General features: G+C 70.9%; 47 protein-coding genes and 3 pseudogenes (2 of these 50 cut by a window edge). 25 read left to right on the top strand and 25 right to left on the bottom strand.

From position 1 onward, the window contains the following. The 4 genes from OHU34_RS02535 to OHU34_RS02520 form a co-directional block, all read right to left on the bottom strand. Positions 1 to 747 carry the 5' portion of a chlorophyllase/cutinase-like alpha/beta fold protein gene (locus OHU34_RS02535; RefSeq protein ID WP_230195065.1) on the bottom strand. It extends 189 nt beyond the left edge of the window, so 747 of the gene's 936 nt are visible here — the first part of the coding sequence; it begins with the start codon at positions 745 to 747; the stop codon falls past the left edge of the window. Positions 748 to 966: 219 nt separating this feature from the next. Beyond that, positions 967 to 1,578 (bottom strand): acetoacetate decarboxylase family protein, encoded by a 612-nt coding sequence (locus tag OHU34_RS02530; protein WP_142270398.1) that lies wholly within the window; start codon positions 1,576 to 1,578, stop codon positions 967 to 969. Next, entirely contained in the window at positions 1,575 to 3,287 is a 1,713-nt protein-coding gene (locus tag OHU34_RS02525; protein ID WP_405764368.1) for an FAD-dependent oxidoreductase, read from the bottom strand. Before OHU34_RS02525 ends, OHU34_RS02530 begins: the two co-directional genes overlap by 4 nt. Then, entirely contained in the window at positions 3,284 to 3,937 is a 654-nt protein-coding gene (locus OHU34_RS02520) for a TetR/AcrR family transcriptional regulator (RefSeq protein ID WP_020126485.1), read from the bottom strand. Before OHU34_RS02520 ends, OHU34_RS02525 begins: the two co-directional genes overlap by 4 nt. 188 nt (positions 3,938 to 4,125) lie before the next feature. Between OHU34_RS02520 and OHU34_RS02515 the strand changes: the two genes are divergently transcribed. After that, entirely contained in the window at positions 4,126 to 5,439 is a 1,314-nt protein-coding gene (locus OHU34_RS02515) for an NAD(P)-binding domain-containing protein (protein WP_405764365.1), read from the top strand. 241 nt (positions 5,440 to 5,680) lie between these two features. Here OHU34_RS02515 and OHU34_RS02510 read toward each other — a convergent pair whose 3' ends face one another. Then, positions 5,681 to 5,857 (bottom strand): hypothetical protein, encoded by a 177-nt coding sequence (locus OHU34_RS02510; RefSeq protein WP_405764363.1) that lies wholly within the window; start codon positions 5,855 to 5,857, stop codon positions 5,681 to 5,683. Positions 5,858 to 6,158: 301 nt separating this feature from the next. Further along, positions 6,159 to 8,210 carry a fibronectin type III domain-containing protein gene (locus OHU34_RS02505; RefSeq protein WP_142270401.1) on the bottom strand — a complete coding sequence of 684 codons (2,052 nt, stop codon included), beginning with the start codon at positions 8,208 to 8,210 and terminating at the stop codon, positions 6,159 to 6,161. A gap of 134 nt (positions 8,211 to 8,344) precedes the next feature. On the opposite strand from OHU34_RS02505, the pseudogene OHU34_RS02500 reads away from it, so the two are divergent. Further along, positions 8,345 to 8,833, top strand: a pseudogene (locus OHU34_RS02500) (inositol monophosphatase family protein); the annotation flags it as partial. Positions 8,834 to 8,889: 56 nt separating this feature from the next. Then, on the top strand, positions 8,890 to 9,534 hold the full coding sequence (locus OHU34_RS02495) for an NADPH-dependent F420 reductase (protein ID WP_405764360.1): 645 nt from the start codon (positions 8,890 to 8,892) through the stop codon (positions 9,532 to 9,534). A 203-nt stretch (positions 9,535 to 9,737) separates the two neighbouring features. Here the strand turns inward: OHU34_RS02495 and OHU34_RS02490 are convergent, their stop codons facing one another. Next, positions 9,738 to 12,071, bottom strand: coding sequence for a M4 family metallopeptidase (locus OHU34_RS02490; protein ID WP_405764358.1), 2,334 nt, complete (start codon positions 12,069 to 12,071; stop codon positions 9,738 to 9,740). Between the two features lie 804 nt (positions 12,072 to 12,875). Here OHU34_RS02490 and OHU34_RS02485 point away from each other — a divergent pair. Next, positions 12,876 to 13,175 (top strand): hypothetical protein, encoded by a 300-nt coding sequence (locus OHU34_RS02485; RefSeq protein WP_405764355.1) that lies wholly within the window; start codon positions 12,876 to 12,878, stop codon positions 13,173 to 13,175. Positions 13,176 to 13,432: 257 nt separating this feature from the next. Beyond that, positions 13,433 to 14,980, top strand: coding sequence for a rifampin monooxygenase (rox, locus tag OHU34_RS02480; RefSeq protein WP_230195072.1), 1,548 nt, complete (start codon positions 13,433 to 13,435; stop codon positions 14,978 to 14,980). Positions 14,981 to 15,271: 291 nt separating this feature from the next. Here rox and OHU34_RS02475 read toward each other — a convergent pair whose 3' ends face one another. Together OHU34_RS02475 and OHU34_RS02470 are read right to left on the bottom strand one after the other, a co-directional pair. After that, a complete protein-coding gene (locus OHU34_RS02475) occupies positions 15,272 to 15,439 on the bottom strand; it encodes a hypothetical protein (protein ID WP_230195073.1) in 168 nt (55 codons plus the stop codon). A gap of 179 nt (positions 15,440 to 15,618) precedes the next feature. After that, a complete protein-coding gene (locus OHU34_RS02470) occupies positions 15,619 to 15,759 on the bottom strand; it encodes a hypothetical protein (RefSeq protein WP_160160076.1) in 141 nt (46 codons plus the stop codon). 39 nt (positions 15,760 to 15,798) lie between these two features. On the opposite strand from OHU34_RS02470, the gene leuE reads away from it, so the two are divergent. Next, positions 15,799 to 16,449: a leucine efflux protein LeuE gene (leuE, locus tag OHU34_RS02465; protein WP_230195074.1), complete on the top strand. Its 651-nt coding sequence runs from the start codon at positions 15,799 to 15,801 to the stop codon at positions 16,447 to 16,449. On the opposite strand, the gene OHU34_RS02460 is transcribed toward leuE, so the two are convergent. Then, positions 16,436 to 17,911, bottom strand: a complete 1,476-nt coding sequence (locus OHU34_RS02460; RefSeq protein WP_405764351.1) for an MFS transporter — start codon at positions 17,909 to 17,911, stop codon at positions 16,436 to 16,438. The genes leuE and OHU34_RS02460 overlap by 14 nt on opposite strands. A gap of 94 nt (positions 17,912 to 18,005) precedes the next feature. Here OHU34_RS02460 and OHU34_RS02455 point away from each other — a divergent pair, with 94 nt between their 5' ends. The 3 genes from OHU34_RS02455 (at position 18,006) to OHU34_RS02445 (ending at position 19,678) form a co-directional block, all read left to right on the top strand. After that, the gene (locus OHU34_RS02455; RefSeq protein ID WP_142270406.1) at positions 18,006 to 18,584 is read left to right on the top strand and encodes a helix-turn-helix domain-containing protein; all 579 of its coding nucleotides are present in this window, start codon (positions 18,006 to 18,008) and stop codon (positions 18,582 to 18,584) included. Positions 18,585 to 18,620: 36 nt separating this feature from the next. Further along, a complete protein-coding gene (locus OHU34_RS02450; protein WP_405764348.1) occupies positions 18,621 to 18,992 on the top strand; it encodes an iron chaperone in 372 nt (123 codons plus the stop codon). 107 nt (positions 18,993 to 19,099) lie between these two features. After that, positions 19,100 to 19,678, top strand: coding sequence for a dihydrofolate reductase family protein (locus OHU34_RS02445; protein WP_405764345.1), 579 nt, complete (start codon positions 19,100 to 19,102; stop codon positions 19,676 to 19,678). An 83-nt stretch (positions 19,679 to 19,761) separates the two neighbouring features. Here the strand turns inward: OHU34_RS02445 and OHU34_RS02440 are convergent, their stop codons facing one another. Then, positions 19,762 to 20,556 carry an SDR family NAD(P)-dependent oxidoreductase gene (locus OHU34_RS02440; protein WP_142270409.1) on the bottom strand — a complete coding sequence of 265 codons (795 nt, stop codon included), beginning with the start codon at positions 20,554 to 20,556 and terminating at the stop codon, positions 19,762 to 19,764. A gap of 709 nt (positions 20,557 to 21,265) precedes the next feature. Between OHU34_RS02440 and OHU34_RS02435 the strand changes: the two genes are divergently transcribed. The 6 genes from OHU34_RS02435 to OHU34_RS02410 are packed head-to-tail and all read left to right on the top strand — an operon-like array spanning position 21,266 to position 26,653. Continuing rightward, complete coding sequence (locus tag OHU34_RS02435; RefSeq protein WP_405764342.1) at positions 21,266 to 22,846, top strand: ATP-binding protein; 1,581 nt, start codon at positions 21,266 to 21,268, stop codon at positions 22,844 to 22,846. After that, on the top strand, positions 22,843 to 23,250 hold the full coding sequence (locus OHU34_RS02430) for a roadblock/LC7 domain-containing protein (RefSeq protein ID WP_020126464.1): 408 nt from the start codon (positions 22,843 to 22,845) through the stop codon (positions 23,248 to 23,250). Before OHU34_RS02435 ends, OHU34_RS02430 begins: the two co-directional genes overlap by 4 nt. Continuing rightward, on the top strand, positions 23,247 to 23,594 hold the full coding sequence (locus OHU34_RS02425; RefSeq protein WP_142270411.1) for a DUF742 domain-containing protein: 348 nt from the start codon (positions 23,247 to 23,249) through the stop codon (positions 23,592 to 23,594). Before OHU34_RS02430 ends, OHU34_RS02425 begins: the two co-directional genes overlap by 4 nt. Continuing rightward, the gene (locus tag OHU34_RS02420) at positions 23,575 to 24,201 is read left to right on the top strand and encodes an ATP/GTP-binding protein (protein WP_372481667.1); all 627 of its coding nucleotides are present in this window, start codon (positions 23,575 to 23,577) and stop codon (positions 24,199 to 24,201) included. The genes OHU34_RS02425 and OHU34_RS02420 overlap by 20 nt, the downstream gene beginning before the upstream one ends. Continuing rightward, complete coding sequence (locus OHU34_RS02415; RefSeq protein WP_142270412.1) at positions 24,198 to 25,415, top strand: cytochrome P450; 1,218 nt, start codon at positions 24,198 to 24,200, stop codon at positions 25,413 to 25,415. The genes OHU34_RS02420 and OHU34_RS02415 overlap by 4 nt, the downstream gene beginning before the upstream one ends. A 2-nt stretch (positions 25,416 to 25,417) precedes the next feature. Next, positions 25,418 to 26,653: a cytochrome P450 gene (locus OHU34_RS02410; RefSeq protein ID WP_142270413.1), complete on the top strand. Its 1,236-nt coding sequence runs from the start codon at positions 25,418 to 25,420 to the stop codon at positions 26,651 to 26,653. Between the two features lie 135 nt (positions 26,654 to 26,788). Here the strand turns inward: OHU34_RS02410 and OHU34_RS02405 are convergent, their stop codons facing one another. Together OHU34_RS02405 and OHU34_RS02400 are read right to left on the bottom strand one after the other, a co-directional pair. Then, positions 26,789 to 27,238 (bottom strand): nuclear transport factor 2 family protein, encoded by a 450-nt coding sequence (locus OHU34_RS02405; RefSeq protein ID WP_230193791.1) that lies wholly within the window; start codon positions 27,236 to 27,238, stop codon positions 26,789 to 26,791. Positions 27,239 to 27,330: 92 nt separating this feature from the next. After that, a complete protein-coding gene (locus OHU34_RS02400; RefSeq protein WP_142270415.1) occupies positions 27,331 to 27,873 on the bottom strand; it encodes a GNAT family N-acetyltransferase in 543 nt (180 codons plus the stop codon). 441 nt (positions 27,874 to 28,314) lie between these two features. Between OHU34_RS02400 and OHU34_RS02395 the strand changes: the two genes are divergently transcribed. Then, positions 28,315 to 29,268 carry a Ppx/GppA phosphatase family protein gene (locus tag OHU34_RS02395; protein ID WP_142270416.1) on the top strand — a complete coding sequence of 318 codons (954 nt, stop codon included), beginning with the start codon at positions 28,315 to 28,317 and terminating at the stop codon, positions 29,266 to 29,268. A 152-nt stretch (positions 29,269 to 29,420) separates the two neighbouring features. Here OHU34_RS02395 and OHU34_RS02390 read toward each other — a convergent pair. Both OHU34_RS02390 and OHU34_RS02385 read right to left on the bottom strand, forming a co-directional pair. Then, positions 29,421 to 29,600, bottom strand: a pseudogene (locus OHU34_RS02390) (GNAT family N-acetyltransferase); the annotation flags it as partial. A 131-nt stretch (positions 29,601 to 29,731) separates the two neighbouring features. Next, positions 29,732 to 30,295 (bottom strand): hypothetical protein, encoded by a 564-nt coding sequence (locus OHU34_RS02385; protein WP_142270418.1) that lies wholly within the window; start codon positions 30,293 to 30,295, stop codon positions 29,732 to 29,734. Positions 30,296 to 30,926: 631 nt separating this feature from the next. Here OHU34_RS02385 and OHU34_RS02380 point away from each other — a divergent pair. Continuing rightward, positions 30,927 to 32,111, top strand: coding sequence for a type III polyketide synthase (locus OHU34_RS02380; RefSeq protein ID WP_142270419.1), 1,185 nt, complete (start codon positions 30,927 to 30,929; stop codon positions 32,109 to 32,111). A gap of 55 nt (positions 32,112 to 32,166) precedes the next feature. Here the strand turns inward: OHU34_RS02380 and OHU34_RS02375 are convergent, their stop codons facing one another. From OHU34_RS02375 to OHU34_RS02360, 4 genes are all read right to left on the bottom strand, one after another. Further along, positions 32,167 to 34,329 (bottom strand): SpoIIE family protein phosphatase, encoded by a 2,163-nt coding sequence (locus OHU34_RS02375; protein WP_142270420.1) that lies wholly within the window; start codon positions 34,327 to 34,329, stop codon positions 32,167 to 32,169. Positions 34,330 to 34,703: 374 nt separating this feature from the next. Next, positions 34,704 to 34,934: a hypothetical protein gene (locus OHU34_RS02370; protein WP_405764333.1), complete on the bottom strand. Its 231-nt coding sequence runs from the start codon at positions 34,932 to 34,934 to the stop codon at positions 34,704 to 34,706. Positions 34,935 to 35,279: 345 nt separating this feature from the next. Then, complete coding sequence (locus tag OHU34_RS02365) at positions 35,280 to 35,888, bottom strand: hypothetical protein (RefSeq protein WP_142270421.1); 609 nt, start codon at positions 35,886 to 35,888, stop codon at positions 35,280 to 35,282. Positions 35,889 to 36,071: 183 nt separating this feature from the next. Further along, positions 36,072 to 37,514: a DUF1996 domain-containing protein gene (locus OHU34_RS02360; protein WP_405764330.1), complete on the bottom strand. Its 1,443-nt coding sequence runs from the start codon at positions 37,512 to 37,514 to the stop codon at positions 36,072 to 36,074. Positions 37,515 to 38,158: 644 nt separating this feature from the next. On the opposite strand from OHU34_RS02360, the gene OHU34_RS02355 reads away from it, so the two are divergent. The 3 genes from OHU34_RS02355 to OHU34_RS02345 all read left to right on the top strand — a co-directional run bounded on the left by OHU34_RS02355 (position 38,159) and on the right by OHU34_RS02345 (position 41,710). Then, positions 38,159 to 39,505 carry a hypothetical protein gene (locus tag OHU34_RS02355; RefSeq protein WP_405764327.1) on the top strand — a complete coding sequence of 449 codons (1,347 nt, stop codon included), beginning with the start codon at positions 38,159 to 38,161 and terminating at the stop codon, positions 39,503 to 39,505. A gap of 340 nt (positions 39,506 to 39,845) precedes the next feature. Then, on the top strand, positions 39,846 to 40,595 hold the full coding sequence (locus OHU34_RS02350; protein WP_142270424.1) for a response regulator transcription factor: 750 nt from the start codon (positions 39,846 to 39,848) through the stop codon (positions 40,593 to 40,595). Between the two features lie 2 nt (positions 40,596 to 40,597). Next, positions 40,598 to 41,710 carry a sensor histidine kinase KdpD gene (locus OHU34_RS02345; protein WP_142270425.1) on the top strand — a complete coding sequence of 371 codons (1,113 nt, stop codon included), beginning with the start codon at positions 40,598 to 40,600 and terminating at the stop codon, positions 41,708 to 41,710. Between the two features lie 191 nt (positions 41,711 to 41,901). Here the strand turns inward: OHU34_RS02345 and OHU34_RS02340 are convergent, their stop codons facing one another. Both OHU34_RS02340 and OHU34_RS02335 read right to left on the bottom strand, forming a co-directional pair. After that, positions 41,902 to 42,435, bottom strand: a complete 534-nt coding sequence (locus tag OHU34_RS02340) for a TerD family protein (protein ID WP_405764323.1) — start codon at positions 42,433 to 42,435, stop codon at positions 41,902 to 41,904. A gap of 118 nt (positions 42,436 to 42,553) precedes the next feature. Then, the gene (locus OHU34_RS02335; protein WP_142270427.1) at positions 42,554 to 43,612 is read right to left on the bottom strand and encodes a CdaR family transcriptional regulator; all 1,059 of its coding nucleotides are present in this window, start codon (positions 43,610 to 43,612) and stop codon (positions 42,554 to 42,556) included. A gap of 214 nt (positions 43,613 to 43,826) precedes the next feature. On the opposite strand from OHU34_RS02335, the gene OHU34_RS02330 reads away from it, so the two are divergent. The 3 genes from OHU34_RS02330 to OHU34_RS02320 all read left to right on the top strand — a co-directional run bounded on the left by OHU34_RS02330 (position 43,827) and on the right by OHU34_RS02320 (position 51,479). Next, entirely contained in the window at positions 43,827 to 44,348 is a 522-nt protein-coding gene (locus OHU34_RS02330) for a hypothetical protein (protein WP_200840125.1), read from the top strand. 76 nt (positions 44,349 to 44,424) lie between these two features. Beyond that, positions 44,425 to 46,458, top strand: coding sequence for a flotillin family protein (locus OHU34_RS02325; protein WP_405764319.1), 2,034 nt, complete (start codon positions 44,425 to 44,427; stop codon positions 46,456 to 46,458). A 134-nt stretch (positions 46,459 to 46,592) separates the two neighbouring features. Then, on the top strand, positions 46,593 to 51,479 hold the full coding sequence (locus OHU34_RS02320; RefSeq protein WP_405764317.1) for a DNA repair ATPase: 4,887 nt from the start codon (positions 46,593 to 46,595) through the stop codon (positions 51,477 to 51,479). Between the two features lie 91 nt (positions 51,480 to 51,570). On the opposite strand, the pseudogene OHU34_RS02315 reads toward OHU34_RS02320, so the two are convergent. Next, positions 51,571 to 52,062, bottom strand: a pseudogene (locus OHU34_RS02315) (DNA-binding protein); the annotation flags it as partial. A gap of 150 nt (positions 52,063 to 52,212) precedes the next feature. On the opposite strand from OHU34_RS02315, the gene OHU34_RS02310 reads away from it, so the two are divergent. After that, the gene (locus OHU34_RS02310; RefSeq protein WP_142270429.1) at positions 52,213 to 53,412 is read left to right on the top strand and encodes an NAD(P)/FAD-dependent oxidoreductase; all 1,200 of its coding nucleotides are present in this window, start codon (positions 52,213 to 52,215) and stop codon (positions 53,410 to 53,412) included. 22 nt (positions 53,413 to 53,434) lie between these two features. After that, positions 53,435 to 54,391 carry a sigma-70 family RNA polymerase sigma factor gene (locus tag OHU34_RS02305; RefSeq protein WP_405764314.1) on the top strand — a complete coding sequence of 319 codons (957 nt, stop codon included), beginning with the start codon at positions 53,435 to 53,437 and terminating at the stop codon, positions 54,389 to 54,391. A 186-nt stretch (positions 54,392 to 54,577) separates the two neighbouring features. Here the strand turns inward: OHU34_RS02305 and OHU34_RS02300 are convergent, their stop codons facing one another. The 3 genes from OHU34_RS02300 to OHU34_RS02290 all read right to left on the bottom strand — a co-directional run. After that, entirely contained in the window at positions 54,578 to 56,170 is a 1,593-nt protein-coding gene (locus OHU34_RS02300; RefSeq protein WP_405764312.1) for an FAD-dependent monooxygenase, read from the bottom strand. Between the two features lie 3 nt (positions 56,171 to 56,173). Beyond that, positions 56,174 to 56,620: a hypothetical protein gene (locus OHU34_RS02295; RefSeq protein WP_405764309.1), complete on the bottom strand. Its 447-nt coding sequence runs from the start codon at positions 56,618 to 56,620 to the stop codon at positions 56,174 to 56,176. A gap of 358 nt (positions 56,621 to 56,978) precedes the next feature. Further along, on the bottom strand, positions 56,979 to 57,671 hold the 3' portion of the coding sequence (locus OHU34_RS02290; protein WP_142270433.1) for an SDR family oxidoreductase. It continues 57 nt past the right edge of the window; 693 of the gene's 750 nt are visible here — the last part of the coding sequence; its start codon lies off the right edge, out of view — the gene reads right to left on this strand; its stop codon occupies positions 56,979 to 56,981.

The raw sequence follows: 57,671 nt of genomic DNA, 5'->3' as shown, positions 1-57,671 counted from the left end.
GCCGCAGTGGAACCCACCGGTGATGACGCGCAGTTGGGTGGCGGCCGGCTTGGCGTCGTACATCCTCTGCTGGTTGTCGGCGACACCGGCGATGCTGTCGGCGCTACCGCCGACGTACTGGACGGGGATGCCCAGCGCGCTGGAAGCACCGACGGCGGAGGGGTTGGTCTCCGCCGCCGCGAGAGTGGAGACCGACCTCACGGCCGGGTTCCTGCTTGCGGCGACCAGTGCCGCGCCCCCGCCCATTGAGTGCCCCGAGACGGCGAGTCGGCTGGTGCTGACCGCGCCGGCGAACCGTGAGCCGGTGGTGCTGTTCTGGGCGGTGAGCCAGGTGAGTGCCGCGTTCAGGTCGTCGGCGAACGCCGAATGGCTGGGGAACAGGCCGCCCTGGGACTTGGGTGCGACCGTGATGACTCCCCAGGAGGCGTAGTGCTTGAGCAGGCTCTCGTACTGGGTGATCGCCTGGAAGAAGCCGTGCCCGAAGGCGAGGCCGGGGTGGGCTCCGGAGGCGACCGGCGCGTTCGCCCCGGCCGTCGTGCCGGGGTACCAGACGCGTGCGCTGTACGAGCGGCCCGAGGCCGCGACCGTGAGATCGGTGTAGGCGACAGGGAACGACCCGGTGGTGGAGGGGTCCGCCGCGCGCACCGAGGCCGACGCCTGCGACGCCTGCGCGGCCGGTGCGAGGGTGAAGGCGGCTGCTGCGGTCAGCAGCAGCGCGGTCATGGACCGCAGGAGTGTACGGAACACGAGATCACCTTTTCTGAGGGAGGAAACAGTGATTTCTGGTGGTACGTCTCCGTGCTGTCCGGGCGTGCTCCGACCACGGGTCGGAGGTCCTCGCCGCCGCGGGCACGCCCGTGAGGCCCGAGCGGTGGATCGGGAGGACTTCACCTGGCTGAACGGGGCCGAGCTCTGGAGCCGGTGGCCGCGGCGGAACTCGACCGCCGCCACCGTTCGCGGGAACGCTCAGCCGCCGAAGCGCAGGGTGAAGTCGCGCAGCGTCAGGCTGACCAAGGGGGCACGGCGGCCGAGCGCGCCGAGTCGGCTGTCGGCCGGTGCCTTCCACTCGGCACGCGCCAGGCGCAGGGCGGCGCTGCCGCGGACCCGGCTGGTCTTGATCCGGCCGTCCAGTGTCTGTGCCAGCCTGAAGGCCAGCGGCCAGCGGCCGGGCAGACCTCCCCGCTCGGTGAACCGGCCGGCCGCGAGCGTGCCCCGGCCCGTCTTGGCGGCGCACGACATGCCGTCCGACCGCTGGACCTCGAAGATCGCCATCTCCTTGGGGATGCCCCACAGCGCGCGACCGCCGGCCAGGGAGGTCTCGCTGTCGACCCAGATGTCGGTGATGCACACGCGGGGCCGCGCTCCGTCGCGCACCAGGACCGCCCGCAGCAGTTCGTTGTAGTGCAGGACGCTGTCGTTCTCGTAGACGACCCAGGCCGCGCCGACCAGGCCACGGCCGCCGACGGTGAGGTGGCGGGTGCCGGGCGCGGCGGGGGGAAGTTCCGCGCGCGGCACCGGCCAGAGAGACAGGTACATCTGACCTGCCAGGTGCCAGGGCTCATCCGGGTAGTCAGTCATTCCGCGTCCGTTCCGTGGGGAGGGTGGAGGCGCCAGGCACCCGGGGCGGTGGCCGGGACGGCCGGCCGGCGCGGTGGGACGGGTGTGACCGGGCGGTACGGGAGGCCCAGGCCGGGGCGGGGGTCGGACTCTCCCTTGTTGGGCCACAGGGCGGTCGCCCGCTCGGCGAAGGCGGTGATGGTCAGCGAAGGGTTGACGCCGAGGTTGGCGGAGATCGTGGAGCCGTCGATGACATGCAGTCCTGGATAGCCGTGAAGGCGATGGTAGGGGTCGATGACGCCGGTGCCGGCGCTGTCGCCGACGGTGCACCCGCCGATCAGGTGACCGGTGGTGGGGATGTCGAAGAGGTCTGCCCAGGTGCCGCAGGCCTGACCGCCGATCCGGTCGGCGGCCGTGCGGGCGGCTCGGTGTCCCGCGGGGATCCAGGTCGGGTTGGGTGCGCCTTCGCCGGGCCGGCTGCTGAGGCGGCGCCGGCCGGTTCGGGTGCGCCGCAGACAGGTGGTCACCGAGTTGTCGACCGACTGCATGACCAGCAGAACCACGGACTGCTGCGACCAGCGGCGAGGGTTGTGGAGCGCGGGAAGACGGCGGGCGTTGCGTGCCATGACGGCGAGTCCCACGAGGAGGCGGGACCGTCCCGGCACCGGGTCGACGAGCATCGCTCCGAGCAGTCCGAGCAGGTTGCTGCCGCGGCCGTAGCGGACCGGCTCCACATGGGTGGTGTCGTCCAGCCGGACGGAGGAGGTGATGGCCACGCCGCGGGAGTAGTCCGCGTCGCGTGCCCGGGCGCGGACTCCGAGGATGGCCTCCGAGTTGGTCCGGGTCAGCCGTCCGAGCCGGGGTGAGATGCCGGCGAGTGAGCCGTCGTCCTTGAGGGTGTGCAGCAGACGCTGGGTGCCCAGCGCGCCGGCCGCGAAGATCACGTGGCGTGCCGTGAGCGTCTGCCGCCGCCTGCGCGGGACGGCCCCGGTGCGGACCGAGGTGACGGCCCAGCCGTCACCGGCGCGAGTGACACCGGTGACGGTGCGGCGCTCCATGACTCGCGCGCCCGCCCGTTCGGCCAGGCCGAGGTAGTTCTTGGGCAGGGTGTTCTTCGCGTTGTGCCGACAACCGGTCATGCAGGCACCGCAGTTGACGCAGGCGTTGCGCGCGGGTCCGGCGCCGCCGAAGTACGGGTCGGGCACCGCCGCGCCGGGGGTGACGTCGGTCGGACCGAAGTGGACTGCGACCGGAGTGGGGCGGAAGGTGTCGTCGCAGCCGAGCTCGCGTGCGGTGTCCTTCAGCAGCAGGTCGGCTTCGGTGAACACCGGGTTGGGTGTGACGCCGAGCATGCGACGGGCCTGTGCGAAGAACGGGGCCAGTTCGCGGCGCCAGTCGGTGAGGGACGCCCAGTGCGAGCCCTCGTAGAAGGCCGCCGGTGGTTCGTAGAGCGTGTTGGCATAGCCGAGGGATCCGCCGCCGACACCGGCGCCGCTCAGCACGAGGATGTCGCCGAGCAGGGACGCACGGAGGATGCCCGTGCATCCTAGGCGGGGCGCGAACAGGTAGTTCCGCACGTGCCAGGACGTTCGCGGGAAGTCGGTGTCGGCGAAGCGCCGGCCGGCTTCCAGGACGCCGACCCGGTAGTTCTTCTCGGTGAGGCGCAGCGCGCTGACGCTGCCGCCGAACCCCGACCCGACGACGAGTACGTCGTAGTCGAAGGCGTTCATGCGTCGTCTCTCCCTCTGAAGTCGGCCAGCAGCGGGGTGACGAGACGTTCGAGGTTCTCGCGCCGCACCTGGGGGTGGACCGCCGTGAGCGGAAGGGGGCTGTCGAGTCCGGGGACGTGCGGGAGCAGCGCGAGGTGGGGAAGGAGCACGAGCAGCAGCGACAGCAGCGCGTCCAGGTCGGCGTCCTTGCGCAGGCTGCCGGCGGCGACGGCCCGTTCCAGGAGGGGGCGGAGACCGGCCAGGTATATGGCGTTCACGGGCACCCGGACCGCGTCCCGTACGGCGGGGTTCATCTCCATGTTGGTGGCCGCGGTCACCCCGCGCTCGAGCGGCTGCCCGGCGAAGTAGTCGAGCCAGGCCTCCAGCGCGTCGACGAGATGGGCGGAGAAGTCCGAGGTCCCGTCGTAGCCGTCGAGCCACGGCTGCATGTGCGCGTAGATCCGGAGCGAGGTCTGTTCGGCGACGTAGGTGAAGAGATCGAGCTTGCCCGAGAAGTACTGGAACAGCGAGCCCTTGGCGACCCCGGCCTCGCGGGCGATGACGTTCAGGCTGCCCGTGGAGTAGCCGTGGGTGCCGAACTCGTCCATCGCCGCGACCAGTACACGCTCGCGGCGGGCCGGCGAGAGCCGGGTCCAGGTGGGCGTGGGCATGGACACTCCTCCGTGTGACCGGGCGGTCATGTGACCGCCCGGTCATGGTGGAGGCCCCGGTCATCGATGTCAACGACTCTGACAGGCATGGCTGTTGAGGGCATACGCGCACCCATTGACAGGGCGTGCCGGGCCGTCCAGCCTGTGGACGGCCAGTGATATGACCGGCTGGTCACAAGGAGGTCGGCATGCAGAAGGTGTGTGTGATCGGGGCCGGTTCGTCCGGGATCGCCGCCTGTCAGGTTCTCGCCGAACGGGGCATCGCCTACGACTGCTTCGAGCTGGGATCGGACGTGGGCGGCAACTGGCGCTACCTGAACGACAACGGGCGGTCGTCGGCGTATCGCTCGCTCCACATCAACACGTCCCGCCAGATCATGGAATACGCCAGTTTTCCCATGTCGGACGAGTACCCGGTCTATCCGGGCCACGCCCACATAGCGCGCTACTTCGACGCGTTCGTGGACCACTTCGGGCTGCGCCCGTCGATCAGGTTCCGCACCGAGGTGGTCGAGGTCGCCCCGGCCGGGGACACGTGGGCGGTGACCTCGCGCCCCCGTGGCACGAACGACCACGAGACCGGTACGTACGACGCCGTACTCGTCGCCAACGGCCATCACTGGAAGCCGCGTTGGCCGCGACCCGGCATCGCGGGGGCCACCGATTTCGAAGGCACCCAGATCCACTCGCACGACTACCGCGTACCCGAGCCGTTCGCCGACCGGCGAGTCCTCGTACTGGGCATCGGCAACTCGGCCTGCGACATCGCCGTGGAGACCTCGCGTGTCTCCCGGCGGACGTTCCTCGCCATGCGCCGCGGCGCGCACATCCTGCCCAAGCACCTGTTCGGCACGCCCACCGACCATCTGACCCACTCCTGGCTGGCCAAGGCGCCCCTCGCCGTTCAGGACCGCGGGCTGCAACTCCTGCTGCGACTGAGTCGTGGCCGACTGGCGGACTACGGGCTGCCCACCCCCGCCCACCGCGTTCTGGCCGCCCATCCGACGATCTCCGACGACCTGCTGTCCCGGCTCAGCCACGGCGACATCACCGTGAAACCCGCGCCGCGCAAGGCCGACGCCGACCATGTGTTCTTCGACGACGGAAGCGTCGAGGAGATCGACACGATCATCTACTGCACGGGCTACGACATCGCGTTCCCCTTCCTCAAGGACGAGCTGATCGGCTCCGGGGACAACGATCCGGGGCTCTACCGCCGGGTTGCCGCGCCTGATCGACCCGGGCTGTACTTCATCGGTCTGGTCCAGCCGCTCGGTGCGATCATGCCGCTCGCGGAGGCCCAGTCGCACTGGGTCGCCGACCTCCTGGAGGGTCGTTGCGCGCTGCCCGAACGCGAGGAGATGCTCGACGAGATCCGCACGTACCGCGCCCGGACGGCCCGGCGTTACGTCGCCTCGACCCGGCACACCATCCAGGTGGACGCTCAGGCGTATCTGAGGGAACTGGCCAAGGCGCGCAGACGGAGGGCGGTGCCGCGGTAGCGGAACGGCGCGGCCCTGCGTCGACTGGACCGGGACGCCCGAGCGTTGTCGCTCGCGGCGAAGGCCAGGAGAAGCGCGGCGGTCCGCGCCACCTGGACGCCGCCCGCCGTCTCCAGCCGGGCCTGGCGGCCGCCGCGGGGGACGGGCAAGCCGTCCTGACCCGGCCCGGACACCGTCTTCGGCAGCCAGGTCCGTGGCCGCGTCGCCCCCCAGGGGGGCGGGAGCGGCGGCCGCCAACGTGTCACCGGTTCGTCGCCACCGAGCGCGGCGCGGTCCGTGTTTCTGCCTGCGAGGCCTTCTCGTCATGGGCCGGCAGTAGCGTGCGGCCGATGCCGACCCGGCGGGCGATGGCCGGACCGATGCTGCCGGGGCCGATGACGACGACGATCTCCTTGACGGCCCCGTTCTCGCTGCTCATGGTCCAGGCTCCTTCGTTCCGGGTTCTCGGGGCGGTCGGCCGCGCCCTGGTCACGAGCGCGTGCCGACCTGGAGCCCCGTCCACACGCCGTTCGCACGGCCACGGCCGAAGGCCGGACGAAGCCGCCGAGAGGCAGGCGTGCCGAAGAAGGCGGCATCCGTGCCGGTAGGTGGCGTCCGACCGGTGCGGGAAGGGAAACTCCACCCGGCCTGACGCCTCCGACCCCCGCGAGGCAGACCGCGACGTTCAGGGGAACAGCAGGGCCCCCACGCTACGAAGTGCCACGAACCGTTCCGACCGGCTAGACGCGGTCCTGGAAGACGCAGTTCCACACATACGTGCCCGCGACACCGCCGTCGGCGCGCACCGCTTCCAGCGTGTAGAAGTGCGTGGTCCCCCGGGCGGCCGTGGTGTCCGTGTAGGCGCGGGTCTGCGCCGGCAGGAGTCCGGCGTGCAGCGGTTCGTACGCCTGCGTGGCCGCGTTCCACCTGCTGACCCGGTAGCCCGCGACGGTGTCGCACTCGGCCGTCCTGTCGCACCGCCAGCTGATGGACGGCCCGTCCTCGTCGGGTCCGCCGATCACGGTGCCGTGGCCCAGGCTGCCGAGGTCCCAGTCCCCGGTGACCGTCACGGACGGCCGGACATCCAGCTCGGTGGCCTGGACGACCGTGACCTTCGGGTCGCTCGGGGGCAGGGCGTTGCCCCAGAGGTCCCTGGCGACGACCGCGTACACGTACGTCTCGCCGTCCGGCAGGTCGCCGCAGAGGACCGCGAGCGGGTCGCTCGTGCCCTCCCGGCAGGAGGTGGAGCTGAGCCACTTGACCGTGCCGTCGCCCTGCCGGACGCCGGTCCAGACCACGTAGCGCTCGACGTCGTCCTCGGTCGAGGCCGCCCAGCTCATGAGGACGCCGTCGGCGCGCGGGGTGGCCGTCACGCCGGTGACCGGCCCGGGTGCGACGCGATCGCCGGTGCGGACGACGAGCGGAGCGGACAGCGCCGACTCGTTGCCGGCCGGGTCCACCGCCGCGACCGCGTACGTCACGTACGTGCCCGCGGGCATGTCCAGGTCGTGGCAGAGGCCACCGGTACTGGTCTCGTCGCTCTCCTCGGCGCAGGTCACGCGGGTGAGCGCGGCCGGGTCGAGGGTCTTGCCGGGCGAGCGGTAGACGCGGTAGGTCCCGCCGTTGTCGAAGTCCTCGTAGAAGCCGTCGGGCTGCTTCCAGTACACGTCGGTGTAGCCGACGCGGACGACGGAGCCGAGGGAGGTCGGGGACTTCGGCGGCGTACGGTCGACGCCGTCGCCGGTGACGGCGGCGTACGCCGACGGGTTGCCGAGCGCGTCGAGAGCGCGGACCCGGTAGAAGCGGGCGGTGTTCACGGGAGCGTCGGTGCGGTACGACGTCGTGGTCGTCGTGCCCAGCAGCTCGAACGGGCCGGTGGCCGCGGAGGCCGCGTACACCTCGTACGTCGCGGCGTCGGCGGGCCCCTGCCAGGCGAGGGTCGCCCACCACGCGTCGCCGGTGACCGTGAGAGCGGTCGGCGCCGCCGGGCCCGTGCGGTCCACGGTCACCGCGGTGGCGTCGAGGCTGCCGACGGACTCGCGGCCCGCCTTGTCGACGGCGCGGACCTCGTACAGGAAGGTCTGGCCCGTGGCGGGCGTCGCGTCCACGAAGGACGGGGAGGCGAGCGGCGACGAGCCGCCGACCCTCACCCACTGGGCGGTGCCCAGCCGGCGGTAGACGCGGTAACCGGCGAGATCCATCTCCTTGTTCGCGGCCCAGCGCAGGGTGGTCTTCGCGGTGTCCCGGTTGTACGCGGCGGTCAGACCGGTCGGGGCGAGCGGCTTGACCGTGTCGACGGCGGCCTCCGTGCGCGGGGCGTACGTGAACGTGGCGTGGGCGAGGCCGGTCCAGGCGACGTAGTCCACGCGCAGCGTGTGCTTGCCGGCCGGGACGGTCAGGTCGACGGTCTTGCGGGCGGTGGTGGAGACGTTCTTCCACAGGTTGATCTTTTGCACGCCGTCGACGTAGACACGCATGCCGTCCTGCGTGGCGGCGGAGAGCCGGAACGGGCCGCCGGAGCCGAAGTCACGGGTGAGGGACCAGCGGACGGAGAAGTTGTCCTTGGGCAGCGTGACGCCGGTCGGGTCGCCGTACCCGTAGTTCTCGTTGACGGCGGAGTCGCAGGCGGTCAGCTTCGGCGTGCCGCTGAAGGTGGAGTTGCCGAAGTACTGCGCTTTCCAGACGGGAGAGGCGCAGGTGACGGCCGCGGAGGCCGGGGCGGCGATCATCAGGTCGCCGGTGGCGGCGAGGGCGGCCGTCGCGGCGAGCGCGGTCAGCCGGGTACGAGTCATCACAGAAGGTGGGGCCCTTTCCGGACCAAGGAGAATCAGGTTGCGCGTGTGTGACTCATGAGGCGGGGGCAGGGTTGCCCGGCCCCCTCACCTTCCTTCAGGTGTCACCACCGCCCGCCCTTCCCGGTGTCACCACCGCCACCCTGGTCAGCGACAACCGGCCGGTACTCACCGTCATCCATCTGCCGCTGACCGGCGACACCTACACCGCTGTCGCCGGCGGCGGTGCTCGCCTCAACGACCGGCCGCTGAAGGTGTCCGCCAAGACCGACCTGGGTGCCGCGCTCGTCGGCACCGGTCAGGCCAAGCCCGGCGAGGACAAGCACACCTTCCGGCGGATCGGCGAGTCGGTCAACGCCATGCTCACCGACGCGCTCGTGGTGCGCGTGTCCGTTCCCGCCACGATGCAGCTCATCCACGTAGCCGCCGGACGCATGGACGTGTTCTGGCAGTTCTCCGATGTCCGCTCCGGCCTGGTCGCCGGTGCCCTGCTGGTCTCCGAGGCCGGAGGCACCGTCACCGACCTGGCGGGCGAGCCCTGGAGCACGGCCGGCCGGGACTTCCTGGCCGCCGCTCCCGGCCTCCACACCGCTGCCCGCGAGGTGCTGTCGCCGATCGTCTGACCGCGAAGCGACCTGCTTCCTCTCCTCCCGCCCGACACCGCAAGGAGCATCACCTCATGACCAGCATCGGCATCCTGGGCGCCGGTCGCGTCGGCGCCAACCTCGCCGGCGGGCTCGCCTCGGCCGGACACGACGTCATCCTCGGCCGCCGGAACCCGATGGCGCGGTCGGCAGCGCCCACCGAAGACGTCCACCCCGACATCTCCTGCTCCGACCAGCGCACCGCGGCCCGCACCGCTGACATCGTGATCAACGCGACGCCCGGCGACAGCGCCCTGGACCGTCTGGCCGACCTGCGCGGCGAACTCGCCGGAAAGATCCTCGTCGACGTCTCCAACGCCACCCGCGACGCCGGCGGACCGCCCGGCGACCTGTGCTACCCGGGCAGCAGCCTCGCCGAACAACTCCAGGCCGCCCTCCCCGACACCCAGGTGGTCACGACGCTCAACACCATGCTGTTCATGGTCATGACCGCCCCGGAGGTCCTGGCCACCCCGCCGACCGTCTACGTCTCGGGCAACGACGAGCTCGCCAAGAAGACGGTCGGCGGCCTCCTCGGCGACCTGGACTGGCAGCCCGTGTGGATCGAGGACCTCGGGGACATCACCACAGCCCGCGCCACCGAGGCCATGATCCTGGTCGTGCCCCACATCCTGCGCCGACACGGCTTCAAACCCTTCGCCGTCTCCCTCGCCCGCTGACCCCACCGCCGGCCCGCGGTCAACCTCCCCGCCCCGCAGTCCTGGCCCCGCTCCGAGTCGTCCGGCCGCCGCCCCGGAGCCGGACACGACCGGCCCACCCGTCGGAGTCACGTGACGGGTGGGCTACTGGCCTGTGTCGGGTGGCCGGGCAGGCCCGGTTCTGTGCGGGCCTGCCCCGGAAACACCCTGGCGGAGACGCAGGGTCAGAAGGTCATGCTCCAGCGGTCCAGGTAGCCCGGGTCGACGGTGAAGATCCCCGGGGTGTTGTCGGTGACGCGCAGCTTCCACACGCCGTCCGCGGGCAGCGCGGAGGCGTCGATCGTGAACGTGGCGTGCAGTTCCGTGCCGGTGTCCCAGACGAAGTCCTTGACCAGGATCGCGGTGCCGTTCTCGGCGACGAGTTCGATGATCTGGCCTCCGATGAAGTCGTGGACCAGGTCGACGGTGACCTTGAGGTCCGGGGGAGCGGCGCCGGTGCGGCCGGTGACGCGCAGCGGTGACTCGATCGTCCGCCAGTTGGGGATGTCGTAGCGGTCGGGGTTGACGAAGTGGTCGCCACCGGAGGCCAGGACGGTCCAGGTGTAGGGCAGGTCGAGCTTCTCCGCCGCGGAGTTGGTGACGGTGACCGTGACCGCGAAGGTGCCGGCGCGGGTGGGCGTGCCGGTGATACGGCCGTCGGCCGCCCCGAGGGTCACGCCGTCGGGCAGTCCGGTGGCCGCGTAGGTGAGCGCGCCGGGCCGGGTGGAGGTGGCGGTGATCTGCCGGCCGACCGGCTGGCCGACGGCCGCGTCGCGGGTGGAGGGGGCGTCGGCCGCGATGTGGTTGACGTAGCGGGGACCGACGTTGACCGCCGCCCACGCGTTGCCGACCGCCTCGTAGGCGTCGCTGGTGGTGCCGAACAGGTCGGCGGCCGCCTGCAGGGTGGCGGTGCGGGCGCCGGCGTAGTCGGTGGTGCTGGTCATGTAGCGGGTCAGTGCCCGATACCAGACGTTGGTGGCGTTCGCCAGGCCCAGGGCGGCGACGGGCCTGCCGTCGTAGGTGGGGCTGTCGTAGGCCACTCCGTTGATGGTCGTGCGGCCGCTGCCCTCGGCCAGCAGGTAGAAGAAGTGGTTGGCCGGCCCGGAGCTGAAGTGCGGGTCCAGCTTCTTCGTCCCGGCGGTCCAGTAGTCCTGTGACGTTCCCTTCGCGGAGGCGTCCTTGGAGGGCTGGTCCATGTAGCGCAGTGGCTTGCCGGTGCCGCGGACGTCCGCGAGCTCCCCGAGCAGGAAGTCGGGTGTGTCCTGGGCGTTGCCGGCGAAGAACTCCACCGCGGTGCCCATGATGTCGCTGGTGGCCTCGTTGAGCCCGCCGGATTCACCGGTGTAGATCAGGCCGGCCGTGGCGGAGGTGACGCCGTGGGTCATCTCGTGTGCGGCGATGTCCAGTTCGGTCAGCGGGCGCCGGCCGTCCAGGCCGTCGCCGTAGGTCATGCAGAAGCACAGGTCGTCCCAGAACGCGTTGGCGTACTTGGTGCCGTAGTGGACGTTGGAGACGGCGCCGACACCGTCGTCGGCTATGCCGTTGCGGCCGAACCGGTCGTGGTAGAAGTCCCAGGTCCGCTGGGCTCCGTAGGCGGCGTCGACCGCTGCCGTCTGCGCCGTGGCCGGACTGCCGTCGCCCCACACGTCGTCGGCGTCCGTCACCAGTGTGCGGACGCCGCCGGTGACGTCGTAGGTGCGGTGGTTGCCGCGCTGGAGATCGGCGAGCCGGAAGAAGTCCGCGTCGCGCAGCGACGCCAGCGGGACGGTGCCGCTGTACTGGCTGTGGCCCTCGCCGGCCTGGATGTCGTCGTAGGAGGCGAGGCGGGCGCCGGTCACGGCATCGGTGATCACATGGACGCGGCTCGGTGTCTGATCCTCACGCAGCCCTGTGACAACGTTGTCCCATGCGAGTCGGGGGGAGTCGTCCACCGCCCAGACGACCTGCCGCGCCGAAGCCGCACGCTCGGAAGCGAGGGAGCCCTGTTCGTCGGCTGCCGCCGATGCGGCCTTCTTCGCCGCGGCCGAGGAGACCACGGCCCTGGTCGTGGGCACCGAGAGAGCCGGGGGTGTCGTGCGTGTGACGGTCTGCTCGCCCGCGCGCTCGTGGACGATCACGTCGGCGCCGATCACCGGGAGTCCTGCGTAGGTGCGGGAGTAGCGCGTGTGCACGGTGCCGTCGGCGTCCTTCGCGACGTCCTCGGCAACGAGCGCTTCCTTGGCGCCCATACGGAGGCCGCGGGCCGTTTCGTGAGCGGACTCGGCGGCGCGGTCGAGCAGTCGGTCGCGCTGCGCTCGGGACAGTGTCACGCCGCGCGCCCCGGGTCTGGGCTCGGCGTCGATGCGCCGGGTGGCCGGTGATCCTGAGCCGTCGTCCAGGGCCGAAGCCGACTGGGCTGTCGGAGCGGTGATCGCGAGCACCGCCATACCGGCGGCGAGCGCGGTCGCCAGCCTGCCGCGCTTTCGTGCCGTGCGCGGGAGCGCGGACGAACGGCGAACTCCCAGGGGTGATTTGGTCATGCGGGCAGCTCCTTTCGCCGGCTGTCGGCGGACAGCGGCGGGAAACGGGGAAAGTACGGAGGGAACGGGGGAGACCGGAGGCCGTCGGCCTGCGGTGGGGAGCGAGGCGGGTACCGCTCGACTGCGGACAGATCGTTTCAGGGCGTCCGGATGCTGTCACCACTGCGGAGATCGATGTCCGAAAATCGGTCAACCGGCCGCCTCTGGAAGGTGATCGGAAAGGGCATCACCACGTGTGGCTTTACGAAGCGGCAATACGGCGCTAACCAGCAAGGTTGGCCGTATCCGACCGCGGGTGCGCCGCCTGTCCTGCCCGCCCCGCCCGCCCTGCGGAACGGGCATCCGCGGGCGGAGTGCGCCGCGTTCCGGGAGATGACCCGCGACGCGGTTCGGGAACGCGGCCCTGGACGCGGCCCGGGCGCGCATCTCCCTTCGGCTGTGGTCGTGTTCAGTCGACGGCCGGTTCGCCGTCGGTCACTGGCGGGCCTGTCCCGCACGGAGGGCGACAAGTGCAAGGCACGCGTGGACGCGAGCACGTCGGGCAGCGTCCTGGTGCGGGCCGTCTTCCGCCCGACACGGACCACCTCTACGGCCGATCGCGGTTGCGGACGGCCGTGACCGGAACCGACGCGTAGCGGGAAGGCGCTCAGTCCGGCACGCCGAGGTGCGGGAGCACCCGCCGCCGCTGTGCGGGCAACCGGGTCGCCTGTGCTCGGCAGCGCGCGTCCGACCTGCCCTCATCGCAGACTGGCACTGACCGAGCGGCGGACGGCATGATACGCACTCGGAGTCCGAGGGGGAGCCATGAGATCACGCCTGCAATGGATCCACGGCCGCGGAGGGCATGTCGGCGTCGAACGCACGCAGACGTACGCGGCTGAGATCCTCGTCAGATTCCTGGTCCTGGTCGGCCTGCTGTACATGCCGGTTGTTCTCATTTTCCATTGGGCCGAGTGGATACCGTTCGCCGGAGCAAGCAGCTACCTGCTGTGGGAACTCGGCCGCCTCAACAGCGCGCTCGGTGAGCTCGCCGGCCTTTGGAACGAGCAGTCCGAGCAGCGGCAGCAGCGGCAGGAACCGGCTCGAAGCGACTCCCTCCGGTGACAGCCCCCGCTCCCCGCGCCCTCTCCGCCCCGCAACCGCACAGGCCCGTTCGGAGCCGTGATCACGTGGCCGGGAAAGCGGTGGACCGGGTGATGCCCGGACTTGTATCTTGCGGTTGACCGCGACACCGCCCAAGGAGGTGAGACCCATGAACGCTGTATCGACGTGGGTGCTCCCCCTTCCCGTCACGGCCGGCGACTGACGTAGGTGTCGCCGGGAGCGCCTCGACAACAAGGCACTCCCGAAAGGCAACACCTATGGATTCTCCGCAGTTCACCGCCGAGCCGTCGTCGAACGGCACGGTCGAGCGCGACTTCACCGTGGGCGACGTCCCCGGCGTTCTCCGGTCACCGGCCTCGGGCGCCGATCGCGGGCCCCTCGTGTTCGACGTGATCATTGCCGGGTGCGGGCCGACCGGCGCGATGCTGGCCGCCGAACTACGGCTGCACGATGTGCGGGTACTCGTTCTGGAGAAGGAAACCGAGCCCGTGTCGTTCGTCCGCATCGTCGGTCTGCACATGCGCAGTCTCGAACTGATGGCAATGCGCGGACTGCTGGACCGCATGCGCGAACACGGAAGACGGCGTCCGGCCGGCGGCTTCTTCGCCGCCATCAACAAACCGGCGCCCCAGGGCCTTGATTCCACGCACGCCTATCTGCTCGGCATCCCGCAGCCGGTCATCGTTCGCCTGCTCGAAGAACATGCGATGCAACTGGGTGCTCTGGTCCGGCGCGGTGGTGCGGTGGCCGGTTTCGAGCAGGACGACGAGGGCGTGACCGTCGAGCTGGCCGACGGCGAACAGCTGCGTTCGCGCTATCTCGTCGGCTGTGACGGCGGGCGCAGTACGGTGCGCAAACTGCTCGGCGTCGGCTTCCCCGGTGAACCCTCGCGAACCGAGACGCTGATGGGCGAGATGGAAGTGGGTGTGCCGCAGGAGGAGATCGCCGCCAAGGTGACCGAAATCGGCAAGACCGACAAGCGATTCCGGCTCAGGCCCTTCGGCGAAGGTGCCTATAGCGTCGTGGTCCCCGCCGCCGGAGTCAGCGATCGCGCGGAACCGCCCACCCTCGAGGATTTCAGACAACAGCTGCGCGCCATCGCCGGAACCGATTTCGGTGTGCACTCCCCGCGCTGGTTGTCCCGCTTCGGGGACGCCACCCGGCTGGCCGAACGCTACCGGGTCGGGCGGGTGCTGCTGGCCGGCGATGCGGCCCACATCCATCCACCCACCGGCGGACAGGGCCTCAACCTGGGCATTCAGGACGCATTCAACCTCGGCTGGAAACTGGCCGCACAGATTCGCGGCTGGGCGCCGAAAACACTGCTGGACACCTACCAGGCCGAACGCCATCCGGTCGCCGCGGAGGTGCTGGACAACACCCGCGCCCAGATGGAACTCCACTCCACCGAACCGGGCCCGCAGGCCGTGCGCAGGCTGCTCACCGAACTGATGGACTTCGACGAGGTGAACCGCTACCTCATCGAGAAGATCGCCGCGATCGGCATCCGCTACGACTTCGGCGCAGGCCCCGACCTGCTCGGCCGCCGCCTGCGCGACATCGACGTGAAACAGGGCAACCTCTACGGTCTGCTGCACCGTGGCCGCGGCCTGCTGCTGGACCGCACCGAACGCCTGACCGTCGGCGGCTGGTCGGACCGGGTCGATCACCTCGCGGATCCCACTGCGGTACTGGATGCTCCGTGCGTCCTGCTTCGCCCCGACGGCCACGTCGCCTGGATCGGCGACGATCAGCAGGACCTGGACGACCACCTCTCCCGGTGGTTCGGCAAGCCCGCCGGCTGATCTTCGCCTGAGCAACCGAAACGCCCGCAAAGAGGCTCGAACGGTCAGCGGCGACTGACCGGCGGAAGGCTGGAGGCAGCATCAGCCGTGGTGCTCTGACGCCGGGGTCGCGAGGGTCGGCCTCCGAGGAGAGGTGGCCTTCGGGTGACGACCCGAAGACGGCGGAAGAGCACCACGGAGCGGACCGGCGCAGGAGACCACGCGTCCCGTCCGACGGTGGAGCGATGAGCAGGACCCGGTTCAGCCTCCGAGGCGGTGTGCGAGGTGGAGCGGACATCCGCACAGGTGACATCACGGCGTCCGGTCGGTGCCGCGCCGGGACCGCCGCAGCACGCCGCCGTCACCGTGGCGGGTGAGCTGGGCGCGGTAGCCGGGACATGCGCTGGTGGACTGCCTGCGAACTGAGTCCCGGTCGGCCGGGTTCACCCACACCGTGCCGCCCTGACCGTGGACAGTCACGTTGAACGAGACTCCTCCGGCTCCTCCTCGGTCACGACTGTGCACACCTCACCGGGCCGCATCCAGTGGACTGTGCCCCAAGGCTCCACCCAGCGGCAGAGCAAGCCGTCGGTCTCGTTGCTCACGCTGGTCTTCGACACGTCGGAACCATAGCGAGCGACATGATCGGTCGGAGAGCCCTAGAAGGACACGTCGAAGTAGTCGATGTTGTTGAGTTCGACTTCCAGGCCGTCGGCGCGGCGGCCGCCGTCCTTGGCGTCCGGATGCGCGGGGTGGCTGTTGACCTGGGGTGTTGCCGGCTGTTTTGGAGACGTGGGCACCCCTGCCGGGTGTCGTACTCACGTGCGACACTGCTGCACATGTTCGGAGTCGTCGACCTTCCCACCTACCTGGCAGGACTCGTCCTGATAGTCCTCCTTCCAGGGCCCAACTCTCTGTACGTCCTGTCCGTCGCCGCGCGGCGCGGGGTACGGGCCGGGTACACGGCCTCGGTCGGCGTGTGGTGCGGGGACACCGTGCTGATGACTCTCTCCGCGGCCGGGGTGGCCTCGCTGCTCCAGGCCAATGCCGTGCTCTTCGGGATCGTGAGGTACGCGGGCGCCGGCTATCTGACCTGGCTGGCCGTCGGGATGCTGCGGGCCGCGTGGGGGATGTGGCGGACGCGCCGTGAGCGGGTGCTCGCCGAGGACGGCCCCGCCGCCGTCTCCGTCGAACGGCCCTTCCGGCGGGCACTGGTGGTCAGCCTGTTCAACCCCAAGGCGATCCTGTTCTTCGTCGCCTTCTTCGTGCAGTTCGTCGACCCGGAGTACGCCTACCCGGCGCTCTCCTTCGTTGTCCTCGGCGTGTTGGCTCAGCTCGCCAGTGTGCTGTATCTCAGCGCCCTGATCTTCGGCGGCACCCGGCTGGCCGGCGCCTTCCGGCGCCGCAAGCGGCTGACGGCGGGGGCCACCTCGGCGGCCGGCGTGCTGTTCCTCGGGTTCGCGGTGAAGCTCTCCCTCACCAGCGCCTGACCCTTGCGGCCCAGCGGCTTGTGCGTGCACGCGGCGGTCGTTCCTGCCCGGGCTGGCGGGTGTGGACGGTGGCGGGCTGCGAGGCGCGGGCCACGACGAAGAGGAACAGTCCGCAGGCCGCCACGAGCAGCCATCCTGGACGCGACGCGGCGGCGAGGCCTGTGGGGCCGGCGCCCGCGACCAGGCCCCCGGCGAGGGCGATACCGACCGCCGCGCCGACCTGGCGCGCGGTGGAGGTTATCGCCCCCGCCACGCCGGCCCGGGAGAGCGGCAGACCGCCGACCGCCGTGTTGGTGAGGGGGGCGTTGGCGAAGCCGAACCCGACGCCGATCAGCAGATGGGCGAGGAGGATCAGCGGCACGCTCGTGTGCTGGCCCAGATTCGTCAGGCACAGACCGCCGACCGTGAGGAAGGTGCCCGCGAGGATCAGCGGACGCCGCGGTCCGAGGCGCCCGACCAGGACTCCGGACCAGGGCGCGCACAGGGTCGCCCCGAGTGCCATGGGCAGGGTCGCGGCGCCGCTCGCGAGCGGTGTCCAGCCTCGGGTGTGCTGAAGGTAGAGGGTGTTGAGCAGCAGGCTCACGTTCAGCGCGACGAACACCGCCATGGCGCCGAGCACCGCCGTGGCGAACGGCGGTCGGCGGAAGAGACCGAGGTCCATCAAGGGTTCACGACGGCGCAGCTCGACCAGGACGAACCCTGCCGTCGCCGCCGCGATGAGCGCGTAGCCGGTGAGCGCCACCGGCGATGCCCAGCCGATGCCGGGCCCTTCTATGAGGGCGCCGACGAAGAGGCCGAGCACCACGGTGAGGAGCACCTGGCCGGGCAGGTCGACGCGCCGGGCGCGCTGTGCGCGGGACTCCGGCACGAACGCGGCGACCAGGACGAGGGCGACGACGACCAACGGCGCGTTGATCCAGAACACCGAACGCCAGCCGAACGCGGCGATGAGCCCCCCGCCGGTGACCGGGCCCGCCGCCATGCTGAGCCCGAAGACCGACGCCCACACGCCGATCGCCCGGGCGCGCTCCCGCGGGTCGGGCATCGCGTTCACCACGATCGCCAGGGCCACCGGGCTCAGCATGGAGGCCCCGACCCCCTGAACGGCCCGGGCGGCAACCAGCACGCCGACGGACGGGGCGAGGGCGCAGGCGAGGGAGGCCAGGCCGAAGACGAGCAGTCCGCACTGGAAGACGCGGCGGCGTCCGAAGCGGTCCGCGAGGGCGCCGGAGACGATGAGGAGGCCGGCCAGGACCACGGTGTAGGCGTTGACGACCCACTCCAGACCGCGGGTGCCCACGTCGAGGCCGTGCCCGATCTCGGGCAGGCCCACGTTGACGATGGTGGTGTCCACACCCACCAGGAACATGCTGAGCGCGCAGACGGCCAGTACCGTCCAGCGCCTGCGCGCGCTGAGCGGAGAGGGCGGGGAGGGCGGAGCGGCCAGGGATGTCTTGGGCACGGGAGGTCCCCCTTCAACGGGATCGGCTGCCGCCAGGCTCGGACCGGGGGAGGGTCCGGGCCCAGGAATTTTGCGAGGACTGCAAAATGGCCGCATGGACGCCGACCTCGCGGAACTCCTCGACAGCATCGGACCCCGGCTGCGCGCCCTGCGGCGCGACCGCGGCATCACCCTCGAAACCCTGTCGAAGGACACCGGAATCTCCGTGAGCACGCTGTCGCGCCTGGAGTCGGGCCGACGGCGCCCGACGCTCGATCTCCTCATCCCGCTCGCCCGCGCCCACCGCGTCGCACTGGACCAGCTGGTGACGGCTCCGGCCACCGGTGATCCGCGGGTTCATCTGAAGCCTCGAAGCCGGGAGCGCGGAAGCGTCCTCGTCCCGCTGACGCAGTATCCGGGCCGGGTCCAGGTCTTCAAGCAGGTGCTCTCGCACCGCGAACCGCGGCTGGTCACCCACTCCGGCTACGAATGGCTCTACGTGCTCGCCGGCCGGCTCCGCCTCATCCTGGGGGAGCGCGAGATCACTCTCCGGCCGGGCGAGGTGGCCGAGTTCGACACCGGCGAACCCCACTGGTTCGGCCCCGCCGGCGCCGAGGCGGTCGAAATCCTGCACCTCTTCGGCCCTCACGGCGACCAGGCCGTCGTCCGGACCGGCCCGACAGCGAACGACTGAGGGGTGGCGAAGGGTGGGCAGTGCCACACTGACGCCATGGGACAGCCGCAGGCGATCGATGAGTACATCGAGGGCTTCGCGGGGCAGGGCCGCAGGGTGTTTGAGCAGGCACGGGCGCTGGGTCTCGAAGTGGTCCCCGCGGCGAGCGAGGCGATCAAGTGGGGCCGTCCCGCGTGGGTTCACCCGGCCGGGACGATCCTGTTCGTGGTCAGCGGTCATGCGAAGCACGCGAACGTCGTGTTCAACCCCGGCACCCGCGAGGCGTTCGACGCGGACCTCGCCGACTTCGCCACCGGCAAGGGCTCGGTCAAGCTCCCGTACGGCGAGCCCGTGCCGGGCGACCTGCTGCGCCGGATGATCGCGTTCCGCGTGCGCGAGCACGAGGACGACGGCGTGCTGTGGATGTGACGGCCGTGGTGGCGATGCGAGACCACTGACCGGGCGATGAGTCTCGTAGCGGTCGTCAGTCTGCACTTCCAAGACGCGATCAACCGCACTCGACCGAGGAGAACATCATGACCGCCACCTACACCTTTGACGTCTTCTCCAGCCTCGACGGCTTCGGCGCCGCCAGTGGCGACTGGACCGGCTACTGGGGCAAGCAGGGCCCCGAGCTTCTCGACCACCGACTCGACCTGTACGCCGAGGAGCAGCGGATGGTCTTCGGGGCCAACACCTACCGGGCGTTCGCCCGGATGCTGGCTGCGAGCACCGAGGAGTCCGAGGTGCGTGACCCATGGGTCACTCGGATGAGGAACCTTCCGGCGACGGTGGTGTCGAACACGCTGGAAGGACCCCTCGACTGGCCGGATGCGAACGTCCTGAGCGGCGACGCCGTCGACGTCGTCACCCGGCTCAAGGAGGAGTCCGAGGTGCCGTTGCGCTCGCACGGCAGCCTGTCGATGAACCGGGCGCTGATGGCCGCCGGGCTGGTCGACCGCGTCCAGGTGACACTCTTCCCCGTGATCACCGGTCAGACCGGGCTGGACCCGATCTTCCAGGGTGCGGCCGACTTCGACCTCGAGCTGATCGAACACCGGACGCTCGACGGCCACACCCAGGAACTCGTCTACCGGCCCGTCCTGCACGTCTGAGTCACGCACGACGACCGAGGCCGGTCCGAGGGAGAGCCGCACTGCCTTTCCCGGCGACGTGCGCGACCGCCGGGCCCGCGTCGTCAGGGCAGGATCGAGTCGACGTATCCGCCGTCGACCCGCAGGGCCCCGCCCGTCGTGGCCGAAGCCTGGTCGGAGCTGAGGTAGACGACCATGTGGGCGATCTCCGCGGGCTCGATCAGCCGTTGCAGGAGGGACTGCGGCCGGTGCTTCCGCATGAATTCGCGCTGGGCCTCGTCCCAGGGCAGGTCGCGGTCGACGAGTTCGTAGACGAAGTCCTCGATCCCGCCGGTGTGGGTGGGTCCGGCGATGACCGAGTTGACCGTCACCCCCGTGCCCGCCGCCTGCTTCGCGAAGCCGCGGCCGACGGCGAGGAGCGCGGTCTTGGACATGCCGTAGTGGATCATCTCGGCCGGGATGACGACCGCCGAGTCGCTGGCGATGTACTGGATCCGGCCCCAGCCGCGCTCCGTCATGCCCGGAAGGTACAGCCGGGTCAGCCGTACGGCGGCCAGCACGTTCACCTCGAAGTAGCGCCGCCACTCCTCGTCGCTGATCTTCAGGGGGTCGGCGGAGCCGAAGATGCCGAGGTTGTTGACGAGGATGTCCACCTCCGGCAGCGCCTCCAGGACGCGCTGTGCGCCCTCCTCGCTCGCCACGTCGGCGGCCACGGGCGCAAAGGAGGCCCCAGGCACCTCGGCCGCCAGGCGCGCCACGCCCTCCGCGACCCGCTGCTCGTCCCGGCCGTTCACCCCTACCCGGGCGCCGGAGCGCGCGAGCCCGGCGGCGATCGCCGCGCCGATGCCCTGCGTCGAGCCCGTCACCAGGGCGGTGCGTCCCGTCAGATCGATCTGCATGTCGAACCAGTCCCTTTGTGCGTCTGTCCGTCCTGCGTGCCGGTATCTCTGCCGTCACCGCCAGCCTGGCGGCAGGGCGATCGGCTCGCCACTCCGGCCGACGCCGACGGCCTCGGCTGCGTATGCCCACTCGGCGAGGGGGGACACGCGGGTCGGGCACGCGCCGCGGGAGAACACCCAGCCGAGGACACCCGAGCTGCGAACGCCCGAGCTGCGAACGCCCGAGCCGCAGACGTCTGAGGTGCGGACGCCCGAACCGAGGGCGAACTCCGTTGGTTGTGAGCGTTCTCCTGTCGGACCTGCGCCAACAGGCCCGAGTGCCGACGGTGTTCGCACGGCGCGTACACCTCGCGTACGGGACCGGACCGTGTCCTTCCCGGAGCCGCGGGGGCACCGGGCAGGCGCTCTGTCGTCAACGCTGCCGGCGTGGATTCCGGTTCGGCCACCGGCCGCACAATTCGCACAGCCCGCACAAAGAACCTCTGGTCAGCCGGGGGAGGAGGCCGTCGAGTCGGGTCGTCCCGCGCCGACATCCGGCACCACTTGATGGCGAGTTTGCGAACTGTGCTGGTCGAACACTGTTCGGGGTGATCGAAACTCTCGTATAGTGACGCCCGGTTGATCACCGACTACAGACTTCTGTGCACTATCTGCCCCTTAGGACAACACAAGGGTCGCGTTCCCGAGCGGCCACCCGAGGACCTGAGCGATGACCGCGCCCGCCCCTTCCGGCGACCGATCCACCGTCCGTTCGCTGCTGCCCCTACCCCTGCTGACCGCTGCCCTTTCCGCCCTTGCCGTCGTATGGGCCGTCACGTCCGTACCCGAGTCGGCACAGGCGCTCGTGGGCTGCGGCGGCGCCATCGCAGCGGTTCTGCTGTGTGTGGCCGTCACCGCCGCCGTACACGCGCGCCGCGCCGCGCGCTCCGTACGTGCCGCGCTGCGGACGGCGACCGCCGAGGCCGAGCGGGTCGCCCAGGAGCGCGACCTCCAGGCGGAACGATGGCGCCGCGAACACCAACGGCACACCGACGCCACCGCACACGAACGAGCCCGGCTCGCCGAGGAGTTCACCAGGGAACGCGCCGTGCGCGCCCAGGAGGCCGAGGCCGAACGGGCCCGGCTCGCGGCCGAGGTGCGCAGGCTCTCCGGGCAACTCGACCGCGCCCTCGGCGACCGCGACACCGCGATCGCCTCGACCGCCAACGCCGCGGCGAGGATGCAGGCACTGGCCACCGGCACCCTGGCAGACCTGCGCGCCATGGAGGAACGACACAGCGACGAGGACGTCCTCGCCGACCTGCTGCACCTGGACCACCGCACCGCCCAGGCCGGCCGTCTCGCCGACTCCGTCGCCGTCCTCACCGGCGCGCGTTCGGGACGCCGTTGGGCGCGCCCCATCTCCATGGAGTCCGTTCTGCGCGGCGCCATGGGCCGGATCAGCGGTTACCAGCGCATCCGCCTGCACTCCGTCAGCGACACCGCGGTGGCCGGACACGCGGCCGAGGGCGTGATGCACGCGCTCGCCGAAGTGCTGGACAACGCCGCCAACTTCTCGCCTCCCAACGCCGAGGTGCACGTCTACGTCGAGGAAGTGCCGGCCGGCGCCATCGTCTCGGTGGAGGACAGCGGGCTCGTCATGAGCGACGTCCAGCTGCGCCGCGCGGAACAGGCCGTCTCCGGCGACGCGGGCGGACTCGGCGGCCTCACCGGCACCCGGCTCGGCCTCGCCGTCGTGGGACGCCTCTCGCGCAAGCACGGCATGAAGGTGTCCTTCCGGCCCTCCGCGCGGGGCGGCACCGGCGTGCTCATGCTCATTCCCCAGGACATCCTCACCGTGGCGCCGTCCCCCGTACGACGTCCGGCGGATCCGCCCGCGCGCAGCACCCCGACGCGTGCCCCGCAGCCGCGCCTCGGCGCGCCCGCTCCCGCCGAAGCCGCCACGCCCCCGGATCAGGCCCCGCCGCAGGAGACCGGCGCCGACGCCCCGCGAACCGGCGACGGACTGCCCAAGCGCCGGCGCGGCCGCACCCTCTCCGCCGCCGAGAGCGCACGCGCCGCCGCCCGGACCGCCGAGCGCCGCACGGATCCTCCCGAGGACATCCGCGTCCGCGCCAACCGCTTCGGCGCCTTCCGTCAGGCGGTGCGCGCCGCCGGCCCGGCGGAGCGCACGGGCGGGCACCCGCTGCCGGCCGCCCCCGACGACTCGCACACCACGCCGTCCCCGCAGACCGAGACGGCGCCCGGCAGTCCCACCCCCTCGCACCCGGAAGGCGACACCACCTCATGACCGGCACGACGACCGCCGACGAGAAGCTCACCTGGCTCATAGAAGGACTTCTCGAGCGCACCCCGGGGGCCCGGCACGCCCTCGTGCTCTCCCGCGACGGGCTGAAGCTGTGCCGTACCCCGGAACTGACGGTCGACCAGGCCGACCAGCTCGCCGCCATCGCCGCCGGCATCCAGTCGCTCTCGCACGGCGCCTCGGTCGAGTTCGGCGACGGCAGCGGAGGCGTGCGTTCCTCGATGACCGAGTTCTACGGCGGAACGCTGTTCATCGTGGAGGCCGGTGAAGGCGCGCATCTCGCCGTGGTCACCACCGAGGAGGCCGAACCCGGACTCGTCGGCCACAACATGAGCGAGCTGGTGGAACAGCTCGGCGAGCACCTGACGGCCCCGCCTCGCACGGCGTGAGGCGCCCAGGCAGGGACGACGCCCCCGACCGGCTCTACACCCTCACCGGGGGACGCAGCCGCTCGGGGCCCGACAGTCCCTTCGACCTGGTGACGCTGGTGGTGGCCGAGAGCGACCCCACCGTCGGCATGCAGTCGGAGCACGCGGCGGTCCTCAGGCTGACGCAGGCGCCCACCGCCGTGGTGGAGGTCGCCGCCGAACTGGGCCTTCCCGTGAGCATCACCAAGATCCTGCTGTCCGACCTGCTCGCCGCCGGCCGGGTCAGCGCCCGCCACCCCCGCAACTCCGCCGTTCCCGATCCCGACGTCTTGGAGCAGGTGCTCGTTGGACTCCGCAACCTCTGACGTGCGCACCCCCCTGGGTGCCACCGCCGACAACGGTCTGAAGATCGTCGTCGTGGGCGGCTTCGGCGTCGGAAAGACGACCATGGTCCGTTCGGTCAGCGAGATCCGTCCCCTCAACACCGAGGAGACGATGACGAGGGCCGGCGAGGCCGTCGACGACATCAGCGAGGTCCGCGGGAAGACCGCGACCACCGTGGCCTTCGACTTCGGCCGGATCACCCTCGACGAGCGCAACGTGCTGTACCTCTTCGGCGCGCCCGGCCAGGAACGCTTCTGGTTCCTGTGGGACCGGCTGTTCTCCGGCACGCTCGGCGCGGTCGTCCTGGTCGACACGCGGCGCATCGACGACTCCTGGTACGCCATCGACCGTCTGGAACGCCACGGCACGCCGTTCATCGTGGCCTGCAACGACTTCGGCGGCGCCCGCCACGCGCACAGCGACGTCCGCGAGGCCCTCGACCTCGATCCGCAGGTGCCGGTGATCGACTGCGACGCCCGTACCCGGGAGTCGAGCAAGCAGGTCCTCATCACGCTCGTCCAGCACATCCAGAGCCGGTACGCCGGGCAGAGGGCCCACGCCGCCGCTTCACCACGGGAGTTCGTGTGAGCACCGACGCCGTTCCGCTCAGCGGTTCGCGTTTCCAGACCGAACCCGCCCGGCTGTACCGGGAGATGCGCGCACAGCACGGCGCCGTCACCCCCGTCCTGCTGGACGGCGGAGTCCCGGCCTGGCTCGTCCTCGGCTACCGCGAACTGCACCAGGTCACGGGCGACCCCGTCCTGTTCAGCCGCGACTCGGAGTTGTGGAACCAGTGGGACACGATCCCCGGCGACTGGCCCCTGCTGCCGATGATCGGCCGCAAGCAGCCGTCGATCCTCTACACGGTCGGTGAGCGGCACCGCGAGCGGGCCGCCATGATCAGCAACGCGCTGGAAGCGAGCGACCCGACCCGGCTGCGTCGCCACGCCGAGCGGTTCGCCGACGAGCTGATCGACGCCCTGTGCGCCGAGGGAACGGCCGATCTCGTCGGCCAGTACGCCATGCTGCTGCCCGTGCGCGTGCTGGCGCGGCTGTACGGCTTCTCCGACGAGGACGGCCCGGCCCTGGTCACCGCGCTCAACGACATGATCGACGGCCGGGAGCGCGCTCTCGCCGGACAGAGCCATCTGGCCTCCTCCATGGGCGAGTTGCTCGCCGCCCGCCGGGCCGCGCCGGCCGACGACGTCGTCTCGCGCATGCTGGCCGACCCCGGTGGCTTCACCGACGAGGAGATCGCCCAGGACCTGATGGTGATGATGGCGGCCGGACACCAGCCCACCGCCGACTGGATCGGCAACTCGCTGCGGCTGATGCTCACCGACGATCGTTTCGCCGCCTCTCTCTTCGGTGGCCGCAACAGCGTCGCGGAGGCGATGAACGAGGTGCTCTGGGAGGACACGCCCACCCAGAACGTCGCCGGCCGCTGGGCGTCGCGGGACACCCACCTCGGCGGCCAGCACATCCGGGCCGGAGACCTGCTCCTCCTCGGTCTCCAGGCAGCCAACTCCGACCCCCAGGTGCGTCCCGTCGGCAACGAACTCACCGGCGGCAACAACGCCCACTTCTCCTTCGGCCACGGCGAGCACCGCTGCCCGTTCCCGGCCCAGGAGGTCGCCGAGGTCATCGCCCGGACGGCGATCGAGGTCGTCCTGGACCGGCTGCCCGACATCGATCTCGACGTTCCGGCCGAGTCCCTGACCCGCCGCCCCTCGCCCTGGCTGCGCGGGCTGACGGAACTGCCCGTGCGCTTCACACCCACCCCTGCCCTGGGAGGCAACTGATCATGACGTCCGGAACCGAAGAGCTGCGGATTCCCCTGGATCCGTTCGTCACCGACCTGGACGGGGAGAGCGCCAAGCTGCGGGCGGCGGGACCGCTGGCCGCGGTCGAACTGCCCGGCGGGGTCCCGGTGTGGGCGGTCACCCGGCACGCCGAGGCCAAGGCGCTGCTGACGGACCCCCGGCTGGTCAAGGACATCAACGTGTGGGGTGCCTGGCAGCGCGGTGAGATCCCGCCCGACTGGCCTCTGATCGGCCTGGCCAACCCCGGCCGCTCCATGCTGACCGTGGACGGCGCCGACCATCGCAGGATGCGCGGCCTCGTCGCCCAGGCCCTCACCCCGCGCCGGGTGGAGGCGATGCGGGAGCGGATCACGGAACTCACCGGACGACTGCTGGACCAGCTGCCCACCGACGCCGAAGTCGTCGACCTCAAGGCGGAGTTCGCCTACCCGCTGCCGACGTACGTCGTCGCCGACCTCATGGGCATCGAGGCGAGCCGGCTGCCGCGGCTGAAGGCGCTGTTCGAGAAGTTCTTCTCCACCCAGACCCCGCCCGCGGAGGTCGTCGCCACCCTCGTCGAACTGGGCGGGATCATGGCCGAGACCGTCGCCGCCAAGCGTGCCGAGCCCGGTGACGACCTGACCAGCGCGCTCGTCCTGGCAGCGGAGGACGGTGACCGGCTCACCGACGAGGAGATCGTCTCCACCCTCCAGCTCATGGTCGCCGCGGGTCACGAGACCACCATCTCCCTGATCGTCAGCGCCGTCGTCAACCTCTCCGCCCACCCCGACCAGCGGGCGCTGGTCCTGTCGGGCGCGGCGGACTGGTCCGCGGTGATCGAGGAGACCCTCCGCTGGTCGACGCCGACGTCGCACGTGCTGATCCGGTTCGCGACCGAGGACGTGCCGGTCGGCGACCGGGTCATCCCGGCGGGCGACGCGCTCATCGTCTCCTACGGCGCGATAGGCCGCGACGAAGAGGCGCACGGTCCCTCGGCCGGTGACTTCGACATCACCCGCGAGACCCGCACCCGGCACATATCGTTCGGCCACGGCCCGCACGTCTGCCCCGGCGCAGCCCTGTCCCGTCTGGAGGCGGGCGTGGCGCTGCCCGCGCTGTACGCCCGCTTCCCCGGGCTGGACCTGGCGGTGGCCCCGTCGGCCCTGCGCAACAAGCCGGTGCTGACCCAGAACGACCTCTTCGAACTCCCCGTACGACTCAACCCCTCGACGGCCTGACGCACTCGCGGGCACCACTTCCACACCCGTGCATCCGTACGGCCGTGACGCGAGGAAGAACCAGGTGACGCGCTCCCGTCCCGTGACCCCCCGAGCCGGGACGGGAGCCGTCCCGCGCAGGCCCGTCAGCCAACCTCAGACCTGCTCTCCGGGCGGCCGCAACGACGCGATGAGGCGGTCGAGGTCCCCGCGTGCCGTGTACGTACGGATCGGGTCGATGTAATCGCGTGACTCGATGATCCGACCGTCCCGGACGCGCATGACGAAGACGCAGGGCACCTTGGTCATGGAGTCGTCCGGCAACGTGAACTCGTAGGCGAACTCGGCGACGATCACTTCAGGATCGGCGGTCTCGTGAACGAGGACGCCGACGACCCGCCTCTTCGGCAAGGACTTCCGAACTTCCGGCGGCACGGTGAAGTGCTCCTGGAGCGCACGCCGACTCGTCAACGGCTCGGACTCCGGTGTCGCCATCGGGTGCCGGACATCGGTGACCTCGCCGTACAGGTCGGGCAGCTCGTCGAAGTCTCCGTCGGCGACCCCGTGAACAAGCCGGAGAAACACCTCGCGCGGACTCGGACTCACAAGATCTCCGTCTCGGTCGGTCGTCGGCGGCAGTCATGCCTCGGGCCGTCTCGCGCCGCGCCGCGGCCCGCACTTGACGGTCGGACGGCGATCTAGACCTTCACGTCCTGCTTCCATTCCTGGACGAGCAGCCCGAGCAGCACCTCGTCCAGGAACTCGCCCATCACCCAGGCCGAGGAGCGCAGCACGCCCTCGCGGACGAAGCCGTTGCGCTCGGCCGAGCGCAGCATCGCGGCGTTGTCCGACAGCGTCTCGATCTGCAGCCGCTGCAGGCTACGCACGACGAAACCGTAGTGGCACAGCACCGCGACCACATCGGTGCCGTAGCCCTTGCCGCGGGCGGACGGCAGCAGTCCGAGGCCGATGTGCGCGGTCCGGTTGTGGTTGTCGATGCCCCACAGCGTCGCGGTACCGACCAGGGTGTCGCCCTCCAGCTCCACCACGGAGAACCTGACGTTTCCCTGTTCCTGGTCGTCCACCACGAGCCGCGGATCCTTCGAGCCGGGCGTGATCGGCCGCCACGGCCCGCCTTCGGCCCGCGAGGAGTTGACCACGTCGTCGTAGAGCTCGGTCCGAAGGATCGGGATGTCGTCCTCGTGCCGGGCCCTGAGCCCGACCTTGTTGCCTCTGAGCATGCAAGCTTCCTATCCGGCCGGACCGGCCGGTGGCAAACCAATAAGCATGCCGAGGCCGTCGCACGGGCGCGGTGAAGTGGCGGCGACCGTCGGTTGGTTCCACCGAATGCGGAATTCGGCGAGCCGGAGCCGGAGCCGGAGCCGGAGCCGGAGCTGGAGCCGGAGCCGGAGCCGGAGCTGTGCGCGGTGACTCGGATCCGCGGTGCCCGGACGTCAATCCGCACGCTCACCCCGGCGGTCCTCGGGGCGGTGGGCGCGAGCCCGGCGAGGAGCCGTCCGGACCGGGCCCGGTAGTCGCCGAAAGCCTGGGGCAGAGGGTGCACGGGTGGTGACGATATGCTTACGCGGTGGGCCGGAATTCCCGTCGCGGCGGCGAAGGGGCTGTCGGAGGATCGGAGAAGGCCGGTCCGGCCGGGCGCGGGGCCAGAAGGAGGCGATGGGATGCGGCAGGCGAGTGTGCTCGACGTCGGGTGCCACAGTGCTCTGCTGACGGTGGTGCGGGGGCGTCCGGGCGCGGAGCTGGAGCCGGTGTTCTCCCGCAAGGTGCGCCTGAGCCTGCACGAGACCCTCGACCGCAAGGGGCGGCTGGACAAGGCCGGGGTGAAGAGCGTCGAGCGGGCCGTGGCCGAGGCCGTCGACGCCGACCCGCGGCTGCGCGGACAGGACGTGTTCGCGTTCGCGACCTCCGTCATCCGGGACGCGCCCAACTGCGACGAGATCATCGCGCGGGTGGCACGGACCACGGGTACCCGGCTGCGCGTACTGGCCGGCGAGGAGGAGGCGCGGCTGGCCTACGTGGCCGCCCGCCGCTGGGCAGGCCCGACGGCCGGACAGCTGCTGGTCCTCGACATCGGGGGCGGCACCGTGGAGATCGCCTCCGGCACCGGAGAGCAGCCGGGCGTCGTCCACTCGCTGCCGCTGGGTGCCCGCAGGATCACCCGGGACTGGCTTCCCGGTGGCGCCGCGCCGTCCCCGCGCCGCCTGGCCGAGATCCGGCAGCACCTCCGCCGGTCCCTGGAAAGTGTCCCCGGCCTGCCGCAGGCCGAGCCGGGCGGGCGAGTGCTGGCCTGCTCCAAAACCTTCGAACAACTCGCCCGGCTCGCCGCCGCCCGGAGCAAGACACCGCGAGCCCGACGGAGGCTGGCGCTGCCTCAACTGCGCACTTCGGTCTCCCTGCTGGCCGCCGCGGGACCGTCCCGTCGTGCCGAGCTGCCGGGCATCTCCCGGCACCGCGCCGAGCAGTCCCTGGCCGGAGCCCTGATCGCACAGGCCCTCATGGAAGCCTGCGGGGTCAAGAACGTCGAGATCTGCCCCTGGTCCACCCGTGAAGGACTGCTGCTCGAACGCCTCGGAGTGCCTCCCACGCCCGCCGGGCGCTCCCGCGTCGTCGCCTGAACCCGGCGGGCGTCACAGAACCCGGCGGGCGTCGAGAGCGCCGGCGCCCGGGACCGTCACGGTGGCCGTCATGGACGGGCACGAGAGCGGCGGGGTGCTCAACCGGGTGGTGCTACCGAGGACCACATGCCGAACCACTGCTCGGCGCCCCACTACCCGAACCGTTGCACCTCGGTGAACCCCGGCTTCGCGGCGAGGCGCATCGAGCGGTCGTTGGCGGTCCGGGTGCAGAGCACCACCGGCTCGCCGGGAAGCGGGTCGGCGAACAAGCCGAGCGCCGCCGCGCACGCCTCGGCGGCGTACCCGCGTCCCCGGACCTCCGGCAGGAACAGGCAGAGCCTTTGACGGCGGCCGCGCACGAGCCGGGCCGGTGATTCGAGGGCCAGGATGCACAGCTGAGCACGTTGCCCGGTGCCGGGCTCCAGATCGCCGAGTCCGGACCGGCCGGGCGCCTCCCGCGGTGTCATGCGTCGCCTCCTCGGCGGTGTGCGGTGTGGTGAGCGTGAGCCGGGACGTCCTCGCCGTCGAGGGACGCCTGCATGGCGCGCAGACGCCGATGCTGGAGGTTGCCGTTGCCGACACTCCAGGCGAGGAAGACCACGGTGAGCAGGGCGAAGCCGATCGTCTGCCGGGGACCCGAGGTGAGGGCCACCAGGGTCGTCACGGTGCAGAAGAGGACCGCGAGGAACACCAGGGCCGCCACGCGGTGACGGGTGCGGTGCAGACGCTGTGCGACCAATGCGCGCATGGCCTCGCGTTCGGCCGGGTCGACGGGCACCTCACCCTTGCGCAGCTTCGCGTCCAGCGAGACGAGGCTGTCCGTGCCACCGCCGGCCGCCCGCCTCTCCCGGCGGCGCACGACGAGCACGACGACGATGCCACCGATGGAGACGAAGGCGGTGCGCAGCAGGACCGAGAGTGCCGAGCGCCCCGGGTACAGAAGCATGACCAGGGTGCCGGCGCACAGGATCGACAGCACGAACTGCAGCCACAGGTGTTTGCCCAGAAAGGCGTTGACACGTTCCACGGTTGTCGGCTCCTTCCGTGCGGATTCGCCCGTCCGCGTACCCCGGCTCGGTTTACACAATCCGGCAAGTCGATTCAGAGGAAAGGAAGTTGACGGTCCGATGGTTGAGCCGGCCGCGTTGTGGCGGAAGGGCTTCAGACTGCCGGACCACCGAACCAATGGCCGGCGGCCCGCGTGAACGCTTCACCATCGGGGGAGCGATCACCACGGCCATACCGCCCGATCACCCCGGACAGCGCAGCCACGGCGGATCGACGGATCGCACCGGTGCAGCAGGAGCCACCCACGGGGCGACCGGCGGCAGGAGCAGGGCACCCGCCTGCCCCGGACGCGTGGCGACATCCGAAGTCCGACCGGCCTCCGGCTGCCGGCCTCCCTGACTGACGGTGGCTCAGGCGAGACAAGGAGAACGGCGCCGAGGGCTCCTGTTTGAGCGGTGTGTGCCGTATCACGCCATCAAAAGCCGCCCAAGTTGTCTGAATCACAGCGGAAATGTCCATTTGGCATCCATGCTCGATGGCGACAGCGACTCCCGAAAGGGAGCCCATCGGCATGGGCGCGAAGTTCCAAAGTGGCCCGTGGCGCAGCCCCTCGTGACGTTTCTCCTCGTTCCCTTGGAAAGGTGCCCATCATGGCCGCTTACCTCTGTCCCCCTGCCGTGATACACGGCGAGCACGCCGTGGAGACCAGCCAGATCGTGGCGGAGGTGCGCGACCGGCATCCGCACGCGGCGTGGGCGCCGCGGATCGACGGCATCGCGGCCAGTACGGGCATCGAGACCCGCGGGTGGATGCTGCCGCTGGAGACCGCCGTCGCGCCCGGCAACGGCAGCGGCCTGCGGGACGTCGGCACCGGGCCCGCCCAAGAGGCGCTGGCGCGCGACGGGTTCAGCCGGCAGGACGTGGACCGTGTGATCGCCGCCCTCGAAGCGATACCCGCGCCGCAGACCGTTCAGGAGCGCACCGGGCCGGCCTGGGAGGCCGTGCAGTCCTACGGGGAGCGTGCGGCACGCGGTGCCCTGCAGATCGCCGGGCTGGACGCCTCGGACATCGACTGCCTGATCACCAGTCACTCCACCACCCCCGCACTGCCGGGTCTGGACATCGCCCTGGCCAACAAGCTCGAGCTCCGCAACGACGTGATGCTGCTGCCGGCCACGCAGTGGGCCTGTGTCGCGGGGACCCGTTCCCTGGCCCTGGCGGCGGATCTCGTGGCCGCGGACCCCGACCGGGTGGTCCTGGTCGTGATCGCGGAGGCCCTGAGCACGACCTACCAGCCCGCGGACGACACCATCGAGTCCCTGATCGTCCGGTTGCTGTTCGCGGACACCGCGGTCGCCGCGGTGGTCACGGGCCGTCCGAGGAGCCAGTCGGTGCTGCGGCTGGACGCCGCCTGGCACCACACCCTGCCCGGCACCCAGGACCTGCACCGTCTGGACACGCGGGCGGACGGCACCCACTTCGTGATGGACCGGCGCGGGCCGCGCGCCGTACAGGAGACGGTCACCGCGATGTGGGAGTGGCTGCGCGTCCGCTACCAGGACGACCCCGACTCCTGGCACCCCGACGTGCTGCTCGCGCACCCCGGCGGGACCCGGGTGCTGGAGTACATGGAGCAGACGATGCCCGACACCTGGCCGTCGGGACTGCTGGACTACAGCCGGGACAGCTACACCAGCGGCAACCGCGGAGGCGCCGCCGTCTTCGACATCCTGCGGCGGGCGCACGACGCCGGGCAGAAGTCGGGCAGTCGAGCCGTCCTGTACGCGGCGGCACCGGGCCTCACCGCCACCGCCCTGGAAGGTGAGTGGCTGTAGGGCGAGCCCGTGCCGCGCTCGCGTACCCGGGCTGTGCCCCGCACCCGCAGCCGCGTCACCTTGCGACTTCCGCCCAGACCACCTTGCCGGTGTCCGTCCACCGCACCCCCCACCGCGTGGTGAGCCGGTGCACGATGTGCAGGCCACGCCCGGCGTCGCCGAGGAGATCGCCCCGGCCCAGACGTGGCCTGCCGTTGCCGGTGTCGCCCACCTCGCACAGCAGGCCCTGACCCGCCCTGATCAGTCGCACCGTGATGGGACCTGCGGCGAAGCGCACCGCGTTCGTGACCAGCTCGCTGACCAGCAGCGTCACGTCGTCCCGGGTGTCGCTCCTGCTGTCCCATTGCCGCAGCAGCGCGGAGACGTGCGCGCGGGCGCGGGCGGGCGCGTCTGCGCGGGCGGGCAGCCGCCAGGTCGCGGTGTCCCCCTTGCGGTAGCCGATCATGCGCGCGAGCAGCAGGGTCACATCGTCGCGCTGCCGCACCGGCGCCAGCGTGGAGACGACGTGCCGTGCTGCCTGCTGGAGGGTGTCCCAGGGGTGCACCGTGGCCACGGTGTCCGCCAGCCGGTCGATGCCCTCGTCGATCGACAGCGCCGGATCCTCCACCAGGCCGTCGGTGTAGAGGGCGAGCAGGGAACCCGGGGGCGCGGCGAACGTGTGCACGTCGAACGGCTCCCGCAGTGCGAACTCGGCGCCCAGGCCGGGGTGAGGGCGGACCGCGAGCGGGCCCGCGTGCCCGTCGGGAAGCACCATGACCGGCGGGAGATGGCCGGCACTGGCGAGCGTCACGTGGTGGCTGACCGGATCGTAGAGGGCGATGCAGCAGGTGGAGCCGAGGGCGCTGTATCCGGCCGTCAGCCCGGACTCCGCGTCGTCCAGCAGCGTCACGGTCTCGTCCAGGTGTTCGAGTACCTCGTCCGGTGCCAGCCCCGCGGACAGCAGCGCGCGGGCCTCCATGCTCAGCTGCCCCATGGTCGCCGCGGCTCCGAGGCCGTGCCCGACGACGTCACCGACCACCAGCGCGGTACGGCCGTCGGGCAGCGGAAAGCTGTTCACCCAGTCGCCGCCGACGCCCGCGCTGTCGGGGGTGGCGGGCTGGTAGATGCTCGCGATCTCCACGGTGTGGCCGCCGGTCCGGGGCAGCAGCCGGCGCTGCAACGCCAGCACCTGCGTGTGCTCGCGCTGGTGCTGACGGGCCAGGTCGACGTGATGGGCGGTCCTGGCCACCAGTTCCTGGAGGTCGAACAACTCGCCGTCGCGGAAGGGGTGGTCCGCCCGGCGCCAGACCTCCGCGACGCCCAGGACGACGGGCGGCGCGCTGTCCAGGACCAGTGGCATGCACGCCACACTCGCCGACCGGTCACCGGGCACCAGGGCACGGATCACCCGCGGACTGCCGAGCAGCCGCTCGACCGCCTTCCGATCGGGTATGACGATGGCCTGCGGAGCATCGTCGCGCAGCACCGCCTGCGCCAGCAGGCGACTGGCGTCGCTCGGCAGATCGCCGCCCGGAGTCACGTAGCCCTCGGGCCACGCCCGGTCCGGCACCAGGGCTGCCCGCCGCAGCCGGATGCGTCCCTGCGCCTGCTCGGTGACTCCCTCGCCCGTCCACACGGCGAAGTCGAGGTCGACGGCGGCCACGTCTCCCCAGGCCAGCAGGGACTCCGCCAGCGACTGCGCGGTCTCGCCGATGTCCAGCGAGGTGCCGATCGCGGTCTCGGCGGCGTACAGGTGCAGCCTCCTGGCCATGGCGATCAGGGAGACGGTCAGACCCTCCTGAGGCGCCGCGGCGGGCAGGATGCTCAGCGAGACCACCAGCTCCGACCCGTCGGCGCGCCGCAGGCGCTGGATCCGGGCGACATGTGCCTCACCGACCTCCAGGACCTGCCGCAATCGCCGGGTGACCGTCGGTACGTCCCCGGGAGGCAGGAGATCGGCGAAAGGGCGCCCGGCCACGGCGTCCAGACCCGCGAACACGGCGGCGTCCAGGTTGCAGTGGGTGATCCTCAGGTCCCTGTCCAGGTTCACCACGCCGAGAATCTGATCGTGAGGGTCGGCTGCCGGGCTGTCGGCCACGCGTCGGCCGGTGGTGCGCTCGTCCTGCGCGTTGTCAGGACCGGCGGCCGCTGCGGCGCCGCCGCGCGAACCGTAGCGCCCCAGGGCGCTGCTGACCAGGTCGAACGGCGATGAGGACGAGGGCGACGGCGTGGAGTCCATGCGGCTCTCTCGGCAATCCCCGGCACAGCGCCGGGGCTGTACTCGGACCCGTGCGACGGGGCCCCGAGATCCCTGACCGCACACCTCATTGAATAACACCGGGGGTCGCTTCGCCCACCAGCGGATCGCGCGTGAGTACCGGCCGCGAGGAATGCCGAGGCCGGTGGGGCCGTGCTCACCATGCTGGGGGAGAGGAGGGGGCGTCGCCCGCCGGTATGCGACGACCGCCGCAGGAGCCGACGTGACGGCGACGGTCGGTCCGAGCTCGCTGTGGAGGCGTGGGCGCAGGAGCAGCACCGGAGCACAGCCCGGCCCGGCCATGACCAGGCCGGGTGATAGGCCCCTTCCGGGTGAAGGCCCAGGCCGGTAAACCGTTATCGTGCACCTGACACCTGACACCTGACACCTGACACCTGACCCGCCTGAAAGAAGCTCGGCTTCGTCGGCGAGTAGCGCACCAGCAGGTTCTTCGTCTGCTGCTGGTACAGAGCCAGCGGATCGCTGACCAGCGCGAATACCGCCCGTTGGGGTTTTGGCATGATCGCCGGCCCGGGAATGGTCCGGATCTTGATCGATGCGCGGCAACGTGACACATGACGGGTCACTGAGGCCCCTTGCCGGGCAGATGATGGCTGTGGCTTCAGCCCCGGGATGCCCTCGCTTCAAGTCCTTCTTCCCTGATGATGGCGGTAAAGGCAAGTTGATTACCCCATGGCCGCCGTTGCGCGCCACCAAAGCGTCCGGGACGGTCTCGGCACCGCTGAACCGGGCCTCGAGTGCTCCGACGGGCGGTGGATACCGCTGAAGTCATCGTCGAGTTCCCTGCCGGCGACCGACGCTGCGTTTTGCCCGAGGGATTGTGACGTGCTGATGATGCGATTCCCGGCGGGCGGAGCAGACCAGCCGGGCAGCTCAGAGGGCGACGGGGTGGGGAGGAAGTCCCGTCCCGCTCAGGCGCGCCGCGGAACGGTATTGCTCCTTCTGGTCCCGGCGGCGAGCAGCGCGAAGCCCAGCGCGAAGCCCAGCATTGTCCATACGCCGCGGGGCCAGAAGATGTGGCTGTCTGTGAAGGACCAGCCGGCCGCCAGGAGAACCACCGTGCCGGGAACGACTCGCGCGCCGTGTTTCGGGAAGAGCGCGACGGCTGTGGCCACGACAGCGGCGATGAGGGCGTAGGCCCCGACGTGCCCGAGCGACTCACCCGTGTCGTAGAGGGGGTGCTTGATCGGCTCTATGTTCGCTGTCCCGGCAGCGTGCTCGACCGCGGTTCCCGCCGCGATACCGGCCACTGCGTCGAGACCGGTGTAGAAGGCCGCGTATGTGAACGCACTCGCCCAGGCCACCACCGTGGCGAAGCCCGCGAGGTCTGCTCGGGGGCGGTGCCACAGGGGGACGAGGAGGCCGAGCGTAAGCAGCGGAAAGATCGGCAGCAGTGCGATGTGCAACTGTGTCCAGTCCGTGGCCGTCGCCCTGGACAGGCCATGCGGGTGCGCGGCGCCCGCCGCAGCCAGCACAAGGGGCGCGACAGTAGCGAGGGTGATGTTTCGGATGGTCAACACGCTGCGATCGTAGGCGCGTTACGTCACTCGAGACGGCTGCGTAAGGGCTTCGTAAGATCTTGCGTGGTGCCATGCAACCCTGGAAAGGGCCCGCCGGGGTGACTCCCCTCGAACGCGACACCGGCCTCGCCGATCCTGCGGCGAGGCCGGAGCGGAGGACCGGTGGCGGCCCGGTCGGTCGGTTCAGCCGCAGCGGCGCCCTGAGTTGATGCAGGAGACCGCCTGGCTCATGAGTCGCTCGTTCATCACGTTGATGAAGTCGTTGTGGTCGGTGATGGCGTTGTGCTGCTGTCCCTGGAAGCCGTCGACGGCGAAGTTCGGTGCCGCGGGGGTCTTGTAGGTGAGCCGCATCGTCAGCTGCGGAATGGCCTTGAAGCCCCTTGCACAGTTGCGGTTGGCGTCGGCGAAGGCGACGTGGCTGCGATGGTCGGCGCTGTCGATGTTCCTGCCGTCCCAGCAACTCTGGAAGGCGAAGCTGCGCACCACCTTGCTGCCGCCGGGACAGATGGGGTACTTGTCGGTGAGCTGGACCTTGCTCTCGAAACCGGTGCAGCTCCAGTGGGCGTTGGCGTTCTTGGTGCCGTTGGTGAACGCCTTGGCGTCCCCCGTGATGATCCGCAGGAAGCGGGGCATCGCCACGACCTTGCCGGTGGGGCTGCCCTGGTAGGTGATTGTGACGGTCGCGGGCACCAGGATGGCTCCCCGGTTGCCCTCGGCGCCACCGCCGAGGGCGTTGGCGTCGGGGCCCTGACGGGTGGTGTCCCGCAGGACGGGCCAGTAGTACGCGGACTGGTCGCCGTTGGTGCAGGAGGTGCCCTCGGCGCTCAGGGACTCGTTGGTCGAGTTGAAGTCCACCTTCCGGTTGCCCACGTAGTCGTGGACGTGGTGGGCGCCGTTGCTGACACCGGGAGCCACGATGTCGTTGTCCGAGTTGTGCTGTCCCTGCTTGTTGACTCCGCATCGGGAGGTGAAGGCTCCGGTCGAGGCGCCGGCTTGCCTGCGGACCTTGGGCACGTTCGGGGCCACCTTGGTGATGTCCACGAAGTCGGCCGCGGTGGGCCCGTCGTTGCTCTGTCCTGCGGCACCGGCGCCGTTTCCCTGTTGTCCGGTGTTGCTCCCGTCGTCCTGGGCGCCGCCGGGGCTCTGGCTCGTGGACCCTGCCCCGGATGTCTGCGTCCCGGGTGCGTCGAGGCCGAGGTTGCAGACGGCGAGAGCGTCCAGCCCTGTGGGTTTGGCGGCCGTCCGCCCGATGGCGATGGCGATCCGGTCGACGGTCGCCTTCCTCTTGTCCGTCAGAGGGCCGAGGATCGCGTTCTGCACAAAGTTCGGGCCCCCTTGCCCACGGGTGTCGACCAGTCGCTGGTTGGCCTCCGCGATCTGTCGGTCCAGCAGCTGAAGGTTCCTGTCCACCTCGGCCTGTGCCTGCTGGGGGACGGCCGGCAGCTTGCCCTTCACGTCCGGACAGCTGATCGTCTGGGCTGACCGCGTCGTAGGAGTGGTGGCGGTGACGTCGGACGCGTTGGCGGCGTAGTTCACGGCTACGAGGCCACCGCCCCCTGCCAGGAGCGCCGTGACGGCCATGACGGCGTTGCGGCGGCTTCGGCCGCGCCTGTGGTCTGCTCGCATGAGAACTCCCGATTTCACAGCGTGGTTCCTGGTCCGGCGGCGATACGCATCACTCGCCGCCCGGACGCCCCCAGCCTCACCTGAGTGGTCGGCGTTTGGCCGCTGTTCACGTTGCACGTCATGGGCATGTAAGAAATGAATCGCGCCCGAACTCGCCCCGCCCAGCACGAGGCCGCGCCGCCTCGGCATCCTCCGCTCGGCGCTGGAAGAAGCCGGGATCCCATGTGAGCCGGGGCTCGTGCGCTTCGACGACTTCACCCAGTGCCTCGGGAGACGGGCAGCGTTTGCGCGTCGGGTCGCTGGGTCCGGTGTCCCGGTGACCTCGCGTCCGGCAGAGCCGGTCGAGTATCGGAGGCGCGGGTCGCTCACGCACACAACCGGACTCCGGCCGGCGGCACTTCGGTGCTCCGCTCCTTTCTCGAGATCCGCGTTTCGGAAGGATCCGAAGTCGCCGACCACGGAGGTGAGCCAGGGGCTGCGCAGAGGGCTGCGCCAGAAACCGGGGGAGGTGGGGAGTCAATGGTCGCGCACGTCTCGTCCGTAGGCCGGGACCGCCCGCGGACGGGGCCCGCAACCCATGACGAAATGCTGACGTCCAGGATCACCGGAGTCTCATCCGGCTGTCCCCGGCCTAGCGTGCCGGTGTGAACCGCGATCTTCTCCGCGACCTGTCCGCGGCTCTTGCCGCAGCGCTGCTCGTCACGACGGCGGCTGTGATCGGCACAGTCCTGGAACACCGTTACGGGAACCTTCATGTCAGCTGGCCGCCGCTGTACGGCCATTGGGAGCCGCACGTCGGCCCCGGTACCCCCGCCGCGATCATGGTGGCCCTCGCCGTGGTCGTGTACGGGCCGCTCCTCGCCGCCCGGCTGCCCTGGCGCGCGCTGCTGTGCACTGCCTGGGGCACCGCCATGGCATGGACGTTCTCGCTCGCCCTGGTCGACGGATGGCAGCGCGGCATCGCCCGGCGCCTGACGACCAAGTACGAGTACCTCCAGGTCATCGACCCCGTCAACCGCTTCCACGACATTCCCGCAGCCCTGCGGGACTTCACCCACCACATCCTGATCCACTCACCCGACGCCTGGCCCGCGCACGTCGCCGGACATCCCCCCGCCGCCACCCTCACCTTCGTCCTCCTCGACCGGATCGGGCTGGGCGGCGGGGCCTGGGCGGGCGTCTGGTGCGTCGCCGCCGGGGCGACTGCGGCGTCGGCGGTCCTCATCACCGTACGAGCGCTGTCCGGGGAGGCGCTCGCCCGCCGTGCCGCGCCCTTCCTGGTCCTGGCCCCGGCCGCCGTGTGGATGGGCACCTCCGCGGACGGGTACTTCGCGGCGGTCGCCGCCTGGGCCGTCGCGTTCCTCGCCCTCGCCGTCACGGGACACCGGCCCCGGTCGACAGGTCTCGCCTCCGGGCTCCTCTTCGGCCTCACCCTGTATCTCTCGTACGGGTTGACACTGTTCGCGGTGATAGCCGCCGGCGTCCTGCTGCTCGGTGCCCGACGCCTCCGCCCCCTGCCCTACGTGCTCGCCGGATTCGTCGTCGTCCCGGCCGTGTTCACGTACGCGGGCTTCAACTGGTGGGAGGCGTACCACCTGCTGGTCACCCGCTACTACCAAGGGGCCGGCGGTATCCGCCCGTACGGCTACTGGGTGTGGGCCAACCTCGCGTGCACGGCACTCGTCGTGGGCCCGGCAACGGTGGCCGGGCTGCGACGAGCCGGTGCGGCTCCCGTCCGCCAGGGCGTTCGTGGGTGCCTGCGCCGCTCCGCAGCCGAACCTCGCCTCGCCCTGCTCGTCCTCGCCGCCCTGCTCGCGCTCTCGGCCGCCGACATCTCCGGCATGAGCAAAGCGGAAACAGAACGCATCTGGCTGCCGTTCGCGATGTGGCTGCTCCCGGCCTGCGCGTTTCTGACCCGGCCCCGCGCCTGGCTCACCGCACAGGCCGCCCTCGCCCTGCTCCTCAACCACCTGCTGCTGACGGGATGGTGACCATGAGATGGGGCTCGAGGAGGGGGCGAAATCGGCGCGGTCACCCGGGCCGGAACTGGACAGATGACCGTCTCGGAACCCGCGGGATCAGAGTGCTGTGGCGCTGACAAGGGGAACGGCGGAACATGTCACCGACTGAGGGGACGTGCGCTTCTCGCGCGCCCGCGACGACAGCGGTCGCCACCAACCGGCGAGGTACACGGCGACGCCGTACCACCGGAGCGATGGTCGCGAGAACGGCCGCATTCGCAAAAACGAGTCGGATGTCAAGGTCTTACGAAACGCAGACGTCGGGGCGGCCCTGCCGCACGGCGAGGAGGTCGGTGGGAAGCTGGGGGGCATGCAGCAGCCGCACGAATCCCCGGACTCCGTACATGCTCCACGTGGGCAGGGAGGTACGACCCGCGTCCTCGTCGTGGACGACGACCCCACCGTCTCCGAGGTCGTCTCCGGCTATCTCGACCGCGCCGGGTACCAGGTGGACGTAGCCGGGGATGGGCACTCCGCGCTCGCGCGGGCCGCCGCGCACCGGCCGGACCTGGTGGTGCTCGACCTGATGCTGCCCGGCATGGACGGCCTGGAAGTGTGCCGCCGGATACGTACCCGCGGGCCCGTGCCCGTCATCATGCTCACCGCCCGGGGCGACGAGGGCGACCGGATCCTGGGCCTGGAAGTGGGCGCCGACGACTACGTCACGAAGCCCTTCAGCCCCCGTGAGCTGGTCCTGCGGGTCGAATCGGTCCTGCGCCGGACCCGGCCCGCCGTCGCGGCTCACCCCGTGCACGCGGCAGGCTTCAAGGTCGACCCGGCAGCCCGCCGCGCCACCAAGAACGGCACCGAGCTCAGCCTCACACTCCGCGAGTTCGACCTCCTCGCCTTCCTCCTGCGCAACCACGGCCGCGCCTACAGCCGTGAAGAGCTGATGCGTGAGGTGTGGGGCTGGGACTTCGGGGACCTGTCCACCGTCACCGTCCACGTCCGCCGGCTGCGAGGCAAAGTGGAAGACGACCCGGCCCGGCCACGACTGATCCAGACGGTGTGGGGAGTGGGCTACCGCTTCGATGCCACGCCAGGTGAGGAGGCGGTCTGACCATGCGCGACATCCTCCTCATCGCCCTCTTCGCCTTCCTCGGCGCCACCCTGGCCGGGCTGCTCGGGGCGGGTGTGCTGTGGCTGATCCGGAGACGGTCGCTGACCGCGTCCCTCGCCGTGGTCGCCGCCGTGGCCGTGACCGCCATGCTCGCGGGGACGCTGGCCGTGGCACGGGCGATGTTCCTGTCCACGCACGACCTGACCGTCGTCACCATGGTTGTCGCGATGGCGGCGGTCGTCTCCCTGGCCACCGCGCTGCTGCTCGGCCGCTGGGTCGTCGCCCGCAGCCAGGCGCTCACCGCCGCCGCCCGTTCTTTCGGCGACGGCGGCCACTTCTCGGCGCCGAACGGCCCGGCGACCGCCGAACTCGACGCACTCAGCCAGGAGTTGGCCGCCACCAGTGCGAAGCTTGCCGAATCCCGAGATCGCGAGCGCGCCCTCGAGGCATCGAGACGTGAGTTGGTCGCCTGGATCTCGCACGACCTGCGCACTCCCCTCGCCGGTCTGCGCGCCATGTCCGAGGCCCTGGAGGACGGCGTGGCCGCCGATCCCCACCGCTACCTCCGCCAGATGCGCACGGAGGTCGAACGCCTCAACGGCATGGTGGGGGACCTCTTCGAGCTCTCCCGCATCCACGCAGGCGCGCTCGCCCTCTCCCCCTCCCGAGTGTCGGTGTACGACCTTGTGGGCGACGCCCTCGCGGGAGCGGACGCCCTCGCCCGCGAGTACGGGGTGTGGCTGATCGGCGACCACGTCGAGCCGCTGCCGGTCGAGGTGGACGGCAAGGAGATGAGCCGAGTGCTGGGCAATCTGCTGGTCAACGCGATCCGCCGGACACCCTCCGACGGTACGGTCGCGGTCGCCGCCGAGCGCTTCTCCGACGGAGTCGTCCTGTCCGTCACCGACGGATGCGGCGGCATCCCGGAGGAGGACCTGCCGCGTGTCTTCGACACCGGCTGGCGCGGTACTCATGCCCGCACTCCTCCCGCCGGTGCGGGCCTCGGCCTGGCCATCGTCCGAGGCATCGTGGAGGCTCACCGGGGCCGGGCCGCCGTACGCAACGTCCCCGGCGGCTGCCGCTTCGAAGTGACGCTTCCCCTGGCCGACGCGTGATCGAGAGCTCCTGCACGGTCATGCCGTTCAGGCGGTCCTTGGACGGGTGGTCGGTCCGGCGCCGTCGCCCAGCGGTCGCACTCCGCGAGCGTGTCATCGAACAGAAGGCTGGTCACCGAGGTGCCTTTGGCGTGAGCGGCGCCCACCGAGATACCGGAGCCGAAGCCGCCGACGACTGCGCTGCTGCTAGGTCAGGGCTGTGGGGTGCTGCCCATCTCGGCGGTGAAGATCACGGGGTCGCTGTCGAACCCTCGGACCATCTCGTGGAACTCCCACGTTCCGGCGGCGTCCCTGGTGAACTCCGCGACCGTCGCGGCGGTGTGTCCCGAGAGCTGTGCCATGTCGTCTTTCAGTAGCTCCCTGTACCCCTCGACAACCAGCACTCCGGCGTTCGATATGTCACCGAAGGTCTTGGGGCCGCTGTTCTGGTGGATCGCCACACCCACCACCACCCGTGCGAAGGAGGAAGCGAGGCGATCGAGCTCCAGGGTCATCGCTTCGACGTAGCCGAAGCCCTGTCCGGTCCGGCTGTGCCGACTCATGTTGATGGTGCCGTCCGGAGAGCGGCTGTCGAAGTGGACGACGTAGACCGGCCGCCCGTAGGGGGCGTCCGCCGAGTAGGTCGCGGCGATGATGTCGAGATGATGAGGTGGCTGATTCCAGGGACTCGGGTCCCACTTGAGCCGTACCTCGGCCTTTTCCACTCCGTGGTTGTCGCTGTTCACCGGATGACTGCCTCTCCCGTAACGTGCTGTCACGGGATGGTCCCCGCATGGGCAAGTATGGCTCTCGGCCATCCTGTTGAAGCCTCGCGCGGCAGCTCGCGGATCGGGTCGGGCGGTGTCAGACGTCTTTGGCCGGCCAGTCGAGAAGCCGGGCGCCGATCACGGCCGTCTGGAGCATGTAGCGGTGGGCCGGGTCGGCGGGATTGGCGCCGGTGAGTTTGTGGATGCGTTCCAGGCGGTAGGTCAGCGCGCGCACGCTGAGGGTGAGGCGGCGGGCGGCCTCGGCGGCCACGCAGCCGGAGTCGAAGTACGCGGTGAGGGTGTCCAGGAGGGGCTGGGCGCCGCCGCGGGCCGTGGTGAGCGGGCCGAGTGTGTCGGCGACGAGGTCGGCCATGGCTTGGCGGTCGCGGGTGAGGACGGGGTAGACCAGCAGGTCGGCGGCGCGTAGGACGGGGTCGTCGAGGTCGAGGCGCTCGGCGAGTTCGAGGGCGTTGAGCGCTTCCTCGTAGGACTGGACCACGCCTCCGGGGCCGGGTTGGGGGCGGCCGATGGCGACCTGGCCGCCGTCGGTGGCGGCGTGCGCCTGCTTGGCGAAGTGGGCGAGGACCTCGTCCTGGTGGCCGGGGGCGACGCACAGCAGGCGGCCGTCCTTGGTGGTGAGCAGGATGCTGCGGTCGCCGAAGCGGGAGATGAGAGCCCGCTCCACCTGCTGGGGCACCGGGTCGCCCTCGTCGTAGGCGGCGGGTCCCTGCGCGACGGCGACCGCGTGCGCGTGTGAGAAGCGCAGTCCGAAGCGTTCGGCGCGCTCGGCGAGGCGGCCCAGGTCGCTGCGGCCGTAGAGGAGATCGTCGATGAACTCCCGGCGGGCGGCCTCTTCCTGACGCACGGCGACAAGCTGGGCGCGTTCGTAGCCTTCGGCAAAGGCGTCGATCACCTGCTGTACTGCGACCAGCGCTCCGTCGGCGGAGCCGGGCGTAACCGGCCAGGCCGAGCGGGCAGCGCTCAGATGGGCGCTGACGAGGGCGCGCAGCCCGTGGCCGGCCTCGGCGGCCTGCTCGCCCAGGGCGCGGCGGGAGGAGATCTCGTTCCGGGTGAGGTGTCGCCCGGTGGCCGATACCTCGGCCAGGATCTCGACGTAACCGTCCAGAAAGCGGTCGGGAAGTTCCCGCTGTGTCACGTCGTCCCCCTGATTCTTGACGCGCCGGTGACGGCTTCTTAGCGGCCACCGGCATGCAGACCCTAATGAACACTGCCGGGAACCGGCAATGCGCGGGCGGGATCGGATCGTGCAGCATGGCTCGCGGGGAGCACGGCGGATGGTTTCGATGCCGGACACCGGCAGGTGCCCGGCATCGAGGCCCGGAACGACCGTGTGCCGTCGGAGACGACTGATGCACACCGCGGGCGGAGAGGGGGATCAGGAGATGCGGACATTTCTCGCAGCGGCCACGGGCCTGCCCACGATCCTGCTGACCGCTGCGCTCGTCGTGGTTCTCTGCTTCTGGCTCCTGACCGCCGTGGGTGTCGCAGGCGTCGACAGTTTCGACAGGGACGTGGATCTTCGAGCGTGCCGCATGGGCGGGGTGCCCGTGGCGGTCGCCTTCTCCGTCCTGACGGTGCTCGCCTGGTCCTTGAGTGTCGGCGCGGCGGTTGTGGTTGCCGTGTGCGCGCCTCCCGGCCCCGTCACCGCGCTGCTGCGCATGGTCGTGCCCGTGGGAGCTCTGCTGGTTGCCTGGGCCACGACCTGCCTGATCGTGCGGCCGCTGCACCGCCTCTTCCCGGATGAACCCGCGCTGTCCGTGCTCTGCGAGACTCGCACGGGCGACGGCACCGGGCTACGAGCTGACGGGAGCCGCGATCCCTATGGTGGCGCGTCCCGTGACGCCGTCCGGCCGCGGGACCGCGCCGCCTGAGCCCCGACGCCGCCGGATCTCACATCCGGCCTCTCTTCCTCACGCTCAACTCCCTTACGCCTCAAGGACGTATGCCATGACTGCCATGATCGTGGGCATCGGCGTGCTCGTCGCCGTCTGCCTGCTCGTCGTACTTGTCGTCTCCCAGCTGTTCCGCAAGGTGGAGCAGGGCAAGGCGCTGATCGTCTCCAAGCTGCGGAAGGTCGACGTGACCTTCACCGGTCAGGTGGTCCTGCCGGTGCTGCACAAGGCCGAGGTGATGGACATCTCGGTGAAGGCCATCGAGATCACCCGGGCCGGCAAGGACGGGCTGATCTGCCGGGACAACATCCGTGCCGACATCCGGATCTCGTTCTTCGTGAAGGTCAACAAGACCGTCGAGGACGTCGTCAAGGTCGCCCAGGCCGTCGGCACCGCGCGGGCCAGCGACCAGAAGACGCTGCAGGAACTGTTCCACGCGAAGTTCTCCGAGGCGCTGAAGACCGTCGGCAAACAGCTGGACTTCACCGACCTCTACACCAAGCGCGAGGAGCTGCGGTACCGGATCATCGAGGTCATCGGCGTCGACCTCAACGGCTACCACCTGGAGGACGCGGCGATCGACTACCTGGAGCAGACGCCGCTGACCCAGCTTGACCCGGCCAACGTCCTCGACGCCCAGGGCATCCGGAAGATCACCGAGCTGACGGCAGTCGAGCACGTGCGCACCAACGAGGCCCAGCGTACCGAGGAGAAGGAGATCACCCGGCAGAACGTCGACGCCCGCGAGGCCATCCTGGAGCTGGAACGCCGTCAGGCCGACGCCGAGATCAAGCAGAAGCGGGAGATCGACGCCGTACGGGCCCGCGAGGAAGCCGAGACGGCACGGGTCATGGAGGAGGAGCGGCTGCGTGCCCAGGGCGCGTTCCTCAAGACCGAGGAGCAGCTCGGCATCCAGCGGGAGAACCAGGCCCGTGAGGTCGCCGTCGCGGCGAAGAATCGCGAGCGGGTCATCGCCGTCGAGAACGAGCGCATCGAGAAGGACCGGCAGCTCGAGGTCATCGCGCGGGAGCGGGAGACGCAGCTGACGCAGATCGCCGCATCCAAGGAGGTCGAGGCGGAGAAGCGGGAGATCGCCGAGGTCATCCGCGAGCGGGTCGCCGTGGACCGTACGGTCGCAGAGCAGGAAGAGGCCATCAAGAAGCTGCGGGCCGTGGAGGAGGCCGAGCGCGGTCGGCAGACCGTGATCATCGCCGCCGAGGCCGAGGCGCAGGAGAAGCTGGTCAAGGACATCAAGGCCGCCGAGGCCGCCGAGCAGGCCGCCGTCCACCGCGCTGCCGAGGAACTCACGCTGGCCGAGGCCCGGTTGAAGAGCGCCGACCTCGACGCACAGGCCAAGCTGCGCCTTGCCGAGGGCATCCAGGCCGAGACCGCCGCCGAGGGCCTCGCGGCCGTCCAGGTGCGCGACAAGGAGGCCGAGGTCATCGAGAAGGCCGGCCGCGCGGAGGCGGAGGCGACCCAGGCCAGGCTGCGTGCCGAAGCCGACGGTGCGCGGGCCAGGGCCCTGGCTGAGGCCGAGGGCATCAGCGGGAAGCTGAAGGCCGAGGCCGCCGGTCTCACAGAGAAGGCGGCCGCGATGGCAGCCCTGGACGACGCCTCCCGCGGCCACGAGGAGTACCGGCTGCGCCTGGAGGCCGAGAAGGACATCCGCCTCGCGGGGCTGGACGTGCAGCGCCAGGTCGCCGAGGCACAGGCCACGGTGCTTGCCACCGGCCTGGAGAACGCCGACATCAACATCGTCGGCGGGGACTCGGTCTTCTTCGACCGGCTGGTGTCCTCGATCGCGCTCGGCAAGGGCGTCGACGGCTTCGTCCAGCACTCCGCAACGGCTCAGGCGCTCGCGAAACCCTGGCTGGACGGCACCTCCGGCTTCACCGACGATCTCAGCCGCATCCTCGGCTCGGTCTCCACGGCCGACGTGCAGAACCTGACCGTCTCCGCCCTGCTCATGAAGCTCATGAAGAACGGCGGGGACAACGTCGGACAGTTCCAGCAGCTCCTGGACAAGGCCGGCGAGCTGGGCCTCGCCGACACGTCGCTGACCGCTGTCAACGGCACCGTCAGGACCTGACCGTCGCCGGGTCCTGACGGGCATGCCAGGATCCGACCCGCCGCCACGGCCCGACCCCCGGCCCGTGGTCCGGAGCTGCCGCACAGGGGACGGCAGCTCCGGACCACGTTTCTCCGACATCCGAGAGGGAGCCCATGACCACCGGGACCACCGGTCTGGACACCGGCACGTACGAGGTGCTGCACGACCGGCTCACCGCGCAGGCCGCCGAGCTCGCCCGCCGCGCCGAGGCGCTCAACGCCCGGCGGACCGAGGAGTTCGGCTCCACCCGGCTGGAGCTGACGAGCACCGAGCGGCTGCGCACCGAGCACACCTGCGTGCCCCGTGACATCGTCTCCGTCGGCGGCACGCTGCTCTTCGGCCACAACGTCTTCCTCGGGCTCAAGCCGGAGACGACGGTGGGCGACGTCTTCGCGCTGTACGACCGCGCCCTGAACCGGCTGCCCGAGGACGCAGTGCCGGGCCTGCTCGACGACCCCGCCTTCGTCCGGGAGTTCGCTGCCCTCTACCGCTACTACCGGCAGGCCCATCTCCTGCAACTCCGTCGTACCGACGACAAGTTGCTGGCCGTCTTCCAGACCGGCGAGAAGGCCGGCGACATCCGCGTGCTGCGCTGGACCCTGTCCGACGACGGCCTTGCGTCCTTTCTGGACGCGCGTGGCGAACGCGACCACGTCTTCCCGCCTTCCCACGACTTCGCATGGACGTGGACGACCCGCGAGCACCACGTCCTCGGCCGCCACCCACACGTCTCCATCGAGGGCGAGGTCTTCGTCGAGACCGTGGGCGGCACCTTGACCGTCAAGGTCGAGGACAACACCGAGACAGGCGAGGGGATTTACGCCGAGCCGGTCGCCGAGCCGCTGCAGTCCCTCGCTGACGCAGACATCGCCTACGCGCGCGTGGGCGCTCTCATCGTGGTGGACATCCTCCCCTACAAGGAGGACGTCCACCGCTACCTGGTCTTCAACACGCTCACGAAGAGCGTCGTCCGCCTCGATGGCATCGGCCGGGCGTGCCGTCGGTTGCCCGAGGACCAGGGCATCGTCTTTCCCGGCGGATACTGCCTGGCCACAGGCAGGTACAAGACGTTCGACGGGCTCGACACCGAGGGACTGGAGTTCGAGCGGATGGTCCGCTCGCCCAACGGCGAGGACGTTCTCTTCGCCTTCCACGCGCGTGTGGAAGGCCGCAGTCTGCTGCTGCCCTACAACATGATCCGCAAGGAGGTCGCCAGCCCGCTGTCCTGCCACGGCTGGGCCCTCTTCGACGACGGCGCGCTGGTGGTCCTGCGCGCCGACAGCGACGAACCGCAGCGCGTCCACCCCGTCCAGCTCTGGAACTCCCCGTTCGTCTCCGACACCCATGCCGCCGCCCGGCCGGTGGGCGCCGGCCCGCTCGCCCGTGTCGGCAACGCCGATCTCGTGCGCGGCATCTCCGACTGCCTCTCCATCACGCGCGCCGTCACCGAGACCACCCCGACGAGCGAGGTGTACGAGGCACTGGCCGCCGCCTGTGTCCGAGCCACCGACTTCCATCACTGGCTGGGCGAGCCCGAACTCGGCGACCTGCACGAGCCGCTCGCCCAGGTGCGGACGACCACTGAGCAGGTCCTGGCCGAGTTCGAGACCGTCAAGGCCCTCACCCGCCAGGCCGCCGACGCGCTGGCCGAAGCCGCCGCACGGGTAGCGGCGGTCGTACGACGCCTGCGCGGCGAGACCCCGCGCAGCGCCGCCGCCTGGGTGACCGGCCTGACCGAACTGCGGCACGCCCAGGGCCATGTGCTCACCCTCAAAGACATGCGGTACGCGGACACCGCCCGCATCGACGGCCTCGCCGCCGACGTCGAGGCTGACCTGGCGGCCTTCGGGCAGCGGGCCGTCGCCCACCTCGCCCGTGCGGATGCTTTCGCCGGCCACCGGGCCGAGATCGAGCAGCTCGTCGCCGACGCGGAGGCGATCGCCACCGTCGCCGAAGCCGCGCCCGTCGCCGCCCGTCTCGACGACCTCGCCGACGGCCTGCGCACGGTGACCGACGTCGTCGCCGGGCTGGACATCGGCGACGCCACGGTCCGCACGTCCATCCTGGAGCGCATCGCCGAGGTCCTCGGCGGCGTCAACCGCGCCCGCGCCACCCTCGACGGCCGCCGCCGCGATCTCCTCGACCGTGAGGGGCGGGCCGAGTTCGCCGCCGAGCTCGCGTTGCTCGGCCAGGCCGTCATCGGTGCGCTCGCGGCTGCCGACAGCCCCGAGGGGTGCGACGAGCAGCTCGCCCGCGTGCTCGTGCGGGTGGAGAACCTGGAGGCGCAGTTCTCGGAGTTTGCCGAGTCCGACGACTTTCTCAGCGAGCTGGCGGACAAGCGCGACGAGGTCCACGAGGCGTTCTCCGCCCGCAAGCAGACCCTCGCCGACGCCCGCGCCCGCCGCGCCGAGCGCCTGGCCGACTCGGCGAGGCGCGTCCTGCAGACGGTCGCCCGCCGCGCCGGCACGCTCGCCGATGCGGACGCGATCGCCACGTACTTCACCTCCGACCCGATGGCCGTCAAGGTCCGCCGCCTCGCCGCCGAGCTGCGCGAACTCGGCGACCGGGTCAGAGCAGAGGAACTGGACGGGCGCCTGAAGGCCGCTCGCCAAGAGGCTTTGCGCACCCTGCGCGACCGCACCGACCTGTACACCGATGACGGCCGCACCCTCCGCCTGGGCAGCCACCACTTCGCCGTCAACACCCAGCCTCTCGAACTCACCCTCGTCCCGCACGGCGACACCCTCGCCTTCGCGCTCACCGGCACCGACTACCGCTCGCCGGTCACGGACCCCGACTTCGCCGCCACCCGGCCCTACTGGGACCGACCGCTGCCGTCCGAGTCGCCCGAGGTCTACCGTGCCGAGTACCTCGCCGCCCGTCTGCTGGACCAACACGGCCCCGCAGCGCTCGCGGAGCCCGACCTGTCCGCCGTCGTCCGGCAGGCGGCGGAGGCGGCATACGACGAGGGCTACCAGCGCGGCGTCCACGACCACGACGCGACCGCGATCCTCGCTGCACTTGTGCCGCTGCACGAGGGCGCCGGTGTGCTCCGCCACGAGCCCGCCGCACGCGCCGCCGCCCATCTCTTCTGGGCGCACGGCACGACGGCCGAGGAGCGCGAGAGCTGGACCCGGCGGGCGGTGTCGCTGGCGCGCGCCCGGGACACGTTCGGGCCCGCTCCCGCCATCGACGACCTGCGGGCCGAACTGGCGGAGGCGATCGGCACACGCGCGGCGGCGGCCTACCTCTTCGAGGAGCTGACGAGCGGCCCCGACGGCTTCGTCATCAGCGCCGGCACCCGCACGCTGCTCGACAAGTTCCGCCGTACGGTGGGCACGCAGGCATACGACGACGATCTCTCCGTCCTCCCCGACCCGGCCGCACGCAGGCAGCTGGTGGAGGCGTGGCTGACGTCGTACACGACCACGAGCGGCACGGATGCCACCCCTGGCGACCTGGCCGAGGCGGTTGCCGCCGAGCTCTGCCCGGACCTGCCCCGCTACGAGTCCGACGCGCCACTGACCCGGTGCGTTGAGGGGCTGCTGGGCACCCATCCGCGCATCAGCGGCCGTAGCCTCACGATCCGCGTCGACGAATTCCTGGCCCGGACCGAGGAGTTCCGCACCCAAGACGTCCCCGCCCACCGCGCCTACCAGCGGCGCCGTACGGCGTTGGTGGCCGCCGAACGCACCCGCCTCCGCCTGGACGAGTACCGGCCGACGGTGATGTCCGCGTTCGTGCGCGGCAAGCTGATCGACGAGGTGTACCTGCCGCTGATCGGAGACAGCCTCGCCAAGCAGATCGGCAGCACGGGCGAGTCCAAGCGCACCGACACCAGCGGCCTCCTCCTGCTCATCTCCCCGCCCGGCTACGGCAAGACGACCCTCATGGAGTACGTCGCCGACCGCCTCGGCCTGTTCCTGGTCAAGGTCAACGGACCGGCGCTCGGCCGTGCGGTGACCTCCCTCGACCCGGCCGAGGCTGCGAACGCGACGGCCCGCCAGGAGGTCGAGAAGATCAACTTCGCGTTGGCCGCGGGCAACAACACGCTGCTGTACCTGGACGACATCCAGCACACCTCGCCCGAACTGCTGCAGAAGTTCATTCCGCTGTGTGATTCCACCCGCCGCATCGAGGGCGTACGGGACGGCGAGCCGTGCACCTACGACCTGCGCGGCAAGCGCTTCGCCGTCTGCATGGCCGGCAACCCCTACACCGAGTCCGGCAGCCGCTTCCGCCTCCCCGACATGCTCGCCAACCGCGCCGACGTATGGAACCTCGGCGACGTCCTGACCGGCAAACAGGACGCCTTCGCACTCAGCTTCATCGAGAACTCGCTGACCGCCAACCCGGTCCTCGCCCCGCTCGCCGGCCGGGACCGCGCGGACCTCGACCTGCTCATCCGCCTGGCCGAGGGCGACGCGAGCGCCCGCGCCGACCGGCCGGCCCACCCGTACGGCCTGGCCGAGCTGGAGCGGATCCTGGCAGTACTGCGGCACCTGCTCGCGGCCCGCGAGACGGTTCTGGCGGTGAACGCCGCCTACATCGCCTCCGCCGGCCAGTCCGACGCCACCCGCACCGAACCGCCCTTCCAGCTCCAGGGCTCCTACCGCAACATGAACAAGATCGCCCAACGCGTCCAGCCGGTCATGAACGACACCGAGCTGGCCGCGTTGATCGACGACCACTACCGGGTCGAGGCCCAGACCCTCACGGCCGGCGCCGAGGCCAACCTGCTGAAACTGGGCGATCTGCGCGACACGCTGTCGCCCGAACAGGCTGTGCGCTGGGCCGAGCTGAAGGCCGCGTACGTCCACGCCCGAACGCTCGGAGGCCCGGAGAACGACCCTCTCCCCACCTTCGGCCGGGGGGACCCCCATCTCACTGCGCTCGGCCGAGCCGTCGCCGCCCTCGGCCTGCTCGCCGACCGGGTCGCGGCTGTGGAGACGGCGATCAACCGTGCTGTCGACCCGCCATGGACACGCTCGACGAGCTGATCACCATCAACCGCAGCCACTTCACCGCCTCGGCGAGCGACGGCCGGTCCACCGAGCACCGAAGTGTCGGTCTCTGCCTGGGCGGGGCCGGCTACGAGCGCCGGGATCCCGGAGGGCGCTCCGGACGTCCGGTCGAGTTCGGGGGTTCGCCTCGGCGGACGGAACCGGGGGTCGGGCCGACCGGGTGGTCGTCGCGGGCGGAGGAGGTCGGCTGCCAGGGGACGCTGGTGACCCTCACGCCGGGGGTGAACAGCAGGCGGCTCTTGAGCCAGAGGGCGGACTGGTTGTGGAGGAGGTTCTCCCACCTCCCACCAGTGGCCGACGACATGTTCGGGAATGAAGATGCCGACACGTCGCGGGGGCTCTCGCGGCGGATGCAGCGTACGTAGCCGACGACCGGGCGGGTCACCCCGCGGTAGGGGGAATCGATGATCTTCAGTGGCACCTCGATGCCGTGCTCCTCCCAGCGCCCGCGCAGGGTTGCCGCCTCGTCGCGGTCGACCGAGTCCGTCAGGGCCTCGAGATGGTCGGGGCGGAAGGCATGGGCGTAGGCGAGGGCGCGCAGAGTCGGCTTGTGGATCGTCCGCTGTGGGGCGCCGGACTCCTGTCCATGACTCGCGGCGCAAGGTGGTCACCGTCGCGATGTGACCCATGCCACACGCGGTTCCTGTCAGTAATCGGGGCGCAGTTCCGCTCAACTCACCGAGAGCAAGCGAACCGACAGGAGCAGCACATGAAGCACCGCATCGTCGTCCTCGGCGCCGGCTATGCCGGGGCCTACGTGGCCGGGACTCTGGCCCGTCGGCTGTCCCCGGCGGAAACTGAGATCACCGTCGTCAACGCCGAGCCGGACTTCGTCCAGCGGCTGCGGTTGCACCAGCTCGCGGCCGGCCAGGAGATCGAGGCTCCACAGCTCGCCGACGTCTTCGCCGGCACGGGGATACGGCTGCGCCTGGCCCGTGTCACCGCCGTCGACCCCGAGCGCCAGGTCGTCGCCGTGGCCGACGCCGACGGCGGCGGCGAACTCGGCTACGACACGCTCCTTTACGCGCTCGGCAGCCACGCCGCCGACCGCGGCGTCCCCGGCGTGGCCGAGCACGCCTTCGACGTCACCAGCCGTCCGGCGGCGCTGCGCCTGCGCGAGCGCCTGGACAGCCTGAGCAGGCGGGACGAACGCGGGAGCGTGCTGGTCGTCGGCGACGGGTTGACCGGCATCGAGACCGCCACCGAGATCGCCGAATCCCGTCCCGGCCTGTCGGTGGCGCTGGTCGCCCGCGGCGAGCTGGGTGCCCCGCTCTCCGCTGGAGCCCGCAGCCACCTGCGCCGCGCCTGCGACCGGCTGGGCATCACCGTACTGGAGCACACCACCGTCGAAGCTGTGCAAGCGGCGCGGGTGCTGTGTGCCGACGGCACTGCGCTGGCGTCCGACGCAACCGTGTGGACGGTCGGGTTCGCGGTCAACCCCATCGCCGCCACCAGCGGGTTGGAGGTCACCGAGAACGGTCGGATCGTCGTCGATCGCACCATGCGGTCGGCCTCGCACCCGAACGTCTACGCCGCCGGCGACAGCGCCTACGCCATCGGCGACAATGGTCGGCCGCTGCCGATGTCCTGCGCTTCGGCCGGCTACACCGGCATGCAGGCCACGGCCGCGATCGCGGGGCGCCTGACCGGCCGCAAGATCCCGAACACCAAGCTGGAGTACCTGGGCAACCACATCAGCCTCGGGCGGCGGGACGGGATTCTGCAGAGGGTCGACGACGAAGCGCAAGCAAAGCCGAAGTATGTGGGCGGCCGGAAGGCCGCGCGGATCAAGGCGGGCATCCTCAAGATGTCACTGTGGACCACGTCGCACCCGACCTTCGGCGTGCCCAAGCGCAAGCGCCACCTGGCCGCCGTACCGGACGCGTCAGCCGAGAAGACGGTCGCGTAGCCGCCTGACCAGGGAGGTCCACGTGGACAGCACCGCCACTGATCGCTTCGACACCGGTCGGTTCGAGGCCGGCCGGAACCGGATGGCCTCGCTGGCGTACCGACTGCTGGGCTCCGCCGGCGATGCCGAAGACGCCGTGCAGGACGCGTTCCTGCACTGGCAGGCCGCCGACCGGCAGCGGATCAAGGTGCCGGAAGCATGGCTGGCCAAGGTCGTCACCAACCTGTGCCTCGACCGGCTCCGCTCGGCACAAGCCCGCCGCGAACGCACTGCCGGCGCCTGGCTGCCCGAACCGCTCCTGGACGGCGACCCGATGCTCGGCCCAGCCGACACCTTCGAGCAGCGCGAATCGGTCTCCCTGGCCGTGCTGACCCTCATGGAGCGCCTGTCACCCCTTGAGCGGGCCGTCTACGTCCTGCGCGAAGCGTTCTCCTACAGTCACGCCGAGATCGCCGAGATCCTCGACATCACCGAGTCCGCAAGCCAGCAGCACCTCCACCGGGCCCGGCACCGCATCACCGCCGCGCGCCGCGGCCGCGAGGTCGACTCGGCATCCGCCCGCAGGATCGTCGAGGAGTTCCTCGACGCTGCCTCCTCGGGCCGCACCGAACGGCTGGTGGCGCTGCTCACCGATGACGCGACCGCGATCTCCGACGCCAACCACGCCGGCCCGGCCAAGACGCTGCTGCAGTACGACACTCCGCAGCGGATCGCCGCCATCGCACGGGCCGGCTTCAACACCACACCCGCGAAACGGCGGCTGGCCGGCGGCACGCCCGCCATCCACCACGCGCTCGTCAACGGCGCCCCCGCCATCCTCTTCGTGATCGGCGACCAGGTCATCGGCGCCGTGACGTTCGACATCACAGGCGGCAAGATCGCAACCGTGCGCGGCATCGCCGCCCCCACCCGTCTCGTCCGCCTCACCGAAGGCTGGCGGCAGCACGGACCGGACACGCCGCTCGTCGCCCAGTGGTGACCCGACGCCGACCGAGGCCGGGCGCAGCCCCGCGCTGCGACGAACCGCTCCCGCTCGACGCGCCCACCCCGCCCGTGCGGTCGACACAGCGGTGAGTACGTGATCAAGCCACGCGTCCTGCCACTGGGAGTGCGGTTCGAAGGGCAGGGCCAACACGTCGTAGCCTCGGACTCTTTCGCGCCGCGGTCATGACGGGCTTGACGGCGATGCCGCCGCGCCGATCAGCGAGAGCCAGCTGCTCAGCCCGGCCACGTCGGCGGTCCCGCACCGGAAGCCGACATGCCCGTCCGGGCGGACCGCGATGAGACCGCGGCCGGGGCTGTTCATCAGCCGGAGGACGGTGACTTGGGGACCGAGCACCGCGTCCGGCGGCGGGGTGGCGTCGCGCTGCAGCAGCACGTGCACACCCGGACCGGCGAGCAGCCCGTGCAACCGTTGTGGAGGCCCTCCGACGCTGACGGTCGCGTCCGGAAGGCGGTCTCCCGGGCGAGGTGCGCCACGCAGGCGCGATCTTCCCTCCACCGACAGGGCGCTGTGCCTGTAGTTCACCCGCAGTTGGGAGATGAAGCGGATGCCTTCGGCGACCAGCCGCCGCCGGGCCAGGAGGATCGGCACGGCCGGGGCCGTGCGCGGAGCGGCCACCGCGCGCAGCCAGGAGGGGATCCGGCCGGTCGATGCCTCTGCCCAGAACACCGTGTGCGTGAGGACCAGCCGTCGGTGGGCGGCCGGTCGGCGCTCCGTGTCGTAGGAGTCGAGCAGTGCTTCGGCACCGAGCCCGCCCGCGGCCTCGCCTCCGGAGCGGTTCGCCGCAAAGCCGAGCTTCCAGCCGAGATTCACCGCGTCCTGGACGCCGGCGTTCATGCCCTGGCCGGTGGCCGGTGAATAGTTGTGCGCCGCGTCCCCCGCGAGGAAGAGCCGCCCGCGGCGGAACCGTGTGGCGAGGCTGCACTGCAGGGGCACCCGCGCGGACCACGCGAGGCGCTCGATCCGGGCGTTGAGCCCGGCGTCGCTCAGAAGTTGTTGCAGATCGGCACACGGGACGGCGGGTCCGGGCTGGCCGAATTCCAGTTGGGACCCGCCGGCGGACGCCCGTGTGGCCAGCAGTCGCCAGGCGGCCTGCTCTCCGAGCGGGAAGAGGAACAGCAGTCCTTGTCGCCCCGCGAATACTTGGGCACCGGAACAGCCGGATTCGCCGCTGAGATCGAGGTCGGCGAGGATCACCTCTTCGTTGTAGGGCCTGCCGTGCCACCCGATGCCGGCACAGACCCGCACGGTACTGGCCGGGCCGTCACAGCCGACGACGAAGGGGCAGCGGATCTCCTCCGCACCCTGCTGCGAGCGGAGCAGGGCCCACACGCTGTGCTTGTCATCGCGGGCGGTGACCAGTTCGGTGCCCCGTTCCACCGCCACCCCGCGGTCGGCGAGCGCCTGGGTCAGCACGCTCTCGACGTTCGTCTGCCGTATCAGTGACAGATGCGGGAACGCGGTGTCGGGCAGGGCGAGGTCGGCGAGACTGGCTTCGACGACGCGGGAGCCGAGATGAAGCCCGACCGTCGGTGCGGTGTCCGCCAGCTCCAGCAGGGCGTCCGTGACGCCGAGCGGGCGCAGGACCTCCAGGGTGCGTGGGTGCAGGATGAGCGCGCGGGAGGGCCGGAACGCGCCGGGACGCCGCTCGATGATCCGGACCCGCGCTCCGTGGTCATGGGCCTGCAGTGCCAGGGTGAGGCCGGTCGGACCCGCCCCGACCACAAGGACGTCCACCGCTGTCGTGGCTGCCATGGTTCATGCCGTGCCCTTGATGCGCCACCATGCCGCGGTGTCGTCCGGCGCCAGGCCCTCGGCCGGCCCGGCATCTGCGATGACCGCGTCGCGGCGCAGCCCGGGCAGGACTGCATAGCGGATCGAGCCCGGCACGCCGACCAGCGCCAGAACCCGCCACAGGGAACGCGCATAGTGTTCGGCGCGCTCCTGGCCATCCCACTCGTACACACCGCGGTAACGGTCGCACTCGTCGTGGGCCAGCCACAGCTTCGAGGTGAACCCGGGGAACCCGACGAACAGGGGGGTGTTCAGCAGGCTCTCCGTGCGGAACAGGGCGTGCGCCGGCCCGCGGACCAGGCGCAGCCGGAATTCGACCACGAGCGTGCAGGGGTCCTTCGCCAAGCCGCTGCCCATGCGGGTCTCCCGGTACACCCGGGCCGAGGTGCCGTCGGAGAAGCACAGCCTCATTCCTAGCCGTACCTTCGACAGACGGACTCGGTGCCGCGCGAGCAGTGGGAGGGTGTTGAGAATGCATGCGGCCACTGCCCGCCACGCCTCGCCAGGGTCGAGGGGGCTTTGTTCACTCATGAGGGGCCTCCTCCCGAAGCGGGCTGCTGCCAGGGCCTGGACAGCCGCTGCCTGCAGGGTGCCGTTTGTGTCGACGCCGGCGACTTCCGGCCACGGCGGGCCACGACGCCCAGCACCTGTACGCCACCGGCCCCCTTTCCACGGCACACCGGTGGACGAGCTGTCGCGTTCAGTTCGGCCTGGCTGCTGTCGCGTTGGTGAGAGACGGACAGGTCGGCGACCTGGTGCCGCAGCCCCATCAGTGGTCGGGCGTCAGAGCGGTCGGTGGGCCGGCGGTGACGCCGCCGTCCAGGATGAACTCCGTGCCGGTGGAGTAGGTGGCGTCGGCGGCGATGAAGAGCACCATGCGGGCGACCTCCTCGGGTTCTCCGAACCGCGGGAGGGGCTGTGCGGCCGTGAAGGAGTCGTCGAAGTCGGCTGTCATCGGGGTGCGCACCGCACCGGGATGGACCGAGCAGACCCGGGTCCCGTCGGGGGCCAGTTCCAGTGCCGCGGTCTTGGTCAGGCCGCGCAGTGCCCATTTGCTGGCCACATAGGCGCCGATGCCCGCGTAGCCGGTGAGGCCGGCGAGTGAGGAGATGTTCACGATCACGCCTCCACCCGCCCGACGCAGGTAAGGGGCAGCGGTACGCATGCCCAGCCAGGCGCCCTGAAGGTTGACGTCGATGACGCGGCGGAAGGACTCGAGGGACTGTTCCTCGATGGTTCCCCAGTCGAGGATGCCGGCGTTGTTGACCAGCACCGAGACCGGGCCGAGTTCCCGCTCCGCCTCCGCCAGCACCGGCTGCCAGCCGTGCTCGGCGCTGACGTCCAGGTGCGCATACCGGGCGGGGCCGTCCAGCTCGGCCGCCAGTTGCGCTCCTTCGGTGTCGAGGACATCGGCGACCATCACCGCCGCGCCTTCCATGGCGAACAGACGTGCCACGGCGGC

The organism is Streptomyces sp. NBC_00080, assembly GCF_045041255.1.
In the GTDB taxonomy this organism is placed as follows: Bacteria; Actinomycetota; Actinomycetes; order Streptomycetales; family Streptomycetaceae; genus Streptomyces; species Streptomyces coriariae.
Note: the sequence above shows the minus strand (reverse complement) of the source record. Positions and strands in the feature narration are given on the sequence as shown.

Coding starts and splice junctions, on each gene's coding strand:
- OHU34_RS02300 (WP_405764312.1), bottom strand. CDS start 56,170: ATGGCAGCCACGACAGCGGTGGACGTCCTTGTGGTCGGGGCGGGTCCG.
- OHU34_RS02380 (WP_142270419.1), top strand. CDS start 30,927: ATGGCCGCTTACCTCTGTCCCCCTGCCGTGATACACGGCGAGCACGCC.
- OHU34_RS02525 (WP_405764368.1), bottom strand. CDS start 3,287: ATGAACGCCTTCGACTACGACGTACTCGTCGTCGGGTCGGGGTTCGGC.
- OHU34_RS02440 (WP_142270409.1), bottom strand. CDS start 20,556: ATGCAGATCGATCTGACGGGACGCACCGCCCTGGTGACGGGCTCGACG.
- OHU34_RS02360 (WP_405764330.1), bottom strand. CDS start 37,514: ATGCGAGCAGACCACAGGCGCGGCCGAAGCCGCCGCAACGCCGTCATG.
- OHU34_RS02430 (WP_020126464.1), top strand. CDS start 22,843: ATGACCGGCACGACGACCGCCGACGAGAAGCTCACCTGGCTCATAGAA.
- OHU34_RS02320 (WP_405764317.1), top strand. CDS start 46,593: ATGACCACCGGGACCACCGGTCTGGACACCGGCACGTACGAGGTGCTG.
- OHU34_RS02330 (WP_200840125.1), top strand. CDS start 43,827: ATGCACACCGCGGGCGGAGAGGGGGATCAGGAGATGCGGACATTTCTC.
- OHU34_RS02495 (WP_405764360.1), top strand. CDS start 8,890: ATGACCAGCATCGGCATCCTGGGCGCCGGTCGCGTCGGCGCCAACCTC.
- OHU34_RS02295 (WP_405764309.1), bottom strand. CDS start 56,620: ATGAGGCTGTGCTTCTCCGACGGCACCTCGGCCCGGGTGTACCGGGAG.
- OHU34_RS02400 (WP_142270415.1), bottom strand. CDS start 27,873: ATGCTCAGAGGCAACAAGGTCGGGCTCAGGGCCCGGCACGAGGACGAC.
- OHU34_RS02530 (WP_142270398.1), bottom strand. CDS start 1,578: ATGACTGACTACCCGGATGAGCCCTGGCACCTGGCAGGTCAGATGTAC.
- OHU34_RS02455 (WP_142270406.1), top strand. CDS start 18,006: ATGGACGCCGACCTCGCGGAACTCCTCGACAGCATCGGACCCCGGCTG.
- OHU34_RS02410 (WP_142270413.1), top strand. CDS start 25,418: ATGACGTCCGGAACCGAAGAGCTGCGGATTCCCCTGGATCCGTTCGTC.
- OHU34_RS02520 (WP_020126485.1), bottom strand. CDS start 3,937: ATGCCCACGCCCACCTGGACCCGGCTCTCGCCGGCCCGCCGCGAGCGT.
- OHU34_RS02510 (WP_405764363.1), bottom strand. CDS start 5,857: ATGAGCAGCGAGAACGGGGCCGTCAAGGAGATCGTCGTCGTCATCGGC.
- leuE (WP_230195074.1), top strand. CDS start 15,799: ATGTTCGGAGTCGTCGACCTTCCCACCTACCTGGCAGGACTCGTCCTG.
- OHU34_RS02310 (WP_142270429.1), top strand. CDS start 52,213: ATGAAGCACCGCATCGTCGTCCTCGGCGCCGGCTATGCCGGGGCCTAC.
- OHU34_RS02350 (WP_142270424.1), top strand. CDS start 39,846: ATGCAGCAGCCGCACGAATCCCCGGACTCCGTACATGCTCCACGTGGG.
- OHU34_RS02485 (WP_405764355.1), top strand. CDS start 12,876: ATGAGATCACGCCTGCAATGGATCCACGGCCGCGGAGGGCATGTCGGC.
- OHU34_RS02490 (WP_405764358.1), bottom strand. CDS start 12,071: ATGACCAAATCACCCCTGGGAGTTCGCCGTTCGTCCGCGCTCCCGCGC.
- OHU34_RS02435 (WP_405764342.1), top strand. CDS start 21,266: ATGACCGCGCCCGCCCCTTCCGGCGACCGATCCACCGTCCGTTCGCTG.
- rox (WP_230195072.1), top strand. CDS start 13,433: ATGGATTCTCCGCAGTTCACCGCCGAGCCGTCGTCGAACGGCACGGTC.
- OHU34_RS02450 (WP_405764348.1), top strand. CDS start 18,621: ATGGGACAGCCGCAGGCGATCGATGAGTACATCGAGGGCTTCGCGGGG.
- OHU34_RS02515 (WP_405764365.1), top strand. CDS start 4,126: ATGCAGAAGGTGTGTGTGATCGGGGCCGGTTCGTCCGGGATCGCCGCC.
- OHU34_RS02505 (WP_142270401.1), bottom strand. CDS start 8,210: ATGACTCGTACCCGGCTGACCGCGCTCGCCGCGACGGCCGCCCTCGCC.
- OHU34_RS02345 (WP_142270425.1), top strand. CDS start 40,598: ATGCGCGACATCCTCCTCATCGCCCTCTTCGCCTTCCTCGGCGCCACC.
- OHU34_RS02445 (WP_405764345.1), top strand. CDS start 19,100: ATGACCGCCACCTACACCTTTGACGTCTTCTCCAGCCTCGACGGCTTC.
- OHU34_RS02325 (WP_405764319.1), top strand. CDS start 44,425: ATGACTGCCATGATCGTGGGCATCGGCGTGCTCGTCGCCGTCTGCCTG.
- OHU34_RS02395 (WP_142270416.1), top strand. CDS start 28,315: ATGCGGCAGGCGAGTGTGCTCGACGTCGGGTGCCACAGTGCTCTGCTG.
- OHU34_RS02375 (WP_142270420.1), bottom strand. CDS start 34,329: ATGGACTCCACGCCGTCGCCCTCGTCCTCATCGCCGTTCGACCTGGTC.